The sequence below is a fragment of the Streptomyces sp. NPDC091416 genome, from assembly GCF_044756845.1.
Classification (GTDB): domain Bacteria; phylum Actinomycetota; class Actinomycetes; order Streptomycetales; family Streptomycetaceae; genus Streptomyces.
In genome coordinates, this window is sequence record NZ_JBIVTU010000017.1 from 63657 (window position 1) to 121327 (window position 57671).

Below are 57671 nucleotides of genomic sequence, written 5' to 3' on the forward strand. Positions count from 1 at the left end.
ACAGCAGGCCGAAGACCGCGATCAGCCCGAACGGAGCGAACGGCTCCACCGTGCGCCGGAGCGAGTGCGAGAGCCACGGCTCGATCACCCCGTAACCGTCCAGCCCCGGCACCGGCAGGGAGTTCAGGACCGCGGCCGTCACCTGGAGCAGCGCCAGAAAACCCAGGGCGTACCGGAAGGCGACCGGGACGCCGTCCAGCGCGTCCAGCCAGAACGGCGCGGTGCACACGAGCGCGAACAGGACGTTCGTCAGCGGGCCCGCCGCCGAGATCAGGCTGTGCCGCCAGCGGCCCCGGATCCGGCCCCGCTCGATGAAGACCGCGCCGCCGGGCAGCCCGATCCCACCCATGATCACGAACAGCACGGGCAGCACGATGCTCAGCAGGGCATGCGTGTACTTCAAGGGGTTCAGGGTCAGATAGCCCTTCTCCCCGATGGAGATGTCACCGCTGTGCAGGGCCGTCCGGGCGTGCGCGTACTCGTGGAGACAGAGGGAGACGACCCAGGCCGCCGTGACGAACAGGAACGTGGCGAAGCCCGGCTGTTCGGCGAAATCCGTCCACACCGCCCAGCCGGACACCGCTGTCACGGCGGCGATACCGAGGAAGACCGGGCTGATCCGCCGGTCGCTGCGGGCTGTTGCGGAGGTCATCGGCGGCTCCTGGTGACTGCGGGGACCGGGCGGGCGGCGAGCCCCGACCGTACAGGCGACACGCGGAAAACGTCTCGCATCGGATGGGTGGTTCCGTGAAGGGTGGAGGCATGACGGTGGGGAATGCGGGCGGAGCGAGCGGGTACGGCCGGGCGGCTGTGGATGGCCCGGCCCACGTCACGGACAATGGGCGCGTGCGCTACGGCATCCTCGGTACCACCCAGGCACTCCGCGACGACGGCACGGCCGTCGCCGTCGGCGGGGCGCGGCTGCGCGCCCTGCTCGCGGTACTCGCACTGCGCGCCGGCCGTACGGTGCCGTTCGCGGCGCTCGTCGACGAGGTCTGGGACGGCGACCCGCCCGCCGACGCGTCCGGTGCGCTGCAGGCTCTGGTGGGCCGGCTCAGACGGGCGCTCGGCCATGCGGAGGTCGTGTCCGCGGACAACGGCTACCGGCTGGCCGCCGAACCGGACAGCGTCGACCTCCACCGCTTCGAGCGCCTCGCGGGGGAGGGGGCGCGGGCCCTGGAGGCCGGCGATCCGGCGAAGGCCCTGAACGTCCTCGACGACGCCCTCGGACTCTGGCGGGGGCCGGTGCTCGCCGACCTTCCCGACCGGCACGCCGTCGCGGCCCGCTGGACCGCCCGCCGCCTCGACGCCCGCCGGACCCGGCTCACCGCGGCGCTCGCGCTCGGCCGGGCCGACGAGGTGCTGCCGGAGCTGGCCGCGCTCTGCGAGGAGCATCCGCTCGACGAACCGCTCCAGGCGCTGCGGCTGCGGGCCCTGCGCGACGCCGGGCGCACGGCCCAGGCGCTGGCCGCGTACGACGAGGTGCGCACCGTGCTCGCCGACCGGCTCGGCACGGACCCGGGCCCCGGGCTGAGCGCGCTGCACGCCGAACTGCTCCGTCAGCAACCGCCCCGCCCCTCCCCGCGGACCGTTGCCCGGCCCGCCGCCCCGGCCGTGCGCCGGGGCAACCTCCGGGCCCGGCTCACCAGCTTCGTCGGACGCGAGCGCGATATCGACGCCCTGCGCGAGGACCTCTCCCGGGCCCGGCTGGTCACCCTCCTCGGACCCGGCGGGGCGGGCAAGACCCGGCTCTCCCAGGAGACCGCGGAATCCTTCGACCCCGCGTCCTGGCCGGACGGCGTCTGGCTGGCCGAACTCGCGCCCGTCGACGACCCCGAAGCGGTACCGGAAGCGGTCCTCGGCGCGCTCGGCGCCCGCGAGACCGTGCTGCGCGGCGCGGGCGCCGAGGAGCTCAGGGCCGCCGAACGGGGCGCGGGCGAGCCGCTGTCCCGGCTCACCGAGTACTGCTCCCGGCGCCGCATGCTGCTGCTCCTGGACAACTGCGAGCACGTGATCGAGGCGGCCGCGGCCCTCGCCGACCATCTGCTGGCCCGCTGCCCGCAGCTCACCGTCCTCGCCACCAGCCGCGAACCCCTCGGCGTACCCGGCGAGTTCGTCCGGTCCGTGGAGCCGCTGCCCGAGCCGACGGCCCTGCGCCTGCTGGCCGAGCGCGGCGCCGCGGCACTTCCCGGCTTCCGGGTCGACGCCGACGGGGCGACGGCGGCGGCCACCGCCGAGATCTGCCGCCGCCTGGACGGACTGCCGCTCGCCATCGAACTCGCCGCCGCCCGGCTGCGGATGCTCACCCCACAGCAGATCGCCGACCGGCTCGACGACCGGTTCCGGCTGCTGACGAGCGGCAGTCGCACCGTGCTCCCGCGCCAGCAGACCCTGCGGGCCGTAGTCGACTGGTCCTGGGACCTCCTCGCCGAGGACGAACGCACCACCCTGCGCCGGCTGTCCGTGTTCGCCGGCGGCTGCACGCTCGAAGCGGCCGAGGCGGTCTGCGCGGACGGACCGTGGCAGGCACGCGAGGTGGCCGGGCTGCTCGGCTCCCTCGTCGACAAGTCCCTGGTCGTCGCCGCACCCACGGCGGACGGTGCGATGCGCTACCGCCTCCTGGAGACCGTCGGCGAGTACGCGGCGCAGCGGCTGGACGAGACGGGGGAGCGGGAAGCCGCCGAACGTCAGCACCTCGTGTACTACCGCGAGCTGGCCCGCACCACCGACCCCCTGCTCCGCGGCGCCGGACAGCGCGCCGCGATCGAGCTCTTCCAGCGCGAGTACGAGAACCTGCGCACCGCGCTGCGGCACGCCGTCGCCGCACACGACGAGCAGGAGTCCCTGTGCCTGGTGATCTCGCTCTCCTGGTACTGGCAGATCCGCAATCTGCGCAGCGACGCCCTGCACTGGGCCGACGCCGCCGCGGCCCTCGGCCCCGACCCGTTCGCCCCGCCGGTGGAGCCCGCGCCCTCGATCCACGAACGCTGCATCGACGCGCCCCCGCCCATGGGACCCGAACTGCTCCAGGAGGCGCGGCGCCAGGTGGGGCTGATCCAGCTGGTCAGCATGGACCACGCGATGGACGAGTGGACGAACGAGGCCAGCATGGTGCGGCTGCGGGGGATCGCCTCCGTCTACCGGGTCGGCCAGCCGCAGACCTGCCGGAGCCCCGCATCGCTCTGGTTCTTCGCCGTCATGCTGACCGGCGGCGTCGCGGATCTGCGGCATCTGCTGGACGAAACGGTCCGCGCCGCACGGGAGTTCGCCTTCGAGTGGGAGCTCGCCGCAGCGCTCCAGATGCGCGCCAACGTGCTGGCCAACCGCCCCGACTGGGCGGGCGCCGCCCATGTGGACGCCGCCGAGAGCCTGGAGATCTTCAGCCGTCTCGGTGACGACTGGGGCATGGCCGAGGCACTGTCCTCACGCGGTGAGGCGAACGAGAAGACGGGCGACTACCGCCAGGCGGCCGAGGACTACCAGGCCGCGATCGGATACGCGGAGAAGCTCGGCGCCCTGGCCCAGGTATCGGTGCTCCGTACCCGGTACGCCTCCGTTCTCACCGAACTCGGCCGCGGAGCGGAGGGCGAGGCGATCCTGCGCCAGGTCATCGCGGACGAGCGGCGCGCGGGGCACGAGGCGCGGCCGGCGGCCCGGCTCTACCTGGCCCTGTGGCTGGGCCGCTGCGGCCGGACCGGGGAGGCGCGCGAGCAGTACTTCGAACTGCTCGAAGAGTTCAGGTCGCAGACCATGGCGATCTTCGAGGGCTTCGTCCTGGGCGGTCTGGCCGGGCTGGACAACCAGGACGGGAAGTACGCGGAGGCCCTGGACCGCGGCCGGCGGGCCCTGCTGCGCCTGGACGATCCCCTGACGCAGATGGTGGCGCCCCAGATGGCCGTGATCCATCTGGTCACGCTGGCCTGCGCGCTGGGCGGCCTCGGCACGGAGCGCGGCGCGCAGCTCGGTGCCCGGCTGCTGGCCGCCGGCCGGGCCCTGCTGCCGGAGGGGCATTTCCTGACGTCGGCGGAGCGGGAGACCTTCGCCCGCGCCGAGGTGGTGGTGCGTGCGGTGCTCGGGGACACCGCCTACGAGGCCGCGTACGCCGAGGGCGGCGGCCTCTCCCTGGAGGAGGCCGCCGCCCTCGTGGACGCGTACCGGGACTGAGAGGTCCGGACCCCTGCCGTCAGGAGGTCAGGCCTTCTTGCGGAACTTGGACACCGCGAGCGGTGCCATGGCCGCGGTGATGACCACGGTCCAGCCGAGCGTCAGCCAGACCGAGTTGCCGACCGGAGTGCCCATCATCAGGGCGCGTGCGGCGTCGGCCAGGTTGGACAGCGGGTTGTAGTCGGTGAACGTCTGGAGCCAGCCGGGCATCGTCGTGGGCGGGGCGAAGATGGACGAGCCGAACTGGAGCGGCATCATCACGATCATCCCCATTCCCTGGACGGCCTGGGCCGTCTTCATGCTCAGTCCGAGCAGGATGAAGATCCACATGATGGCGGCGCCGAACGCGGCCGCCAGCCCGATCGCTCCGATCAGTCCGAGCACCGACCCGTGGAGCTCCATACCGAGCGCGAAGCCCATGCCCAGCAGGATGAGCGTGGCGACCATCATCCGGGCGAGCTCGACCACGATCTTGGCGATGAGCACCGAGGAGCGGGCGATCGGCATCGTACGGAACCGGTCCATGACCCCCTTGCGGAAGTCGTCGTTGACGCCGGAGCCGACGGCCATGGCGATGTTCATGCCCATCATCGCCATCAGGCCGGGGATCAGGTAGTTCAGGTACTCCTGCCGGCCGCCGCCCATGCTGCCGCCGACGGAACCGCCGAAGACGTACACGAACAGCAGGACGAAGATCACCGGCATCAGGAGCGCGTCGAACATCGACTCCGGATCCTTCTTGATCTGGAGGAGATTGCGCCGCACCAGCGCACCGATGTGGCGCAGGTTGTTCCGGAGCCCGATCCGGCCCTCGTCATGGAGCTTCACGGCCGGGGCGGCCGGGGCCGCGTCGGTGGGGGTGGGCGTCAGAGTCGTCGTGCTCATGCCGCGACCTCCTGGGGAGTCGTGTCGGTGACGGTGGCCTTGTCGCCGGTGATGGCGAGGAACACCTCGTCCAGGCTGGGCAGCGCGGTGGCGACGTGCGCCAGCGAGAAGCCCCGGGTGCCGAGCAGGCCGATGACGGCGGTGAGCTGCTCGTCGCTGAGGATCGGTACGTACAGCAGTCCCTCGTCCGGGACCGCCTGGGCGCCCGCCACACCGTCGAGGCCGGCCTCCCTGATGGCCTGCGCCATCGCGGCGAGCTGGGCGGGGTCCGAGGGCCGGATCTGCAGGGTGCGGCCGCCGACCTTCGCCTTCAGTTCGTCGACGCCGCCGCGGGCGATGATCCTGCCCTTGTCGATGACGGTGAGCTCGTTGGCGAGCTGTTCGGCCTCTTCCATGTACTGGGTGGTGAGCAGCACGGTCGCCCCCTCCGCGACCATCCGCTGCACCTCGTCCCAGACCTCGTTACGGGTGCGGGGGTCGAGCCCCGTCGTCGGCTCGTCCAGATACAGGACGGCCGGACTGCCGATCATGGAGGCGGCGAGGTCCAGCCTCCGGCGCATACCGCCGGAGTACTCCATCGCGGCCTTCTTCGCCGCGTCCGTGAGCGAGAAGCGCTCCAGCAGTTCGTCGGCGCGCGAGCGGGCCTTCTTGCGCGGCAGGTCGAGCAGCCGGCCGATCATGTAGAGGTTCTCCCAGCCGGAGAGCTTCTCGTCGACCGAGGCGTACTGCCCGGTCAGGCCGATGGTGCGGCGCAGCGCGCGGGGCTGCTTCACCACGTCGTAGCCGGCCACGACCGCGTGTCCGGCGTCGGGCTGGATCAGGGTGGACAGGACCCGTACGAGGGTCGTCTTGCCGGCGCCGTTGGGGCCGAGCACGCCGAGGACGGTGCCCTCGCGCACATCGAGGTCCACGCCGTCCAGAGCCTTGGTCGAGCCGTAGTGCTTGACCAGCCCCCGTACCTCGACGGCGTTCTTGCCGTTCCTGGGGTTCTTGTCGATTCGCGTCATGCCGACTATCAGACCAGCCGCCACCGACAGCGCACCGACAGTCCGCCGACAGCAGGGCGACAGCCCGCCGATGGGGGAAGTCGGCGGGCTGTCGGTGGTGCGGCAGTGGTCGGTCGGGCAACGGGGCCGTGGCGGCGTACCGCCTAGTGGAAGGTGTGCTCCGGCGCAGGGAAGGTGCCGCCGACGACCTCGTCCGCGTACGCCTTCGCGGCGTCGCCGAGGATCTGGCGCAGGTCGGCGTACTGCTTGGTGAAGCGCGGCACCTTGCCGCCGGTCAGGCCGACCATGTCGGTGTAGACCAGCACCTGCGCGTCGGTGTCGGGACCGGCACCGATGCCCACGGTCGGGATGTGCAGGGTGCGGGTGACCTCGGCGGCCAGTTCGGCCGGGACGAGTTCCAGGACGACGGCGAACGCGCCCGCGTCCTGCACGGCCTTCGCGTCGCGCAGCATCTGCTGGGCGGCCTCCTCGCCGCGGCCCTGCACCCGGTAGCCCATCGCGTTGACGGACTGCGGGGTCAGGCCGATGTGGGCCATGACCGGGATGCCTGCGTCGACCAGCAGCCTGATCTGCTCGTGGCTGCGCTCGCCGCCCTCCAGCTTCACCGCGCCGACCCCGGACTCCTTGATCAGCCGGGTGGCGTTGCGCAGGGCCTGGACCGGGCTCTCCTGGTAGGACCCGAAGGGGAGGTCGGCGACGATCAGGGCACGCTTGGTGCCCCGGACGACGGCGGCGGACAGCATGGCGATCTCGTCCATCGTGACGGGCACGGTGGTCTCGTAGCCGAGGTGACAGTTGCCCATGGAGTCGCCGACGAGCATGACCGGGATGCCGGCCTCGTCGAAGACGGACGCGGTCATCGCGTCGTAGGCGGTGAGCATGGGCCACTTCTCGCCGCGCGCGGTGGCGGCGGCGATGTCGTGGACGGTGACGCGGCGGTTGCTCTTGCCTCCGTACAGCGCCTTGCTGCTGTCGGAGGGAGCTCCCGCGGGGGAAGTGGGGGACTGGTTGTGCGCAGCCTGAAGCGACATTGCCAACGGCTCCTTCGTCATCTCGAGGCGCCCTGACGGCGTCCCCGGACCGCTTCCATGGTGGCATCCCGGAGCCGCTCACGGGAAGTGGGCCCGCCGGACGGGATGGCACCCGGTGTCACGGCGCCCGGTAAAGACTTTCCAATACGAGACGGTCTCGTATCGAAATAGAGGTACGTTCTGTTCATGTCCATACCGTCCGGCGCTCCCGTCGCCGTGCCCCAGGTCCCCGAGGCGGTCCACCGCCGCCGCTGGGCGATCCTCGCCGTCCTGATGTTCAGCCTGCTCATCGTGGTGCTCGACAACTCGATCCTCAACGTCGCCGTCAAGACGATCGCCTCGCCCTCGCCCACCGGTCTGGGAGCCACCCAGAGCGAGCTGGAGTGGGCCATCAACTCCTACACGCTCGTCTTCGCCGGACTGCTCTTCACCGCGGGCCTGCTCGGCGACCGCATCGGGCGCAAGAAGATCCTGCTCTTCGGCATCGTCCTCTTCGGCCTGGGTTCGGCCTTCGCCGCCATGTCGGGATCGCCCGGCGAGCTCATCACCTGGCGCGCCGTGATGGGCTTCGGTGCCGCCTTCGTCATGCCGGCCACGCTCGCCGTCCTGATGAACGTCTTCGAGCGCGACGAGCAGCCCAAGGCCATCGGCATCTGGGCCGGCAGCGTCGGCCTCGGCATCGCGATCGGCCCGATCACCGGCGGCCTGCTCCTCGAACACTTCTGGTGGGGTTCGATCTTCCTCGTCAACGTGCCCGTCGTGGTCGTCGCGCTGATCGCCATGGCCGTGCTCGTGCCGGACTCGAAGGACCCGAAGCCGGGCCGCCTCGACCCCGTCGGCGTGGTGCTCTCCATCGTCGGCCTGGTGCTCCTGGTGTACGGGATCATCCGCGGCGGCGAGCTCGCCGACTTCACCGACGCCTCGGTGCTCCTGCCGGTCGCCGGGGGACTGGCCGTACTGGTCGTGTTCGTCCTCCACGAGAAGCGCAGCAGCAGTCCGGCCATCGACATCTCGTACTTCAGGAAGCCGGCGTTCTCCGCCGCCGTGGCCGCCATCGCGCTGGTCTTCTTCGCGCTGATGGGCGTGACGTTCTTCTCCGCCTTCTACATGCAGAGCGTGCGCGGCTGGAGCGCCCTGCAGTCCGGGCTGCTGATCCTGCCGCTGGCCGTCGCGCAGATGGTCTTCGCCCCGCGGGCCCGGTTCGTGGTCGACCGGTTCGGCGCCCGTGCCGTGTGCACGGCCGGCATGCTGCTGGTCGCCGCAGGACTCGCGGCGTTCGCCCTGTTCGACGCCACGACCCCGGTCTGGGTGATGTGCGTGGTCTTCTTCGTCCAGGGCACGGGCATGGCGCACGTGATGCCGCCGGTCACCGTCGCCGTCATGCAGGCGCTGCCGCGCGAGAAGGCGGGATCGGGCTCGGCCGTCAACAACACGTTCCGCCAGGTCGGCGGCGCCCTCGGGATCGCCGTCCTCGGATCGGTGCTCTCCGCCGTCTACCGCGGCGACATCGAGGGACACCTCGACGCGGTCCCGGCCGCGGCCAGGGACGTGGCCGGGGAGTCCATCGAGGCGACACTCGGTGTCGCCGAGAAGATGGGGCCGGCGGGCACCCCGCTGGTGGCCGCCGCCCAGGACGCGTTCATGGGCGCGATGCACGTGACGGCCGCCTGCTCGGCGTGCGTCGCCCTGATCGGCGCGATCGTGGTCGCCCTGTTCCTGCCGGGCCGGCCGCCCGCCGGGAAGCCGGCCGCGCAGGCCGAGCGGACGGCCCCCGTGGACGTGGAGGCCTGACGGCGGGGCCCGGGCGCCCGGCCGGTCCCAAGGGTGAGACCCGGGGCGCCCGGCCGGGCGCGACGGTGGGACCCGCCGGTCCCGGCCGGGCGTCGAGGTGCCCGGCCGCCTCCCGCGTCGGCGAGAATCGGCGGTGGTGAAAGGTGGTTCCACGTGCAGGCGCAAGCATCGGACCGGGACGGCCGGGTCCCCGGGGACCAGGGCCGGCCGGCCCACGACGGCGGCCGGGACCCGGAGGCGCGGACCCATGACGGCGGCCGGGACCAGGACGCGCGGACCCATGACGGCGGCCAGGACCCGGAGGCGCGGACCCATCACGGCCCGGACCACAAGCCCCGCCCCGCCGACGAACAGGAACCCCGCCGCGGCCGCCCGCGCAGCGCCGCCGCCGAGCGGGCCATCCTGGACGCCGTCGTCGGGCTCCTGGAGGCCGGTGAGCCCCTGGCCGGCCTGTCCATCGAGCGCATCGCCCGCACCGCCGGGGTCGGCAAGGCCACCATCTACCGGCGCTGGACCGGCAAGGAGGAGCTGTTCGTCGACGTCCTGCGCGAGATCGAACCGCCGGATCCCGATGTCTCCGGCACCGGGGGCCTCGGTGACCTGCGCGTCCTGCTGGAGTCCATGCGCACCCGCGGACTCGCCCAGCGCTCCTCGGTGCTGCTGCACAACGTCTTCGCGCAGATGAAGAGCCACCCCTTGCTCTGGTCGGAGTACCACCGCACGGTGATCGTGCCCCGCCGGGCCGCGATGCTCGCCGCCGTCGGCAGGGCCGTCGAGGCGGGTGAGCTGCGGGGCGACACGGACGTGGAGCTGATGGACGACCTGTTCCTCGGCCCCATGCTCGTACGCACCATCCACCGGCCCGACGCGCCGCTGCCCGATGACCTCGCCGACCGCATCATCCGCCTGCTGATCGAGGGCCTCGGACCTCGGCCGACGGCCTCCGGCCGAGGTGAAGGCGCAGGTCACCGCCGAGACCGGCCGGCTGACTCGCCCGGGCCGGGGCGAGTGTGAGCGTTCTGTCACAAGCCACCACATGCCCGCTGTGGCCGGAACCCTTCGCACCGCTCGGATCGTCCTCGTGGCAGTACGGCCGTCGCCGACGGCCGGAAAGGCATCGCGCATCCCCTAGGGTCGTGGGCGCGGCGATGTGTACGGCAAGGCAGTGAGGACAGCGCAATGGTGCAGGCGTACAGGGCGGACACCGGGAACGGCGGCGCGGGACCGCAGCGCACCGCATCCCGCTTCCGGGACCTGCGCGACAGACTGACCCGGGACCCCGGCATCTGGCGGCGCGGGATCGTCCTGGCCGGCTGCTCGGTCCTGCTGGCCCTCGTGATGCTCCTCCACGCCCAGATCCCGAACACGATCGGCAACCTGGGCAGCCTCACCGAGACGTTCCTGCCGTGGTGCGCCGTCTTCGTCCCGCTGCTGCTGATCCTGGGCCTGGTGCGCCGCTCGGCGACCGCGCTGATCGCCCTGCTGCTGCCGGTCCTGGTCTGGTTCAACCTCTTCGGCGGGCTGCTCACCGACAAGTCCGGCACCGGCGGCGACCTCACCGTCGCCACCCACAACGTCAACGCGGACAACCCCGACCCCGCCGGCACCGCCCAGCAGGTCGCCGGCTCGGGCGCCGACGTCGTCGCCCTCCAGGAACTCCCCAGCGGCAAGGTCGCGGCCTACGAGACGGCGCTCGCCGACCGCTTCCCGTACCACTCGGTGCAGGGGACCGTCGGCCTGTGGAGCAAGTACCCGCTGAGCGACACCCGCCCGGTGGACATCAAGATGGGGTGGGTCCGCGCCATGCGCACCACCGTCACCACGTCCGAGGGCCCGATCGCCGTCTACGTCGCGCACCTGCCCTCGGTGCGGGTCAAGCTGCACGCCGGGTTCACCGCCAGTCAGCGGGACCAGAGCGCGGACGCCCTGGGCAAGGCCATCTCCCACGAACCGCTGGAACGGGTCGCGCTGCTCGGCGACCTCAACGGGACCATGAACGACCGCTCGCTCAACGCGGTCACCTCGCAGATGCGCTCCACCCAGGGCGCGGCCGGTGACGGGTTCGGGTTCAGCTGGCCCGCTTCCTTCCCGATGGCCCGGATCGACCAGATCATGGTGAAGGGCGTCGAGCCGATGTCGTCGTGGACGCTGCCTGCCACGGACAGCGACCATCTCCCGATCGCCGCCCGCGTCAAACTGTGACGCAACGGTCCGTTTACCTCCGCGCACCAAACGTCTGAGAGACTTTGTTCCGAACGGGAACAAGGCCGCCGGCGAGGAAGCCGGTCCGGCACCGTGCGATCCGGCCCCACAGGCCCTCGCCGGCGCACGTACGGCCGCGTTCCCTCCTGCCCCCTTCCGCTCCCGCAGGCCCACCGGGCCCGGCCGGACCGCACGGGGCCCACTTCGGAAAGGTCTCTCTTCATGCCTCTGGCTCTGCTCGCACTCGCGGTGAGCGCCTTCGGCATCGGTACGACGGAGTTCGTGATGATGGGCCTGCTGCCCAATGTCGCGGACGATCTGGGCACCTCCGTCCCCACCGCGGGCTACCTCGTGTCGGCGTACGCGATCGGCGTGGTGCTCGGCGCCCCGCTGCTCACCGCCTTCGGCTCGCGCGTCCCGCGCAAACGGATGCTCCTGCTGCTGATGGCGCTGTTCACCGTCGGCAACCTCGCCTCCGCGCTGGCCCCGGACTTCGGGTGGCTGATCGCCGGGCGCGTGCTGGCGGGGCTGCCGCACGGAGCGTTCTTCGGCGTCGGGGCGGTCGTCGCCGCCCGGCTGGTCTCCGAGGGGCGCCAGGCCCGGGCCGTGGCGACCATGTTCCTCGGCCTGACCGTCGCCAACATCGTCGGAGTCCCGGCGGCCACCCTGCTCGGCCAGCATCTCGGCTGGCGGGCCACGTTCCTGGTGGTCGCGGTGATCGGGCTCGGCGCGATGGCCGCACTCGCCCGCCTCGTCCCGCAGATCCCGGTCGAGGCCCACCAAGGCGTCCGCCACGAGCTGCGCGCCCTGGGCAACCGCCAGGTCCTGCTCGGACTGCTGACCGCCGTCCTCGGCTTCGCCGGCGTCTTCGCCGTGTATTCCTACCTCTCGGCGATGACGACCGAGGCGATGGGCTTCGGCGAGTCCTCCGTGACCCTGGTGCTGGCACTCTTCGGCATCGGCATGACCCTGGGCGCACTCGCCGCCGGCCCGCTCACGGACCGGGCGCTGCGCCCGACGCTGTACGGCTCGCTGAGCGCGCTCGCCGTCGTCCTGGTCGTCTTCCCGTTCGCCGCCCACGTGCGGTGGGCCGCGCTGGTGATGGTGGTGCTGCTGGGCGGGGTCGGCTTCATGACGACCACGCCGTTGCAGATGCTCGTCATGAACAAGGCCAAGGACGCCCCGACCCTGGCCTCCGCCTCCAACCACTCCGCCTTCAACCTGGCCAACGCGGGCGGCGCGTGGCTGGGCGGCGTGGCCATCGCGGCGGGCTGGGGCTGGACCTCCCCGGCCCTGGTCGGCGCGGTGCTGGCCGTGGCGGGCCTCGCGGTGGCGGTCACGGCGGGCGTACTGGACCGGGACCGGACCCCGTCGAAGGTGGTGGCACGGGCGGCGGCATCCACCCCGAGCAGGTCCGAGGCGGACGTTCACTGAGCCTCCCGTCCTCAAGCCGGTCCGGCGCTTGAGGACGAGACCTCGCCCGGGGGCCGGCGCGTGAAGTCCGAGCCGGGCAAATCAGGCATGCCCGGCGCTTGAGGACGAGGCTTCGGCCGGGGGCCCGCACATCAAGCCCGAGCGCGGCAGACAAGCCCGTCCGGCGATCGAGGACAGAGCCCCCGGCCGGACGGGCCCGCAGTCACCACGCCACCCCCGGCGTCAGACGGACTCGCGCCACCGGTTCGTGATCGGCAGCCGCCGGTCCTTGCCGAACCCCTTGGGCGAGATCTTCGTGCCCGGCGGATACTGCCGCCGCTTGTACTCCGCCGTGTCCACCATCCGCAGCGTCTTCGCCACCAGCGCCGCGTCGAACCCGGCCGCGACGATCGCGTCGCGTCCCTGGTCCCGGTCGACGTACATCTCCAGGATCCGGTCCAGCACGTCGTAGTCGGGCAGCGAGTCCGTGTCGACCTGACCCGGCCGCAGCTCCGCGCTCGGCGGCTTCGTGATGGAGGCCTCCGGGATCGGCGGCGTCTGCCCGCGCTCCTCGGCGGCCCGGTTGCGCCACTTCGCCAGCCGGAAGACCGACGTCTTGTAGACGTCCTTGATCGGCCCGTACGCGCCGACGGAGTCCCCGTACAGCGTCGAGTAACCGACCGCCAGCTCCGACTTGTTGCCCGGGGCCAGGACGATCTGGCCCTCCTGGTTGGACACGGCCATCAGCATCGTGCCGCGCAGCCGCGACTGCAGGTTCTCCTCGGCGAGCCCGGTGAGCCCCAGCGACCCCATGTACGCGTCGAACATCGGCTCGATCGGTACGGTCCGGAAGTTCAGCCCGGTACGCCGCGCCAGTTCGGCCGCGTCGCCCTTGGAGTGGTCCGAGGAGTACTTCGACGGCATCGAGATGCCGTACACGTGCTGCGCGCCCAGCGCGTCGCAGGCGATCGCGGCGACCAGCGCCGAGTCGATCCCGCCGGAGAGCCCGACCAGCACACTGCTGAAGCCGTTCTTCGCCGCGTACGCGCGCAGGCCCACGACGAGCGCCGAGTACAGCTCCTCGTCGTCGTCGAGCCGCTCCGCGTAGCCTCCGGCCAGCTCCGCCTCGTACGCCGGCAGCGGCTCCTCGGAGAGGACCACGTGGTCGATCCGCAGCCCGTCGTTCACCACGCCGGACGGCGCCTCGGGCGAGGCGGCCGGCAGGTCGAGGTCCAGGATCACGCTGCCCTCGGCGAACTGCGGCGCACGGGCGATGACCTCGCCCTGCCTGTCGACGACGATCGAGTCCCCGTCGAAGACCAGCTCGTCCTGGCCGCCGATCATCGCCAGGTACGCGGTCGTGCAGCCGGCCTCCTGGGCCCGCTTGCGGACCAGTTCCAGCCGGGTGTCGTCCTTGTCCCGCTCGTACGGCGAGGCGTTGATCGACAGCAGCAGCCCGGCCCCGGCGGCACGCGCGGCCGGTACCCGGCCGCCGTCCTGCCAGAGGTCCTCGCAGATCGCCAGCGCCACGTCGACGCCGTGCACCCGTACGACAGGCATCGAGTCGCCCGGCACGAAGTACCGGAACTCGTCGAAGACGCCGTAGTTGGGCAGATGGTGCTTGGCGAAGTTCAGCGCGATCTGTCCGCGGTGCAGCACCGCGGCGGCGTTCCGCGGCGATCCGGCGGGCTGGCCGTAGCGCGGTGCGGCGGACTCGGAACGGTCGAGGTAGCCGACGACGACCGGGAGCTCCCCGAAGCCCTCCGCGTCCAGGCGCGCGGCGAGCGCACGCAGCGCCTCCCGCGACGCCTCGACGAAGGACGACCGCAGGGCCAGGTCCTCGACGGGGTATCCGGTCAGCGCCATCTCGGGGAACGCCACCAGGTGGGCGCCCTGTTCGGCGGAGTGCCGGGTCCAGTGGACGATCGACTCGGTGTTGCCGGCGAGGTCGCCGACGGTCGAGTCGATCTGATTCAGTGCGAGGCGTAGTTGAGGCACGCCGCCCAGTGTAATCGTCTGACTGACGCAATGTCCTGGCGGGCCCGGCGGAGGCGGCCGGGACGGGGCCGGGCCCGCCGCCGCGATCCCGGCCAGGACCACCCGGCACCCTCCCGGGCCCGCCGGGAGTCCGGTCAGCTGCGGTAGCCGAGGACCGTCATCATGCCCGCCTCCGCGTGGTACAGGTTGTGGCAGTGGAGCATCCACAGACCCGGGTTGTCCGCGTCGAAGTCGACGGTCAGCGTCTGCCGGGGCAGCACGATCGCGGTGTCCTTGCGGGCCCCGGCCGTGTCCCCGCCCAGCGCGAAGGTGTGCCCGTGCAGATGGATCGGGTGCCACATCGCGGTCGGGTTGTGGAACTCCATCCGGACCCGCTCCCCGGCCTTCACCGGATGGCGCTGGTCGGCGGTGTACGGCTTCCTGTCGAAGGCCCAGTCGTACGCCGCCATGGAACCCGTCAGCCGCAGCCGCACCGTCCGGTCGGGTTCGCGCGCGGGCAGGGCCACGGAGGCGTCCGGTGACAGCCGGCCGGCCGTCACCAGTTCGCCGTCCAGCTCCTTCGGCCGCACGGACGCGCCGGGCGCCGCGCCGCTCCCGGTCCGCAGCAGGGCCATCGCCGAGGCGTCCTTGCCCTCGGCCAGCGCGGTCAGCGGGAACACCCCGTCCCCGGCGGTGACCAGCACGTCGTACCGCTCACCCATCCCGATCAGCAGCGCATCGGTCGCGGTGTGCCGGACCGGGAAGCCGTCGGTGTGCGTCACCGTCATCCGGTGGCCGCCGAGCGCGACGCGGAAGGCGGTGTCGCCGCCCGCGTTGATGATCCGCAGCCGGATCCGGTCGCCCGGCCGTGCGGTGAAGGCGGAAGGGTCCTCGGGGACGCGGCCGTTGACCAGGTAGTACGGATAGGCCACATCGCCCGCGTCACCGCCCAGCAGTTCGCTCGTGGCGCCCGTCAGCATCCGCGAGGGCCCGCCGCTCGCGGGCGGGACCGTCGACTGCATGGCGTGCCCGCTGTGGGTGTTGCCCCCGGTGAGTTCCTGGAGCACGGCGTCGGGGGTGGAGCCGTCCACGCCGTCGACCCAGTCGTCCAGGACGACGATCCACTCCTGGTCGTAGCCGAGGGGCTCCTTCGGGTCGTCCACGATCAGCGGAGCGTAGAGCCCGCGATCCAGCTGGACGCCCGAGTGCGGGTGGAACCAGTACGTGCCGGGGTCCGGTACCGCGAACCGGTAGGCGAACTCCGCCCCCGCCTCGACGGCCCGCTGGGTCAGCCCGGGCACCCCGTCCATGTCGTTGCGCAGGGCGAGTCCGTGCCAGTGCATCGAGGTGGGCTGCGGCAGGTGGTTGGCGAGGGTGAGGGCGAGCGTGTCGCCCGCGGTGACCCGGACCTCCTTCCCGGGCAGCCGGTCCCCGTACGCCCACGAGCTGACGGTGTGTCCGCCGCCCAGGTCGAGCCGGGACGGGGTCGCGGTCAGGGTGACCCGGCGCTCGGGTCCGGAGGCGCCGCGCCGCTGTTCGGCCGCGGCGACCTCGGGGCCGTCGGGGGAGACGTAGCCCTCCGGGACGGTGGTGCCGGAGGGGGCGGGGTGGTTCATGGCGGAGTGGTCCGCGGTGGCGTCGCGGCCGGCGCAGGCGGTGAGAACTCCCGTACCGGCAAGGGCGATCGAAGCGCCGAGCAGGGCGCGTCGGGTGTGCTGAGCGGGCATGACTGGGTGCACCTCAAGGATGTGGTCGGTGTGCTGGAGGACGGACGGGCGCGGGGCGCCTATATCCGAAGCACCGACAGTCCGGTGAGGACGGCCATGCGGGGCCGGGGCGGGGGAGGAGGGGGCCGGGGCGTCCTCGGCGAACGTCCGCGGCACGGGACCGGCCGCAGACCGGCGTACCGCCGTGCCACCCGCCACAGGGTGAGCGCGAGCAGGGCGAGGCCCCAGGTGCCCAGCACCGCGACGCAGACCGACATCGGGTCCATGCCGGGCATCGGCGTCGGGGGTTCGTGCCGCACGGCCACCGCGGGTCCGGGCGCCATGACGGGTCCGGTCATCAGGTGCGGGGCGGCCGGCATCGCGAGCCCCGGCCCGCTGTGCTCCGCCGGGTGCCCGACCGTGTGCATGGTGAAGATCCCGAAGAGCAGCGCGGCGAACAGCAGCAGCCGCCCGCACGTCGCACTCCTCGTTCCGGACATGCGGGGCACCTTACCCCCGCCGGGTATGCGGGACGTGGACGGCCCGCCGTCCCGCGCGGCGTCCGGCGGGCCGGCGGGCGGGACGGCGGGCGGGACGAAGGACCGTCCGGCCGGTCGCGCGGCGTACCCGTCAGCTGCGGGAGTAGACCTGCTCCGCCCAGCCGGCGATCTGGTCGTCGGAGAGGTGCTGGGCCAGATCGGCCTCACTGATCATGCCGACCAGCATCTTGTTCTCGACGACCGGCAGCCGGCGGATCCGGTGGGTCTGCATCTCCTCCAGCACCGCCTCCACCCCGGCCTCCGCGTCGATCCAGCGCGGCGTGCCCCGGGCGAGGTCGCCGGCCGTCACCTTCGACGGATCCCGGCCCGCCGCCACACAGGCGACCACGATGTCGCGGTCCGTCAGGATGCCGACCATCCGGTCCTGCTCGCCGTTCTCCGAGATGGGCAGCGCGCCGACGTTGTGGTCGCGCATCAGCTGGGCGGCGCGGTCGAGGGTCTCGTGCGCCGGGATCCAGGTGGCGCCGGTGTGCATGATGTCCTTGGCGGTGGTCATGGCGTTTCCTCCTGCGTGCCGATGGCACTCGCGTACGACCCCGAGCGAACCCAGCGTGAGGGGTTCGCCCGGGGCACGCGACCGCTGTCACCCGTTCGGGTGCATACCGTGGAGGGTGGCCTCAGCGCACCGTGTCCGGCCGCGGCGCGGCGCCGCGTTCCTTCAGCATCCCGGCCATGGCCACCAGCTCGGACCGCTGGCCCTCGACCATGCCCCGGGCCAGCCGCTTCTCGGCCTTCACGGTGCACAGGTCCGCACAGCCGCGGGCCATGTCGACACCGCCCCTGTGGTGGTCGGTCATCAGCTGGAGGTACAGGACCTCGGCCTGCCGGCCACTGGCCCTGCGGAGCCGGTCGAGCTCGGTACGGGTCGCCATGCCGGGCATGAGGGATCCGTCATGGGCCTCGTAACCGCTGTCCATGCCCGGCATCCCGGCCATGTCGTGGTCCGCGTGCTGCCCGGCGGTCATCCAGGCCATCGGCTCCTGCCCGGCGGCCGCCTTCGGCAGCTCCCACAGGTCCAGCCAGCCGAGCAGCATGCCCCGCTGGTTGGCCTGCGTGTTGGCGATGTCGTACGCGAAACGGCGCACGTCCTCGTCGTCGGTGCGGTCGCGCACGATGAAGGACATCTCCACGGCCTGCTGATGGTGGACGGCCATGTCGCGCGCGAACCCGGCGTCCGCGGAACCGGACGCCGGGACCTGCGCGGCGGGGGCGGGCGCGTGCTGCCCGTCCCCGCCGTCCCGCGCGGAGGCGACGGTCGCCGCCCCCGCGAACAGGAGCGCGAGCACGACGGCGGAACCCGCGGCCCACCGGACGCGCCGGGTACCGCTCGTGGCCCTCTCCGCCTCCGTCGCCTCCGTCGTCTCCGTCGGCTCTGTCACGGAGCCGCCCGTCCGCCGGTGCACGCCGCGCCCGGCTCGGGCGTCTGCGGACCCTGCACGTACTTGGCGAAGAACTGCGCCACCCGGCGGTCATCGGCACTGTCCACCGTGACCTGCTTGCCCCAGGCGCTCAGCATGATGCTTCCGGCCTGGTCCTTGTACGGGCTCATCAGCGAGTACGGGGTCTTCGCGACCCGTTCGGCGAGCTTGTCCACGTCCGCGGCCGAGGCCTTGTCCGTGTACGTCACCCAGACCGAACCGTGCTCCAGCGCGTGCACGGCGTTCATGTCGGGGACCGGCTCTTTGTATACGTCGCCGTCGCAGTTCATCCAGACGGGGCTGTGGTCACCGCCGACCGGCGGCTTCATTGGGTACGAGACGGTCTCGGTGACGTGGTTGCGGGTCAGCTTCTTCGCGTCCCACGTCTTCTCGCCCTGGATCGGCCCGTCGGCCAGTTCCTGCTTCTCGGCCTCGGACTGCTCGGCGTTCTTGGAGTCGGCGGCCCGCTGGTCGGCCGAGGCCTCGGACCGGTCGATGAGTGTGTAGGCGCCGAAGCCGACGAGACCTGCGACGACGACGGCGCTGACGCTTATGACCAGCACACGGGTACGGCGGTCACGCGCGCGGTCGGCCTTGCGCATCTGCTCTATGCGGGTCCTGCGGTCGAAGCTCATGTCGTGGGTCCTTCTGCGAAGGGGCGATGAGATGACGGAACGGGTCGGAGAACCGGTGCGCGCGGGGCAGTCGCGAAGCCGCCGCAGCCCGTACGCACCACGGCCGACGATCGTAGTGGGTGGCCGAGTGCTCCATCTCACGTCGGGTGCGTAATCTGGGTGAAATCCGGGGTCGTGATACTGGACTCTCCCCCTTACCCCGGGCGGTGGTGCACGGACCGTCTGAACTGCAAGGATGTGGCTATGGACAAGCAGCAGGAATTCGTCCTCAGGACGCTTGAGGAGCGCGACATCCGGTTCGTACGGCTGTGGTTCACCGACGTGCTCGGTTACCTCAAGTCCGTGGCCGTGGCCCCCGCCGAGCTGGAACAGGCGTTTGACGAGGGAATCGGCTTCGACGGCTCCGCCATCGAGGGCTTCGCCCGGGTGTACGAGTCGGACATGATCGCCAAGCCGGACCCGGGCACGTTCCAGATCCTGCCCTGGCGCGCGGAGGCGCCCGGCACGGCCCGGATGTTCTGCGACATCCTCATGCCGGACGGCTCGCCCTCCTTCGCCGACCCGCGCTACGTGCTCAAGCGCATCCTGGCCAAGACCTCCGACCTGGGCTTCACCTTCTACACCCACCCGGAGATCGAGTTCTTCCTGCTGAAGAACAAGCCGGTCGACGGCACCCGCCCCACGCCCGCCGACAGCTCCGGCTACTTCGACCACACCCCGCAGAACGTCGGCATGGACTTCCGCCGCCAGGCGATCACCATGCTCGAATCCATGGGCATCTCGGTCGAGTTCAGCCACCACGAGGGCGCCCCGGGCCAGCAGGAGATCGACCTGCGGTACGCGGACGCGCTCTCCACGGCCGACAACATCATGACCTTCCGCCTGGTCATGAAGCAGGTCGCGCTGGAGCAGGGCGTGCAGGCGACCTTCATGCCGAAGCCGTTCTCGGAGTACCCCGGCTCGGGCATGCACACCCACCTCTCCCTCTTCGAGGGCGACCGCAACGCGTTCTACGAGTCCGGCGCCGAGTACCAGCTCTCCAAGGTCGGCCGTTCCTTCATCGCGGGTCTGCTCAAGCACGCCGCGGAGATCTCCGCCGTCACCAACCAGTGGGTCAACTCCTACAAGCGCATCTGGGGCGGCTCCTCCCGCGCCGCGGGCGCCGGCGGCGAGGCCCCCTCGTACATCTGCTGGGGCCACAACAACCGCTCCGCGCTGATCCGCGTCCCGATGTACAAGCCCGGCAAGACCGGCTCGGCCCGCGTCGAGGTCCGCTCCATCGACTCCGGCGCCAACCCCTACCTGACCTACGCGGTGCTCCTGGCCGCGGGCCTCAAGGGCATCGAGGAGGGCTACGAACTCCCGGCCGGCGCCGACGACGACGTCTGGGCGCTGTCCGACGCCGAGCGCCGCGCGATGGGCATCGAGCCGCTGCCGCAGAACCTGGGCGAGGCGATCGCGCTGATGGAGAAGAGCGAACTGGTCGCCGAGACGCTCGGCGAGCACGTCTTCGACTTCTTCCTGCGCAACAAGAAGCAGGAGTGGGAGGAGTACCGCAGCGAGGTCACCGCCTTCGAGCTGAAGGCGCTCCTGCCGGTGCTGTAGGCGCAGGTCAGCGCCGTTGAGGCGCTTGTACGTTGCTGCGGGCCGACGGTTTCGAACCTTCGGCCCGCAGCTGTTCTATCCGTCCTGGGCCGTCTGTGGGCCGTCCGGTGCTGCATCGACGGCTTCGTACGTGCCATCCATCGCCTTCCGGGCGCGTCCTGCCTCATCATCCACCGCCACCTCGGAGTTCTGCGCTCACCCGAACAGTGAGATTGTTGGTCAACCGTGTATGCCTGCGGCGCATGTCATGCTCCGCTGGCGACGCCAGCAGGTCTGCTCCGAACCGAACCCCAGCCCTACGGGGCGGAGTTGCCACGCCATGTCGTTGTAGAGGACACACAGGATCCCTTGCAGGCAAAGCCGGTCCGACACCGGCCGAGGCCCTGACGACCGCTCGAGCCACGGAGGCAGCAGCGGCTCGATCAGCGCCCACGAGCCATCGTCCACGATCCACGGTCGGGTACCCACACCCTCACGAGTGGCCGAATCACCCCACCGGCCACGGCCAACCAGCACCACTCGGCAAGATCGTGTTGCGAGCTCTCAGGCGGGCTTTGTCTCGGAGTGCCAGCGCGCGATCGTGCGGAGGCTCGCCCGCGCCAGCTCAAGGTACTGCCCCGGACATTCCCACAGCTCGCGCCCCGACAGCTCGGGGGGCACCGGCGATTCGGGATGGTCTGCTGGCGCGCAGAGGTGCAGGACCGCGGCACGCCGGTCGGCGACCGCGGACCACGGGTGGATCCGGTGGCTGCATACGGCGTTGAGATCCACGGTCTTCAGGGCGGCACTCATGTCGCGTGAGTAGGAGGGCGGTAGCCCCTCGTAAGAGTTCTGGACGACCATGCGCAGGCTCAGGATCACGCCGATCCGTTCCTCCTCTCCGACTTGTCCGGCCAGCCACCGCCGGGCGCACCACAGACCGACCGGCCCGGCGTTGTCCTCCCAGGTACGGGCGAGGGCGTCCTGGACGGCGGCAAAGTGGATACGGCCACCGGCGAGGGTGAATTCGGCGTCGAGGTGCGAGACGTCGATCTCGCCGAAGAGCTTCTCGATACCTCCGTGGACGGTCTCCGCAGCTGTGTTGGCAAGGCCGGTCAGGAAAATCGGGCAGTCCAGGACAGCCATCTCTGCGCTACCGAGCCCGTAGTCCTCGGCGATGACCTTCCGTCCGACTGGGGTCAGCAGGCTCACCCCATACTCGACCATGTGCTCGGGGTCGTCGCTGAGGATGTCATCCGGATGTTCGTCCGGGCAATGGCACACGGCCGGGTCGAGGGCCGCCCGGATGCGGTCGAGGATGTCGACGTAGGTGTCGAGGAGGCGCCGGTCGAGGATGCGGCCGGACGCGGCGTACCAGGACGTGGCAAGAAGAAGCACGGTGTATCCGGACAGCTCCCGACGCCCCTCGGGCGTGCCGCGGCGGTCGAGGGCGTCGGCGGCGTCCGCAGCGAGGCCCGTCAGTGCCTCCGCGGGGTCTGCGGAGGGATAGTCACAAACGATTCCACTCAGATCGGACGCGAGTTCTGCATGGCTCTCGGAGAGCGCAGGCATTTGATCATTCATACTCTGGACCGACGAGTGCGGACCCGGCGCAGTTCCCGGCCCAGCACCTGAAAGTCGTTGGTCGGTGGCGCATCATGCGCCAGCGGTACTGACTATTCGTCAGTTCTCTGCGATGCTCCGCGCCATGGCCGACGGACCCGTAACGAGCGAGCCGACAGGACGAGCGCCCCGCGGCGCCCCGGATGTGCTGGCGCCCGCCCGGCTCGGGCCGCTCCGGTTGCGTAACCGGGTCATCAAGGCCGCGACCTTCGAGGGCGCCACGCCCGACGCGCTGGTCACGCAGGAGCTCATCGATTGCCACCTGCGCCCTGCCGGGGGCGGGGTCGCCATGACCACCGTCGCCTACTGTGCCGTGGCCCCGGAAGGACGTACCGAGCGGCGGCAGCTGTGGATGAGACCCGAGGCGCTGCCCGGGCTGCGCCGGCTGACCGAGGCGGTGCACGGCACCGGTGCCGCGGTCAGTGCCCAGCTGGGCCACGCCGGGCCGGTGGCCGACGGGCGGTCCAACGGCCTGGCCTCCCTCGCCCCGATGGCGGGGTTCAACGCGCTGAGCATGCGCCGCAACAGGGCGGCCACCGCCGAGGACATCGACCGGGTCATCAGGGCGCACGCCGAGGCGGCCCTCCTCGCGGCCGAGGCCGGGTTCGACGCCGTGGAGATCCATCTCGGCCACAACTACCTGGCCAGCGCCTTCCTCAGCCCCCGGCTGAACCGCCGTACCGATGCCTTCGGCGGCTCCCTGCGCGCCCGCGCCGCCGTCGCGCTGGGCGTCACCCGTGCGGTGCGTGACGCACTCGGCGACCGGCTGGCCATCACGGCCAAGCTGAACATGAAGGACGGGGCGCCCGGCGGGCTCACCGTCGACGACAGCCTCCAGGTCGCCCGCTGGCTGGAGGAGGACGGCAGTGTCGACGCCCTCGAACTGACGGCGGGCAGCTCCCTGCTGAACCCGATGTACCTGTTCCGCGGCGGCGCCCCCGTCGCCGAGTTCGCGGCCAACTTCCCGCTGCCGCAGCGCCTCGCGATCCGGGCGGTGGGGCGCGGGGTGTTCCGTACGTATCCCTACCAGCCCCTGTACCTGCTCGAATCCGCGCAGCAGTTCCGCGCCGCGCTCGGGCTGCCGCTCATCCTGCTCGGCGGGGTCACCGACCGGCAGGGCATGGACCGCGCCATGGCGGAGGGCTTCGAGTTCGTCGCGATGGCCCGCGCCCTGCTGCGCGAGCCCGACCTGCTCCAGCGCATCGGGCGCGACGCCGCGACCCGTTCGCAGTGCATCCACTGCAACCGCTGCATGCCCACCATCTACACGCGCACCCACTGCCCGCTGATCGAGGAACGGCCGCGCTGAGCGACTCCAGCGGTGCGGTGTTCCGGACACCTCCCGGCCGGTCGCACGCCCCGGGGTCCTTCGGCTGTTAGCGTCCGCCCTCCACCGGATCGGAAGGCCGGGCGCCGGTGGTGTCCCGGCGTCACGGAGAAGGAGTGGTGTCCCCATGCGTGTCCTCCTGGTCGGAGCGGGAGGTGTGGGCACGGCGATCACGAGGATCGCGGCCCGCCGGCCGTTCTTCGAGCACATGACGGTCGCCGACTACGACCTCGGACGGGCCGAGGGCGCCGTCGCGGCCCTGGGGGAGCGGCGGGACCGGTTCGACGCGGTGCGGCTGGACGCCTCGGACCGTTCGGCGGTGGCGGCGGCTCTGGCCGGGCACCGTTGCGACGTCCTGCTCAACGCCACCGATCCCCGCTTCGTGCTGCCGCTGTTCGAGGCGGCGCTCGCCCACGGCGCCCACTACCTCGACATGGCCATGTCCCTGTCCCGGCCGCATCCGGAGCGTCCGTACGAGGAGTGCGGGGTCAAGCTCGGGGACGAGCAGTTCGAACGGGCCGCGGAGTGGGAGGCCGCAGGGCGTCTCGCGCTCGTGGGCATGGGCGTGGAACCCGGCATGTCCGATGTGTTCGCCCGGTACGCCTCCGACGAGCTCTTCGACGAGATCGAGGAGATCGGGATCCGGGACGGGGCGAACCTGACCGTGGACGGCTACGACTTCGCCCCGTCGTTCAGCATCTGGACGACCATCGAGGAGTGCCTGAACCCGCCGGTCGTGTTCGAGCGGGAACGGGGCTGGTACACCACGGCCCCCTTCAGCGAACCGGAGGTCTTCGACTTCCCCGACGGCATCGGACCCGTGGAGTGCGTCAACGTGGAGCACGAAGAGGTGCTGCTCGTCCCGCGGTGGCTGAAGGCCCGGAAGGTCACGTTCAAGTACGGGCTCGGCGACGAGTTCATCGGGGTGCTCCGGACCCTCCACATGCTCGGACTCGACCGGACCGATCCCGTGTCCGTGAAGAGCGACCTGGGGCGGGCCGCGGTCTCGCCCCGTGACGTGGTCGCCGCCTGCCTGCCCGACCCCGCCGGACTCGGCGAGCGGATGCACGGCAAGACGTGCGCGGGAACCTGGGTGAAGGGCGTCAAGGACGGGCGGCCCCGCGAGGTGTACCTCTACCACGTCGTCGACAACCAGTGGTCGATGCGGGAGTACGGCTCCCAGGCCGTCGTCTGGCAGACCGCGATCAACCCCGTGGCCGCCCTCGAACTCCTCGCGAGCGGCGCATGGGGCGGCAGCGGGGTGCTGGGACCCGAGGCCCTGCCCCCGCGGCCGTTTCTCGATCTGCTGACCGAGTACGGCGCTCCGTGGGGCATGCGCGAGCAGTGATCCGTGGTGGGTACATCGCTGGACCGTGTGCGCGCGGCGGATGTGCGCAACCAAAACCGCCTCAATAGCATGAAAATGGCCCGTCCCACCTTCTCCCCGGGCCCGTGACGTAGCGAGGGCACATGGCAGAGGACCTTGCAGAACCGGAGCGGCAGGCGACACTGAAGCCCGACGCGATCGGCTTCGTCGACGCGCTCGTCATCGGGCTGAACGCCACCTCCCCGGCCTACTCGGTGGCGGCTGTCATCGGGCCGATCGTCGCGCTCGTCGGCATCTACGCACCCGGAGTGCTCTTCGCCTCCTTCGTGCCGATGCTCTTCATCGCCTCGGCCTTCTACTACCTGAACAAGGTCGATCAGGACTGCGGAACCACGTTCTCCTGGGTGACCCGTGCCATGGGGCCGTGGACCGGATGGCTGGGTGGATGGGCCATCACGATGACCGGAGTGCTCGTCGTGGGCTCCCTCGCGGACGTCGCCGTCAGTTTCGGCCTGATGGCCGTCGGACTCGACAGCTGGGCCGACAACACCTTCGTACGCCAACTGCTCACCGTGATCCTGATCCTGGTGATGACGGGGCTGTGCGTCATCGGTACCGAGCTGTCGGCCAAGGTGCAGAACGTGCTGATCCTGGCGCAGGTGGCCTTCCTCCTGGTCTTCGTGATCGTCGCGCTGTACCGCGTCTACGCGGGCACGACCTCCTTCGAATCCATCCGTCCCTCGGCCGAGTGGCTCAACCCCTTCGGAGCGGGCGGCGCGGCCCTGACCAGCGGCCTGCTGCTGGGCGTGTTCATCTACTGGGGCTGGGAATCCGCCGTCAACCTCACCGAGGAGGTCGAGAACTCCGCGACGGCCCCGGGGAAGGCGGGCGTGTGGTCGACCGTCATCCTGCTGGTGACCTATCTGTCCGTCGGCTTCGCGGTCGTCGCGTTCGCCGGTACGGCGTACCTGGCAGAGAACGCCGACGAGGAGGAGTTCATCTTCGCCCTGCTCGCCCGCGAGGTCATGGGCGGCTGGGACTGGATCGTGCTCCTCGCGGTCGCGACGTCCGCTCTCGCCTCGACCCAGACCACCATCATCCCCGCCTCCCGCACCGCACTGTCGATGGCCCGCCGGCATGCGCTGCCGGCGCACTTCGCCCGTATCAACCCGCGGTTCCGGACGCCTGACGTGAGCACCTGGTGGGTGGCCGCCATCGCCATCGCCTGGTACCTCGTCGTCAACCAGATCAGCGAGAACGCCCTGTTCGACTCGCTGACGGCGCTGTCCCTGCTGATCGCCTTCTACTACGCGCTGACCGGTGTCGCCTGCGCGGTGTACTACCGCCGCCACCTCACCGAGAGCGTACGGAGCTTCCTGCTCATCGGCCTCGGACCGCTGGTCGGGGCCGGCCTGCTGACCTGGCTGCTCGTGCGGTCCGTCATCGACATGTCGGACCCCGCGAACTCCTACAGCGGCACCTCGTGGTTCGGCCTCGGCCCGCCCCTCGTCATCGGCATCTGCATCAGCCTGATCGGTGTGGTGCTCATGGTGGTGTGGCGCCTGCGGTCCTCTCTCTTCTGGGCCGAGCGCCGCGGCGTGGTCGACCCCGACCTCGTGCACGGCAAGGAGTCCTGACATGTCCGTGGTCCTCGGCTACGACGAGTCACCCGGTGCCGCACGCGCCCTGGACATCGCGATCGAGGTGGCCGACGCCTACGGTGAACCGCTGGTCCTGGTCTACGGGGCAGCGCCGCCGGGCCCCGTCGGCGAGGAGTACCGGGCCCACTACGAGGCGGTCCGCCAAGCCGGCCGTTCCGGCCTCGAACGTGCGGTCGCGGCGGCCGGGCGAGCGGGCGTGCCGACCACCGTCGAGGTGATCGACCGGAGTCCGGCGCAGGCCCTGATCGAGGCCGCCGCACGTCACGGGGCCCGGGTCATCGTGGTCGGCAGCTGGGGCGAGAGCCCGATCCGCGGGGCACTGCTCGGCTCCACCCCGCACAAGCTCCTCCACCTGTCGACCGTGCCGGTGCTCTGCGTGCCGACCGATGCGTGAGCCGGCAGGACGGCACCGCAGCGGCCGCCCTGCCGCACCGCTCAGCCGAAGTCGCGCCCCATCTCGTCCAGGATCTCGTCGATCACGTCGATGGGCTCCCGGGCCAGGTCCTCCTCGATCCACATGCGCATCGCGATCCGCAGCGCGGCGAGGAAGGCCGTGGCGAGGACCAGGGGGCGGACCGGACGGGCCGAAGGAGCCGGGCGGGCGGCCACCGCATCGGCCAAGTCGCGTTCCATCGCCGCGTGGTTGGCCAGCTGGCGGGCCAGGAGAGAGGGGTGGCTCATGGCCAGCCGGGTGCGGACGGCCCATTCGCGCTCCGGAGGTGCGACGCGCTCGGCGAACTGCTTCACGGCCGCCCGCAGCGCCGGCCAGGCACCCTCGTCGGCGGGTCGCTCGCGTACGGCCCTGACGAGCTCTCCGATCTGCTGCTCGTCGCCGTGGAGCAGGGCGTCCTCCTTGCCGGCGAAGTAGTTGGAGAACGTTCTGCGGGAGATCCCGGCCGCATCCGCCACGGCCTCCACCGTGAGCTGGTCGAAGCCGTGCTCGACGGTCAGCCGCAACGCCGCTTCGTGCACGGCCTGCCGGGTGGCTTCCTTCTTGCGTTCCCGAAGTCCCACAGAGCGCTCCATGGCTGCCATTATCCGTGGCCGGACCGGGCGGGCGGGACCGGACCGGGGCCGGGCTGAGGTAGTGTTTCGCATCCCCGCACGGGGACGTACCGAAGGAGGTGGGACCCATTACCGCTGTATCAGGCTGGGTGCTCGCCTCACATGATCGCGTGGCCGACCGGACGTAACCGGTCGCGGAGCACCCATCGGCGTTTTCCCGAAAGGCTCTCCGCTCCATGCCGGTCCCGCTGTCACCGCTCGACCTCTCCTCCCTCGTCACCACCCTCCGCTCCGCCGGCTGCGTCTTCGCCGAGGACGAGGCCGGCCTGATCGCCGCCACGGCTGCCGGTCCCGCCGAGCTCACCGCCATGGTGGAACGGCGCGTCGCCGGACACCCCCTGGAACACGTCCTCGGCTGGGCCGAGTTCAGCGGTCTGCGCATCGCCGTGGACCCCGGCGTCTTCGTCCCCCGCCGCCGTACCGAGTTCCTGATCGGCCGGGCCGCGGAACTGGCCCCGAACCCGGCCGTCGTGGTCGACCTCTGCTGCGGTTCGGGCGCACTCGGCGCGGCCCTCGCCGCCGCGCTGCACGAGGTCGAGCTGCACGCCGCCGACGTCGAACCCGCCGCCGTCCGCTGCGCCCGGCGCAACATCGGCGAGCGGGGCCGGGTCTACGAGGGCGACCTCTTCGACCCGCTGCCCGGCTCCCTGCGCGGGCGCGTCGACGTGCTCCTCGCCAACGTGCCGTACGTACCGACCGGCGATGTCGCCCTGCTGCCCGCCGAGGCGCGCGTCCATGAACCCCTCGTCGCCCTCGACGGAGGCGGCGACGGCCTCGACGTGATGCGCCGGGTGGCCGCCGAGGCGCCGCAGTGGCTCGCCCCCGGCGGCAGCCTGCTCGTCGAGACCAGCGAACGCCAGGCGGCACGGGCCGAGGAGGCCATGGCCGGCAGCGGGCTCGTCCCGCGCGTGGTCACCTCAGACGAGTGGTACGCCACCGTCGTCATCGGCACCCGGCCGGCCGGCTGATCCCGAACCCCGAACGGGCCCGCGCACCGGGCCCGTTCGGAACGCCTTCCTCAGCCGAAGCTCCACCGGGTCTGCGTGAACGGGTCACCCTTGCCGAAGCCGAACACCGTCCGCGGGGACACCGCGAAGACCTCGGCCCGGTTGCCCTGCGCGCCGACGAACGCGCCGTCCGCCACGTCGAAGCGCCAGTCCGTGCCGTACTTCTCCTCCCACACCTGTGCCAGCCGGGCCAGCGTGCCGTCGTCGCCCACCCGCTCCGCGCGGCCCTCGACCACCACGTCGAACCCTTCCGACCAGGAATTGCTCCCGGTCGTGAGGACCACCTCGTCATTGCCCGCCAGATTGCGGGCCTTGCGTTCCTCGGCGCCCGTACAGAAGTACAGCGCGCCCTCCCACCAGACCCCGATCAGCGGAGTGACGTGCGGGCGGCCGTCCGGACGGACCGTGGTCAGCCAGTACAGCTCGGCCTCGGTCAGCAGCCGCCGGGCCCCGGCCCAGGGACCGGCCGCCGCCCCAGGGCTGCTGTAACGGGGGTCCAGCCGGGCGACTGGTTCGGATGCGGACATGGCGAATCCTCCTGGTCGGGTCCTGCACGTGATCCTGCCTACCGAGTACGGACTGCGCATCCGCTCCGTATTCATCGGTTTCATCGGTGCGGAACCCGGACCGATGAAACCGATGAGGCGCGGCGTCGCGGGGCCGCCCGCCCGTCTGCGGCGTCGTCGTCCATCGCCGGGGCTCCGCCGCTGCTCGTTCCTCCGCCTCGCAGCCGCACGCACCCGGCCCCGCTCCTTCACCCACCCCCCATGTGCCGACCGGTCTAAGCTCGTAGAACGTGGGTGGTGATCGGGCGGCGAGCAGGAGAGCGCGGAATGACGACGTTGCCGGGGCGCAGGAGCAGTACGTTCACCCGACTGCTGCGGCACGGTTTCACCGATCCGTCCGCCGCCGAGCGGCTGCTGGACCTGCCGGAACTCTCCTCCGTACGCTCCGACCCGGTTCTTCTCGAGGCCCTCGGGGCCACCGCCGACCCCGATCTGGCGCTGCGCGGAGTCGTCCGGCTCGTCGAGGCGGAGGAGGCCGACGAGCGGCAGATCCTGCTGGACACCCTCGTCACCGCCAAGCCGCTGCGGGACCGGCTCCTGGGGGTGCTCGGGGCGTCCGAGGCGCTCGGTGACCACCTGGCCCGGCACCCGCGCGACTGGCAGGCCCTCGTCACGTACGAGGCGGCCGATCTGCACCCCGGCGTCCCCGAGTTCGAACGCGAGCTGGCCGGGGCCGTCGATCCGGACTCGCTGCGCGTCGCGTACCGCAGGTGCCTGCTGTCGATAGCGGCACGCGACGTGTGCGGTACGACGGATGTCGCCGAGGCCGCCGCCGAGCTGGCCGACCTGGCCACCGCGACGCTCCGGGCCGCGCTCGCCATCGCGCGTACGGCCACGCCCGCCGACGCCGCGCAGTGCAGGATCGCCGTCATCGCGATGGGCAAGTGCGGCGGCCACGAGCTGAACTACGTCTCCGACGTCGACGTCATCTTCGTCGCGGAACCCGTCGACGGCGCCGAGGAGAGCGCGGCGATGCAGGCCGCCACCCGGCTGGCCGCGCACATGATGCGGATCTGCTCCGACCAGACCGTCGAAGGCACCATCTGGCCCGTCGACGCCAACCTCCGGCCCGAGGGCCGCAACGGCCCCCTGGTGCGTACGCTCAGCTCGCACCTCGCCTACTACCAGCGCTGGGCCAAGACCTGGGAGTTCCAGGCGCTCCTCAAGGCCCGACCGGTGGCCGGGGACCCCGAGCTGGGCGCCGAGTACGTCGAGGCCGTCTCGCCGCTCGTCTGGCAGGCCGCCGACCGCGAGAACTTCGTCACCGACGTACAGAAGATGCGCCGCCGGGTCATCGACACCATCCCCGCCGACCGGGTCGACCGCGAGATCAAGCTCGGTCCCGGCGGACTGCGCGACGTCGAGTTCGCCGTCCAGCTGCTCCAGCTCGTCCACGGCCGCAACGACCCCGCCCTGCGCAGCGGATCCACCCTGGAGGCCCTGGGCGCACTCGCCCGGGGCGGATACGTGGGGCGGGTGGACGCCGCCCAGCTGGACGACGCCTACCGGTTCCTGCGCACCATGGAGCACCGCATCCAGCTCTACCGGCTGCGACGCACCCATCTCGTCCCGGTCGACGAGCCGGACCTGCGACGGCTCGGGCGTTCCCTCGGCATGCGCACCGACCCCATCGCCGAGCTGAACCAGGCCTGGAGGCGGCACGCCTCCGTGGTGCGGCGGCTGCACGAGAAGCTGTTCTACCGGCCGCTGCTCGACGCCGTCGCCCAGCTCGCCCCCGGCGAGTCCCGGCTCAGCGCGAAGGCCGCCGCCCACCGTCTCGTCGCACTCGGCTACGAGGACCCCGCGGCCGCCCTGCGGCACCTGGAGGCGCTGTCCTCCGGGGTGTCGCGCAAGGCCGCCATCCAGCGCACGCTGCTGCCCGTGCTGCTCGGCTGGTTCGCCGATTCCGCCGACCCGGACGCCGGGCTCCTCGGCTTCCGCAAGGTGTCCGACGCGCTCGGCAAGACCCCGTGGTACCTGCGCCTCCTGCGGGACGAGGGCGCGGCAGCCGAGAACCTCGCCCGGGTCCTGTCCGCCGGCCGCCTCGCCCCCGACCTGCTGCTGCGCGCCCCCGAGGCCGTCGCGCTCCTCGGCGACCCGCAGGGGCTGAAGCCGCGCAGCCGGGAGCACCTGGAGCAGGAGGTGCTGGCCGCGGTGGGGCGCGCGGAGGACGCGGAGTCGGCGGTGGCGGTCGTGCGCGGGGTGCGGCGGCGTGAGCTGTTCCGCACGACGGCCGCGGACCTCATCGGCTCCTACGGCACCGAGGACAGCCCGGCCGAGCCCGACCCCGGGGCGCTCGTCGACCGGGTCGGCAGCGCCGTCACGGACCTGAACGCGGTCACGATCGCCGGCGCGCTGCGCGCCGCCGTCCGCGCGGAGTGGGGCGACACCCTGCCCACCCGGTTCGCGGTGATCGGCATGGGCCGCTTCGGCGGCCACGAGCTCTCGTACGGCTCCGACGCGGACGTCCTGTTCGTCCACGCGCCGCGCGAGGGCGTCGACGAGCAGGAGGCGAGCCGGGCCGCGAACCGGGTGGTCTCCGAGATGCGCCGGCTGCTCCAGCTGCCCACCGCCGACCCGCCGCTGCTCATCGACGCGGATCTGCGCCCCGAGGGCAAGAGTGGGCCGCTGGTGCGCACCCTGAAGTCGTACGGGGCGTACTACCGGCGCTGGTCGCTGGTCTGGGAGAGCCAGGCGCTGCTGCGTGCCGAGCCGATGGCGGGCGACGCGGACCTGGGCCGTGACTTCATCGAGCTCATCGACCCGCTGCGGTACCCGGCGGAAGGCCTCGGGGAGGACGCCGTGAGGGAGATCCGGCGGCTGAAGGCCCGGATGGAGTCCGAGCGGATGCCGCGCGGCGCGGACGCGACCCTCCACACGAAGCTGGGCCGGGGCGGGCTGAGCGACGTGGAGTGGACGGTCCAGCTGATGCAGATGCAGCACGGCTGGGCGGAGCCGGGGCTGCGGACCACCCGGACGAGGGAGGCGCTGGCCGCGGCGTGCGCGGCGGGGCTGATCCCCGGGGAGGACGCGCAGACGCTGGACGAGGCGTGGGTCCTGGCGACGCGGGTCCGCAACGCGGTGATGCTGGTGCGGGGGAGGCCCGCGGACACCTTCCCGTCCGGGCCGCGGGAGCTGACCGCGGTGGGGCGGTACCTGGGGTACGAGCCGGGACATGTCGGGGACATGCTGGACGACTACCGGCGCATTACGCGCAGGGCCCGGGCGGTGGTGGACGAGCGGTTCTACGGGGCGGCGTGAGGGGGCCCCTTCGGGGCCGGTTCACGGGGGCGCGGGTGGGCGTGCGCATGGGCGTGGGTGCGGGTGCGTACGGGCGTGGTGCGGGTGCGGGTGCGTCGAGGTTTCGGGGCTCTGCCCCGGGCCCCGCTCCTCAGTCGCCGGAGGGGCTTGGATGGTCCTCGGCCCTCAGTCGCCGGAGGGGCTTGGATGGTCCTCAGTCGGTGGAGGGGCTCGAGGTGGCCGGGTGCCTCTTGATGGGGCCCGTGCGGCGTCTCGTCACCGCGGCCAGGCGAGGCCGGCGCGTCGGCTTCGGGGGGATCAGCTTCGGCAGGTGGTGCGGCAGCGCCCCGTACCAGGCGTACGACACCGCGTAGCCGAAGGCCAGGCATGCCATGCCGCCCACCGCGTCCAGCCAGAAGTGGTTCGCGGTCGACACGATGACGATCAGGGTGACCGTCGGGTAGACCAGGCCCAGGATGCGCGCCCACGGGGCGGAGGCCAGGGCGAAGACGGTCAGGCCGCACCACAGCGACCAGCCGATGTGCATCGACGGCATCGCCGCGTACTGGTTCGACATCTGTTTGAAGTTGCCCGAAGCCATCGAACCCCAGGTCTGGTGGACCATGACCGTGTCGATGAAGTGGCCGCCGTTCATCAGCCGGGGCGGGGCCAACGGATACAGGTAGTAGCCGAGCAGCGCCACGGCCGTGGTGGCGAACAGCGCCAGGCGGGCCGGTGCGTAGCGGCCCGGGTGGCGGCGGAACAGCCAGACGAGCACACCGATGGTGACGACGAAGTGCAGGGTCGCGTAGTAGTAGTTCATCGACACGATCAGCCATGTCACCGAGTTGACCGCGTGGTTGACGGACTGCTCCACGGCGATGCCCAGGAACCGTTCGACCGACCAGAGCCAGTCGGCGTTGGCCAGGGCCGCAGCCTTCTGCTCCGGGACCGCGTTGCGCACCAGCGAGTACAGCCAGTAACTGACCGCGATCAGCAGGATTTCGAACCAGAGGCGTGGCCGCCGGGGCGACCGTGGTGAGCGGAGAGCTGCCAGGCCGTGACCGAGCAGTCTGCCGATCCGGCTTCCGTCGCGGTTCTGCTTCGTATTCGCCTCGGGGGCCGCCTCGTTCACGATGGGTGACGGGGTGGCCTCCGTGCGGCCTTCCTGTGGTTTCACGCTCAATTCACCCATAGGCACAGAGTCTGCCAGATTTGCCCCCTCACACCGATGATCCTCCGGCGGGGAGCGGGTTGCACGTCCTGCGGGTTACGAACGTACGTGGGACTCTGGAACAGCCGGGGCGTCCGAGGACGCGTCCGGGCCGGGGCCCGCGGCTGTCGAGCCGCGCACGACCAGTTCCGGCATGAAGACGAACTCGCTGTGCGGGGCGGGTGTGCCGCCGATCTCCTCCAGGAGCGTGCGGACCGCGGCCTGGCCCATCGCCGTCACCGGCTGCCGGATCGTGGTCAGCGGCGGATCGGTGAACGCTATGAGCGGGGAGTCGTCGTAGCCGACCACCGAGAGGTCGCGCGGGACCTCCCGGGAGAGCCGGCGGGCGGCGCGGATCGCGCCGAGCGCCATCATGTCGCTCGCGCACACGACCGCCGTGCAGCCGCGCTCCATCAGCGCTGAGGCGGCGGCCTGACCGCCCTCCAGCGTGTACAGGGAGTGCTGGATCAGCTCCTCGACCTGGTCCGCCGTCAGGTTCAACTGCTCCTGCATCGTGGCGTGGAAGCCCTCGATCTTGCGGAGCACGGGAACGAAGCGCTTCGGGCCGACGGCCAGGCCGATCCGGGTGTGGCCGAGTGACACCAGGTGCGTCACCGCGAGCCGCATCGCGGCCCGGTCGTCCGGCGAGATGAACGGCGCCTGCACCTTGGGGGAGAAGCCGTTGACCAGGACGAAGGGGACGCCCTGGGCGCGCAGTTGTTCGTAGCGCTGCATATCGGCCGAGGTGTCGGCGTGCAGCCCTGAGACGAAGATGATGCCGGAGACGCCCCGGTCGACCAGCATCTCCGTGAGCTCGTCCTCGGTGGAGCCGCCGGGCGTCTGGGTCGCCAGCACCGGGGTGTAGCCCTGACGCGTCAGCGCCTGGCCGATGACCTGCGCGAGCGCCGGGAAGATGGGGTTCTCCAGCTCCGGCGTGATCAGGCCGACCAGGCCCGCGCTGCGCCGGCGCAGCCGTACGGGGCGTTCGTAGCCGAGGACGTCGAGCGCCGCGAGGACGGATTCACGGGTGGTCGCGGCAACACCGGGCTTGCCGTTCAGTACGCGGCTGACCGTCGCTTCGCTGACCCCCGCCTGAGTTGCGATATCGGCAAGCCGTGCGGTCATGTGACTGGACTGTACCGGGCGTGGGTCGGATTGCCCACCATGCACAGGAATCGGACGCCGACGCCCCTGCGCGCTCTCGCGTACCGGTCCCGGAGGGCATGACCCTCCACGGCGGCAGCAACGTCTTGCAAGGTCTTGCGGGGTCGGTTTGCCTGCTGCGATCAGATCGTCGCACTGAGGAATCGTGCGCGGTCGCCCGCTACTGCCAGGGGCCGGGCACTTCCGTCAAGAGGCTTGACGGCAACCGTGAGGACACGCGAATGTAACGATCGCCGGAGCTTGCAGAAATCTTCCGCAAACTCTTTCGGCCGTCTTTCATCCTTGTTACGTTCACGTCGACCCGGCGCCGCGACGGAGCGGTACGGCAGTTGAAGGAGTTCAGATGCGACGTGGCATAACGGCCACCGCCCTGGTCGCGGCCCTGGCGCTCGCGGCGACCGCCTGCGGCAGCGATGACGACAGTTCCAACGGCACCTCCAAGAGCTCGGGCGAGCTCTCCGGCACCGTGACGTGGTGGGACACCTCCACCGCGGGCAGCGAGGACAAGGTCTTCAAGAAGATCGCCGAGGGCTTCGAGAAGGAGCACCCAAAGGTCGACGTCAAGTACGTCAACGTCCCCTTCGGCGATGCGCAGAACAAGTTCAAGAACGCGGCCCAGTCCGGCTCCGGCGCCCCCGACGTGATCCGCTCCGAGGTCGCCTGGACGCCCGAGTTCGCCGACCTCGGCTACCTCGCCCCGCTGGACGACACCGCCGCCCTGGTCAAGCAGGACGACTTCCTGAAGCAGGCCGCCGCGTCCACCAAGTACAACGGCAAGACGTACGCGGTGCCGCAGGTCATCGACTCCATGGGCATCTTCTACAACAAGAAGATCTTCAAGGAGGCCGGCGTCGAGGTCCCGAAGTCGATCGACGAGCTGAAGACCGTCTCGAAGAAGATCAAGGACAAGACCGGCAAGACCGGCCTCTACCTGCGTGGCGACGACGCGTACTGGTTCCTCTCCTTCCTGTACGGCGAGGGCGGCGACATGGTCAACGCCTCCGACAAGACCGTCACCATCGACGACGAGGCCGGCGTCAAGGCCATGAAGGTCGTCAAGGACCTCGTCGAGTCCGGCACCGCCAAGACGGACGCGACGGACGGCTGGGAGAACATGCAGGCGTCCTTCAAGGACGGTGATGTCGCCATGATGATCAACGGTCCGTGGGCCGTCGCCGACACCTACGCAGGTAAGGAGTTCAAGGACAAGGCCAACCTGGGTGTCGCCCCGGTCCCGGCCGGCTCCGCCGCCCAGGGCGCCCCGCAGGGCGGTCACAACCTGGCCGTCTACGCCGGTTCCAAGAACCTCGACGCCTCCTACGCCTTCGTCGACTACATGACCTCCGTCAAGACGCAGGCCCAGGTCACCAAGGAGCTCAACCTCCTGCCGACCCGCACCTCGGCCTACGCCGAGGAGTCCGTCGTCGACAACGAGATCGTCGGCTTCTTCAAGCCGGTCGTCGAGAGCGCCGTCGAGCGTCCCTGGATCCCCGAGACGGGCAGCCTCTTCGCCCCGCTCGTCACCGAGTACACCAAGGTCCTCACCGGCCAGACCTCCCCGGAGAAGGCCGTCAAGACGACCGGCGACTCCTACCGCAAGCTCCTCAAGGGCTGGAAGTAACCCAGGAAGGCAGGCCGGCTGATGGCTGTCCACACCAGCCAGTCGGTGGCGAAGGCCGCGGGCGACGACGTCGCCCGCGGCCGGAGCCGCGGTACTGGTAACCCCCCGCCGCCGAGCAGGCTCCGGCGGGCTCTGTCGACGCACTGGTACGCCTGGACGATGGTGGCCCCGGTCGTCGTCGTGATCGGCGTGATCATCGGGTACCCACTGGTCCGCGGCATCTACCTGTCGCTGACCGATGCCAACGAGCGCAACGTCGCGCGGTCCATCGGTGTCAACCACATGCCCGCCACGTACGAGTTCGTGGGCGCGGACAACTACACCGACGCGCTCACCGGCGAACAGTTCCTCGGCACGCTCGGGTGGACCCTGGTGTGGACGGTCTCCTGTGTGGCCATCACCTTCGCCCTTGGCCTGATGTTCGCCAACATCCTCAACCGCAGGATCGCCGGACGCTCGGTCTACCGGATGGCGCTCATCCTGCCCTGGGCCATCCCCGGCTTCGTCTCCGTCTTCGCCTGGCGCTTCCTCTACAACGAGGACCGCGGGCTGCTCAACAAGTTCCTCTCCGGTGGCGGCTTCGGTGGCATCGACTGGCTGGGCGATCCCACCTGGGCGAAGATCTCCGTCATCGTCGTCAACGTGTGGCTCGGGGTGCCGTTCATGATGGTCGCCCTCCTCGGCGGGCTCCAGTCCATCCCCAGTGAGCACTACGAGGCGGCGGAGATGGACGGCGCCACGGCCTGGCAGCGCTTCTGCCACATCACGCTGCCCGGACTGCGCCCCGTTTCCACGACGGTGATCCTGCTCTCCACCATCTGGACGTTCAACATGTTCCCGGTGATCTTCCTGCTGACCGGCGGCGGACCCGGTGACGCCACCCAGATCCTGGTGACCCAGGCGTACAAGTTCTCCTTCGAGATCAGCCCGCGCGACTTCGCGCAGTCCTCCACCTGGGGCGTGCTGATCCTCGTACTCCTGATGCTCTTCGCCGCCGTGTACCGGCGAGTCCTCCGCACCCAGGGAGACGACTGGTGACCACCACCGCACCCAACCCCGCCGCGCGGCACTCCGCGCCCAAGATCCGGCTGCGCGGCGAGCGTTCACCGCTGGCCTCCACCGCGCTGCACCTGACGCTGATCGTCGCGTCCGTGATCGCCGTCTTCCCGGTGCTCTGGGTCCTGCTCACCTCGCTGAAGCCCGCCGAGCTCGCCACCACGACGGACTTCTTCAGAGAGACGACGTTCGAGAACTACACGAACCTGCTCCAGAACACGAAGTTCCTGACCTGGTTCGGCAACTCGGTGGTCGTCGCGGGGCTCACCACGCTCATCGGCGTGTTCGTGTCCGCCTCCACCGGCTACGCCGTCAGCCGCTTCCGCTTTCCCGGCAAGCGCGGGCTGATGTGGACGCTGCTGGTGACCCAGATGTTCCCGGTCGCCGTCCTCATCGTGCCGATCTACAACATCATGGCGGGCATGGGGCTCCTCAATAAGCCCGCCGGTCTGGTCATCACCTACCTCACCATCTCGGTTCCGTTCTGCGCCTGGATGATGAAGGGCTTCTTCGACACCATCCCGCGCGAGATCGACGAGTCGGGGCAGGTCGACGGGCTCACCCCGTTCGGCACGTTCTGGCGGCTCATCCTGCCGCTGGCCAAGCCGGGCCTCGCCGTCACCGCGTTCTACTCCTTCATCACCGCATGGGGCGAGGTGGCGTACGCCTCCGCGTTCATGGTCGGCGAGGACAACCTCACGCTCGCGGGCGGACTCCAGCTGTTTGTCAACCGGTACGGGGCCCAGTGGGGTCCGATGACCGCCGCGTCCGTGCTCATCGCGATACCCGCGGCCCTGGTCTTCCTGTTCGCGCAGAAGCACCTCGTCACCGGCATGTCCGCCGGAGCCGTCAAGGGCTGAGGGCCACGGCAGCAGCACGACCCGCACGCACCAAGTCACGGTGGCGCCGGCATCCCGACCCGGTTCCGGCGCCACCCCCCACCCAGACACCCCAGGGACGACATGACCCAGCACCTCGCTGCCCCCTCCACCGGCACGTCCGACGACGCCCCGGTCCACCGCACCGGCTGGTGGCAGGACGCGGTGATCTACCAGGTCTATCCGCGCAGCTTCGCCGACGGCAACGGTGACGGCATGGGCGACCTCGCAGGCGTCACCGCCCGGCTCCCGTACCTCAAGGACCTCGGCGTCGACGCGGTGTGGCTCAGCCCCTTCTACGCCTCCCCGCAGGCCGACGCGGGCTACGACGTCGCCGACTACCGGGCCATCGACCCCATGTTCGGCACCCTGCTGGACGCCGACGCCCTGATCCGGGGCGCCCATGACCTGGGTCTGCGGATCATCGTCGACCTGGTGCCCAACCACTCCTCCGACCAGCACGAGTGGTTCAAGCGCGCGCTCGCCGAGGGCCCCGGCTCCGCGCTGCGCGAGCGCTACCACTTCCGCCCCGGAAAGGGCGCGGACGGCGAACTCCCGCCCAACGACTGGGAGTCCATCTTCGGCGGCCCGGCCTGGACCCGGACCACCGACGCGGACGGCACGCCCGGCGAGTGGTACCTCCACCTCTTCGCGCCCGAGCAGCCCGACTTCAACTGGGAACACCCCGCCGTCGCCGACGAGTTCCGCTCGATCCTGCGCTTCTGGCTCGACATGGGCGTCGACGGCTTCCGGGTCGACGTCGCGCACGGTCTCGTCAAGGCCGAGGGCCTGCCCGACCTGGGCGCGCACGACCAGCTGAAGCTGCTCGGAAACGATGTCATGCCGTTCTTCGACCAGGACGGTGTGCACGAGATCTACCGCAGCTGGCGCACCATCCTCGACGAGTACCCCGATGCAATGGGGCCCGAAGGGCCTTCGTCGGAGGGGCGGCGGCAGGCGACGGGCGGGCGGATCGCGGTGGCCGAAGCCTGGACCCCCACCGTCGAGCGCACCGCCAACTACGTGCGCCCCGACGAGATGCACCAGGCCTTCAACTTCCAGTACCTGTCGACCGCCTGGGACGCCGCCGAACTGCGCGCCGTCATCGACACCTCGCTGGACGCCATGCGTCCGGTCGGCGCCCCCACCACCTGGGTGCTCTCCAACCACGACGTCACCCGGCACGCCACCCGGTTCGCCAACCCGGCCGGCCTCGGCACCCAGATCCGCACCGCCGGCGACCGCGAGCTCGGCCTGCGCCGGGCCCGTGCGGCCAGCCTGCTGATGCTGGCGCTGCCCGGCTCCGCGTACGTCTACCAGGGCGAGGAGCTCGGCCTGCCCGACGTCACCGACCTGCCCGACGAGGCGCGCCAGGACCCGTCGTTCTTCCGGGCCGAGGGCCAGGACGGCTTCCGCGACGGCTGCCGCGTGCCGATCCCGTGGACCCGCGAGGGCAGCAGTTACGGCTTCGGCGACGGTGGCAGCTGGCTGCCGCAGCCCGCCGGCTGGGGCGAGCTGAGCATCGAGGCCCAGACCGGCGTGGCCGGCTCCACCCTGGAGCTGTACCGGGCCGCGATCGCCGCCCGCCGGGTGCACCCCGGGCTCGGTGCCGGTTCCGCGGTGGAGTGGCTGGACGGCCCCGAGGGCGTGCTGGTCCTCGCCCGCCCCGGCTTCGTCTGCACCGTCAACACCACGGGCGCCCCGGTCCGCATCCCCGTACGCGGCACCGTCCTGCTGTCGAGCAGCCCGGTCCAGGCCGACGGCGCCGAGATCGAGCTGCCCGCGGACACCACGGTGTGGTGGACGGTGTGACCGTCCCCCCGCCCAGGGCAGGCAGCGCGCTGAGGCTCTCGGACATCGCCGGCCAGGCATCCGTCAGCGAGGCGACGGTCAGCCGGGTGCTCAACGGCAAGCCGGGCGTCGCGGACACCACGCGTCAGCGGGTGCTCGCGGCGCTCGACATCCTGGGCTACGAGCGCCCCGTAAGGCTGCGGCAGCGCAGCGCCGGGCTGATCGGACTGGTGACGCCCGAGCTCACCAACCCGATCTTCCCGGCGTTCGCGCAGTCCGTGGAACAGGTCCTGGCGGGCCACGGCTACACCCCGGTGCTCTGCACCCAGCTGCCCGGCGGCGCCACCGAGGACGAGCTCGTCGAGCAGCTCGTCGAACGCGGCGTCGGCGGCATCGTGTTCCTCTCCGGACTGCACGCCGACACCTCGGCCGACCCGGCGCGCTATGCCGCGCTGACCGACCGTGGCGTGCCGTTCGTGCTGATCAACGGCTACAACGAGCGGATCAGCGCCCCGTTCGTCTCGCCCGATGACAACGCTGCCGTGCGGATGGCCGTGGGGCACCTCGCCGAACTCGGCCACCGCCGGGTCGGTCTGGCGATCGGACCGCAGCGCTACGTGCCCTCCCGCCGCAAGCGGGACGGCTTCGTGGACGCCGCGGTCTCGTTGCTGGGCCTGGACCGCGAGGACGCCGAAAACCTGGTCTGCTCGACGCTGTTCAGCGTCGAGGGCGGACAGGTGGCGGCCGGTGCGCTGCTGGACCAGGGATGTACGGGCATCGTCTGCGGCAGCGACCTGATGGCGCTGGGCGTGGTGCGCGCCGCCCGGGACCGCGGGCTCGACGTGCCGCGGGACGTGTCGGTGGTCGGCTTCGACGACTCGCAGCTCATCGCGTTCACCGACCCGCCGCTGACCACGGTGCGCCAGCCCGTGCAGGCGATGGCGGCGGCGGCGGTGGGCGCGCTGCTGGAGGAGATCGGCGGAAGTCCCGTACAGCGCACGGAGTACGTCTTCCAGCCGGAGCTGGTGGTACGGGGTTCGACGGCGGCGCTGCGCAGCGCCTGAGGGTGTGCGTGAACGGGGCCGGGTCCGGAGGGGGGACCCGGCCCCGTCGCGCGTCGGGGGAGTGGGCGACGGCGGCACTGCCACCGGCATCCGTATACCGGCGCCGACCGGTCTGCGCGCATGGGAATTGCGGGAAGAGGTGATCCGGCCGGACTCCAGAAGCTAGGGTCGAAGCTACCTTTCGGTGGGGGGTAACGATGTCCGAGGTGTCAGCCGAAGCGGATGCAGCCGAGCCGGTGGGTGAACTGCCCGCTCTGGCAGCGGAGTTCGTGGCCGCGCTCACGCGTGAGCAGGAGCTGGCAGAACTGCGTGAGGGCGTTATCGAGCGCCTGCACACCGAGCTGGAGCAGCTGCGTCGCGGGGAGGTCGAGCACGCCCTCGACGTCGTACGCCGCCCGCTGATCCGCCTGCACGACCAGATCCAGCGGCAGGCGGAACTGGTCGACGGCCCCCTGAGCGTCGAGGACTTGCGCACCCTGCTGCGCGCGCTCGCGGACGAGACCGCGGACGCTCTGGCGGCCACCGGCGTCGACCGGTACACGGCCCAGGTGGGCGAGGCCTACGACGCGGGGCGGCACCGCCCGGTCGGACGGATCCCCGCCGCGTCGCCGGAACAGGACCGCACGGTGGGCCGGGCCGTCTCGGCGGGCTTCGAGCAGGGCGACCGTGTGGTGCGCAAGTCCGAGGTGCTCGTGACTCATTGGGGGCCCTGACGGGCCGGCCTCCGACCGTTCCAGCCGTCCGCTCCAGGTGAGGATCCGCATATGGCCGTCTACGGAATCGATCTCGGCACGACCTACTCCTGCGTCGCCGGCGTCGACGATGTCGGCCGGCCCACGGTGCTGCGAAATCTGGAGGGTTCGGACACCACTCCCTCCGTGGTGTTCTTCGAGAACGAGGACCAGACCGTCGTCGGCCAGAGCGCCAAGGACGCCGCAGTACTCGACCCGGAGCACGTCGTCCGGCTGATCAAGCGGGACATGGGCGAGTCCGTGGTCCGCACCTTCCACGGCCGGCCCTTCACGCCCGAGGAGATCTCCGCGCGTATCGTGCGCAAACTCGCCGACGACGCCCGGGTCAGCGGAGGCGCCGAGGTCCGGGACGTGGTCATCACCGTGCCGGCCTATTTCGGGCTCGCGGAGCGGGATGCCACGCGCAAGGCGGGGGAGATCGCCGGCCTGCGGGTGCTGGACATCGTCGCCGAGCCCATCGCCGCCGCGCTCGACTACGGGGCGCTCGACGTCGCCGCGGGGGGCGACCGGACCGTCCTCGTCTACGACCTGGGCGGCGGCACCTTCGACACCACCGTGCTGACCCTGCGCGGCACGGACCTGAAGGTCCTGTGCACCGACGGCGCCAAGGAACTCGGCGGATCCGACTTCGACGACCGCGTCGTGCTGCACCTGGTGGAATCCTTCCGGGCCAAGTTCCCCGATGCCGATGACCCGTTGACGGACCAGTATTCCGAGACCCAGTTGCGCCGGGACGCCGAGGAGGCGAAGAAGGCCCTCTCCTTCCGCTCGCACTACACCGTCCGCGTCATGCACCAGGGCCTGGTGGCCGAGGTCGAGCTGACCCGCGAGCTGCTGGAGGAGCTCACCTCCGACCTGCTCGACCGGACGGTCGAGATCACCCGGCGCACGCTCGCCGTCGCCCGCGACCGCGGGGTCGCGCACTTCGACGAGGTGCTGCTGGTCGGCGGAGCGTCCAAGATGCCCGCCGTGACGAAGCGGCTGCACGATGCGTTCGGCTTTGATCCCCAGCTGCACAACCCTGATCTGACGGTGGCCCGGGGCGCCGCCCTGTACGCCCTCGACCGTGCCCTGTACGCCATCAGCTCCGGCGAGCTGCGTGCCGACGATGCCCCTGACGTTCCCGACACCGGCCGGATCACGCGACAGCCGTACCAGGTCTCGACCGTGGCCTCGCGTGGTTACGGCATCCGCGTGCTCGACGTCGAGACCGACCGCGCCTACGTCACCCACCTCGTCCACGCGAACGACAGCCTGCCGGCCGCGGTGAACGAGGACTTCTACACCGTCTCGGACAACCAGCGCCGGGTGCACATCCAGGTGATGGAACAGGCGGGCGCCGTCGAGTCCGAGCAGCTCGACCACAACACCGTGGTCGCCGAGGGAGATCTGGACATCCCGCCGGGCAAACCCGCCCGGTGGCCGTTCGCCTGCGAGTTCTCACTCAACAGCTCAGGTCTGCTCGAAGTGGTGGCCACGGAACGCGAGACGGGCAAACGCCTCCATCTGTCCGTACAGATCGGCGGCATGACCCAGAACGACGTGGACGAGGCCCGTACCGCTCTGGCCCAGGAACGGATCGCCTGACGGCTGTCGGGCGCGGCCGGATCATGGCATTCGACGAAACGAGCTATCGGCGCGAGGTACTCGACGCGGGCCTGCCGGTCCAGGATGACCTGCGACACCGCTACCAGCTCCCTAAGGACCTGTCCGCCCCGGCAGTCGTCGAGACGGTGCAGGCGGTACGGGCGTGCTGGCGGCGCCAGCGCACCCGGCTGACCTACCGGCCGGTGATCGAGGAGCTGGAGGCGGCCCATCTCGTCCACCAGGCACTGTTCGAAGCGGCACAGGCGGGTGATCTGGCTCCCCTGCACGCCGCCCTCGCCGAGCAGGGCGTGCGTGCGGCCGCCGCGAAGGGGCAGCTGGTCGCGACCCTCACCGAGGCCGCGGAGGGACTCGGGCTGATCACCGACGAGACACGGCGGCAGGCCGGCGCCGTCCACGGGGCGGACGCCTCACGGGTGGACGCCGCTCTCGCCACCCTGTCCATCGTCGTGGCCGCCCCCGACCCGCTGCCCCGCGATCTGCCGCATCCCGTCTACATCCGCTGCGCACGACACCTTGCCGTGCTGCGCCTGCGCCATCTCGCCGACTTCCTCGCCGCGAAGGGACCCGGTGCGCGCCTGACCGAACCGTTACGGCCCTTCACCGGGCCCGGGCCCAGGGAGGACGAGCTGCAGACAGCCGCCCTGAGCTGGGGGCGCCTGCCGCACGGAGCCGCCCACACGGCGGCTCAGTCCGTCGTCGCCGCCGCGCGCAAGGTTCTCGGCGACTCGGGTCCCGAGGGCCTGCGAGCAGTCCTGCTTCACGAGCTGGCCGAGCCGCTGCGGGCGCGGAGGGCCGCCCGTGCGGGGGCGCGCAGCCTGCTCGCGTACGCCACCGGCGAGCTCTCGGTGGCGCCGCAGGACGCCCGCAGGCTGGTCTTCGCCGTCCTGCACGAGCAAGCCGCCGATCCGGTCACCACCCGGCTGCGCTCACTCGTCGCCGACGGGCTGCTCTCCGAGGCCGCGGCGGTTCTCGACCGGATCCCACCGGAGGCTCTTCCGCAGGAGGCGGCGGCGCTGGCCGCGCAGGTGCGCGACACACTGGCCGAGGCGTGGCAGCTGAGCACCCATGCCTCCATTCGCTCGGTCGACGCGCCCGACCTCGCCTGGACGCTGCTGGACCAGGCGGAGTCCTTGGTCAGGGACCTGCACCGGATCGACGAGGTGCGGCGCTCGCTCACCGTGCGGCCGGTCCCGCGGGTGACGGCGACAGCGGACCCCGAGGGCGTGCTGGTCGCCTGGGAACCCACCCCGTCGACCGCCGGCCAGCCGCAGTACGTGGTGGTGCGCAAGGTGGGAGGCGCACCACGATCCGCGAGGGACGGGGTGCCGCTGGCGTCCCCCACCGACGGCGGGTGCCGCCTGGTGGACACCGACGCCCCGGCCAACGTGCCTGTCCACTACGGTGTCGCGGTCCGGCGCGCGGTCGAACCGGACGGTCCGCTGTCGGACCTCGCCGTCTGCGGCCCGCTGCGGTACCGGCCGGAGGTCCGGGCGGCCGTCGTGGAGGCGGAGGACGGTGTGGTGACGGCCCGATGGCAGCTGCCGGCCGAGGCCCGGTCCGTGCGTGTCGTCGACCGGTCCGGTCCCGGGCGGAACCGGACCGTGACCGCCCACCGGGGCGGCTTCACCGACCGGGAGCTGCCCAACGGCCTCGCCCACCGCTACCTGGTCCAGGTGCTCTACCTCGAGAACGACGGCACGGTGTCGGCGTCCGAGGGCATCTGGCTGACCGCAACTCCGCTCGGCCCGCCCGAGCCGGTCACCGACCTCGCAGTCGTCGCCGTGCCCGCGGAGCGGTCGCTGTTCGAGGCCCGCTTCGAGCCACCTCAGGGCGAGGTCCTGCTCTACGCCTTCGACGGCCCGCCACCATGGGCCGTGGGGCAGCGCCTGCGGCCCTCGGAGCTCGATGCCCAGGGCGTCAGGCTCAGGACCCGTCCATTCAGCGGCGGCCTGCGCTTCCGGGCCCTGGGGAACAGCAGCGTCGTCCTGGCGGCCACTGTCGCCGGCGACCGGGCCGTGGCCGGTGCGCGCGAGTTGGTGGTCGCGATCCCGGAACTGAGCGATATGACGGCGGCCCGGGGCCCGGGCGAGGCCGTGGTCCACTTCGGCTGGCCGCCGGACGGGCCGAGCGAGGTGGAGTTCGCCTGGACCGCCGACGACGGTGCCGCGCGTCGGCAGGTGGTCACCCGTCTCGGCTACCTGCACCGGGGCGGGGCACGGCTCCCGGTCCCCGACGGCGCGGCCGTCGAGATCGAAGTGCGCCCGGTCGGCAGGGTGCGAGGCCAGCGCGCGGTGGGCGCACCGTTGCGGCTCCACCTGCCCGCGCGCGTCGAGATCGCCTACACGCTCGCCCTACGAGGGCTGCCGGGACGGTCGTCGGTGCGGGCGGTCTTCACCTCGACCGCCCCGGTGGCGGTGCCAGGACTGCTGCTGGTCGGCTCGCAGGGCCCTTCCTGGCCGCTCGCCGCCGGCGACGGCGAGACGCTCGCCGAACTCGGTGCCGTGGAGCTGGGTCCGGGCAGGGCGGTCGTCCTCACGGCGAGGCTGCCGCGGGGGCACATTCCCTGGCTGCGCTGCTTCGCCGTCGTCGAGGAGTCCGGCGAGGAGGCGGTCCTCCTCGATCCGCCCACGAGTCGGCTACGGATCGCTGCCGGACGGGCGGAGCGCAATCGATGGCATTCCTGAACCGTGGCCCGGGCACCTGGGTGTGCCCGTCGTGCCTGAGGCGGATCACTCGCGCCGACATCGGTTTCCGATGCGTCCGCGGGCGCTGCGGTGGCGCAGTCAGCCCGTCCGCTGCCGGTCCACTCCTGTCGGCCGGGCTCTGCGGTACCTGTGGCCGGACGACCTCACGGCCTCACTGCGGGCGGTGCGACGAGCGGCTGCCCGAGGGCTGTCTTCGGGACCGCGGTCGCGTGGTGGTCCTCGCCGGCCCGGCGGGAAGCGGACGCAGTACCTTCACCGCCGTCGCGCTCCACGAGCTGCGGCACGGCCTCGGTGAGGACCTGGGCACGGCGCTGCTGCCCTGCGACGACCGTACGGTCACCGATGTACGCCGGTACGAGCAGCCGCTCTACGGGGACGCGCACCTGCTTCCCGCAGCCCTTGCCTCCGGGAGCCCGCGCCCGCTCGTCCACCGCCTGAGCCGTCGCACGGGCCGGCGCGAGCGGGCTCTGACGTTCCTGCTGCTGGACACGCCCGAAAGCTGGTTCGCGGGCGGAGAGCCGGCCGAGGGCGAGTTGCGGAGCCTGGCCGGGGCGGACGCGATCGTGCTGCTGCTCGACCCGCGGGATCTGACCGGCGCCGTGCCCCGGCCGGCCGGGAGGCCGGGGGCAGCGGGCTCCGCACTGGTGGTGGACCGGGTGCTCGACCGGTTGCGGACGGCGGGAGCCGGGTCCCCGGACCGTGGCCGGATCGGCATTCCGGTCGCCGTCGCGCTGGCGAAGCTCGACCTGGTGGCCCCGCAACTGCCGCCCAACTCACCGCTGCACCGGCGGCGTTCCCCCGGTCCGGGGTTCGATGCCGCCGACCGGTCGGCGGTGGACACGGAGCTGCGGGCGCTGCTGGCGCTGTGGCGGAGCGACGGCATCGACCAGCGGCTGCGTGAGGCCTGCGCGGACTACCAGCTCTTCGCCTTCTCGGCGTTGGGCCGCGCACCCCGCGGCGATGCGGCACCGCCCGGCGGACCGAGGCCGCACCGGGTCGAGGACCCGCTGATGTGGCTGCTGTACCGGTTCGGCCTGCTCGATCGGGCGGGAAGCGAACGGTGAGGAGACCCGAGCTGCCCGAGCGCGTGCGCGGGACGGCAGCGAGGCTGCGTGCCAAGGCCCGGACGGTGAATGGGTGGATCGAGACCGCTCTCGGGGTCCTGGTCATGCCTCTCGCCCTCTTCGCGGTCGGCATCATGCTGCTCCTGTTCCCAGCCCTGGGTTTCGCCTTCTACTACGTCTGCAGAGTGCTGCCGCGGCTGATCTGGCGTCATTTCCGCTCCGTGTGGAGGCTGTCCGAGGGTGGCTCGCCCGGAACGGCGGTCATGGACGGCGAGCCGGCCGGGGTCCCGTACCTGCACCGGGCCGGCCCGCGGGTGTTCCGGGCCCTGTGGCAGGACGCACGGGCGGAGTACGCCAGGGAAGCGGCGAGCGCGCTCAAGCGCGACTACCAGCTGTTCACCGCGAACGGCCGCCCTCGCAGACGCATCGAGGTCTTCGGAGACCAGTGCTTCGGCCTCCTCGGATGCGTTTATCGCGGTTTCTGGACCCTGGTGGTCGTCCTGGTGACGGCCGTTCTCTTCCTGTCGGCGCTGCTGCTCCACCTCCTGGTCTGGGCCGTGCTGACGGCCGGCTTCCGGGCCTTCTGCGCACTCTGTCTGGCGGCCGACCGGGCCGGCCGACGGCTGACCGGCACCGCCACCGTGTGCCCGCACCCCGAGTGCGGGCGGTTCGTGGCCCTGCCCGTGAGGCTCTGCCCCGGCTGCGGCGCGCGGCACCGGCGGCTCGGGCCCGACCGGAACGGCGCCCTGTACCGCACCTGCCGCTGCGGCATCCGCCTGCCCACGGCCATCGCGTCCGGCGTCAGGCGGCTGGAAGCCCGGTGCCCGCACTGCTCCCGTCCGATGCTGCGGGGCGACTGCCGAACCCATCTGGTCCTGATCGCGGGGGCCCCCGGTTCCGGGCGAAGCGTCCTGGTCCGCAGCGGTCTGGTGCAACTGGCCCGGCGGGTGAGGTCGCTGCGCGGAAGCGTCGGCGGCGGGGTGCAGGGTGCCGCAGCGACCGGCCTGTTCGGGCTGCGCGGCGGACGCCGTTCCCTCGTCCTGCTCGATCCGCCGGGGTCCGCCTTCGCCAAGCAGTCGCAGGTGGATGCCGTGGACGGCCTGCGTCACGCCCATGGCCTGGTACTGGTGATCGACGGACCGGCGCTCACCGCCGTGCGGCGTGCCTCGACCGGCGAGGACCGGGAGCGGATCTCCTCGGTGCCGAGGGCCGCCCAGGAACCGGGCGAAACCGCCGAACGCGTGCTGCGCAACGTCGCGTCCCTTCCCGCGGACCGCCGCCCGCGGCGCATCGCCGTCGTCCTGACGAAGACGGCCGCGCTCCGCCGTACCTCGGCAGGTGCCGGGCTCGCGGAGGGCGACGACGCCGTCCGCCAGTGGCTGGTGAACGCGGGGGCCGGGAACCTGGTCCGTCTGGTGGAGGAGCCCGCAGTCCCCGTACGGTTTCTGGCCGACGAGGCGGGAGCGGACGGGGAGGCGGATCTCGGCGGACTGCTGCTGTGGACGGCCGGTGTCCCGGCGGCTCCCCGGCGGCGCCGGGTCGTGCCACCGCTGCGCCTGCCGCGGCCGGTTCGCGGGCGCCGCCCCGCCGCGGCCCGGACCGGGCGCGCACGCTACACGCTGCTGCTCTCCCACTTCGCCGGCTTCGTGGCTCTCCCGTTGACGCTTGTCCTGCTGCAGGCCGCGGTTCTTCCGGCCACCTCGCTCTTCGGTCTGCCCGCGGCCTACGACCGGTGGGCCGAACCCTTGCCAGGATTCACTCGCGACCATGACCTGACGGAACTTCACCAAGGTGTCGCATGGCCCACGTTCACGTCCAGCTATGCGGCCGAGGGCACCTCGCCGGCCGGACCGCGGACGGGGGTCATCGGACTCTGGTCGACGGTCGGCAGCCTCCGGGCCTCGGACTGGCTGCAGGTCGACTTCGGCGTCCCGGTCCCGGTCTCGCGCGTCGAGCTGGTGCTCGGCGGGGTGGACCCCGGCCGAGTGGAGATCCAAACGCCGGACGCCGCCGGCAAGTGGGCGGCGCGGACCGTCGAGCACCATGTCACCGAACTCGTCCCGAGTCTGGCCCAGGACGAGATCACGGTCGGGCTGACCGCGTCGGCGATCAGGATCGTCGTTCCAGGGAGCGACGAGCCCATGGGGGTGAGCATCTCCACGCTGCGCGTCTGGTCGCCCTCCAGCCGGCTGCTCCGGCTGCGGCCCAGCGGGTCGGGCCTGCTGCTCACCAGCACGGTGAACCGGGCGGTGGCCGTCGATGTCCGCCCGCCGGTGCTGCCACCCGGCTGGCGGGCCGCGTCCGCCGGTGCTCCGCCGCGCCGGGTCCCCGCGCACGCCACCGTCTCCGCCGGCCTGCGCCTGAGCGCCGAAGCCGACGCGCGCCCCGGTCCGGTGCGGTACGCGGTGCGCATCACCGAGGACGGGCACACGGCCACGGCCGTCTGCGTGGCGTGGCTGACGCCGACGGCCTCGGGGCCACGGGCGGAGCCGATCGTCTGCGACGGCGGCTGACGGCCCGCGGCAGAGGCCGAATCGGCCAGGTCACCGGTCGGGACCGCCCGAGCGGCCGGTGACCGGGCCGCCACGGCGCACCGGCCCGCTCAGGCATCATGCGCGCGCACGACGGCCTCTGTGGTGTTCCCGAGTACGTCACCCGCGCGCCGCAGCCACCGCCAGGAGGCCAGCCAGGCCAGGGCGCCCACGACCGCGGCGGGCCACCAGTACACACCCAGAGCCAGGTAGGCAAGGCTCCAGACCATCGCCTCGCACGCGCCGTCGTAACCGTCGCGCGCTTCGACGAGGGCGGCGCGGGACGACTCCGACAGGTCCAGCAACAGGTCGACCCACGATGTCTCGACATCCAGACCGCGCAGCTCGCGCACCCGGTCCGCGGTGGACCGAAGCCGGTCGCCCGTCCACGTGGGGGTCTTCGGGGCGATCCGTGCGGTCGCCGCCGCGCGCGCCTCCAGCCTGGCGGCCCGCAGGACCTCCCCGCGGCCCCGGCTGCGCAGGGCGTCGTCGCGCAGTTCGTCCGGCGACCGCCAGCGCCGCACGCGCAGTGCCCGGACGCGCTCGCTCAGGGGCGCGAGCCACCACGGCCACGCGCCCGCGGCCAGGACGCTCACGACCTGCGCCGCCATGGGGACGGTGAACGCGCCCGCGGCCACCGTGATCGCGTAGAGCAGCAGGGCCGTCGTGGGATGCGCCTCGGCGCCGCTCTCCGCGCCGAGGTACCGCTCCAGCCTGTGGGCGACGAGCCCGGCGTCGTACCAACGGGACTGGCCGAGTCCGCTGACGAGATACGCGACCGCGACGAAGAGGGCGGACGGCAGCAGCCGTCTGATGAACCAGCGGTCCGGGATACGGCTCTGGAGTGCGAGCAGCAGGCCCATGCCGCTCAGTCCGTCACGAAGCGCATCGCCCGTCCCAGCAGAGCGCACTCCGGGGCGGGCGGCTGTTCGCCGCCTCCCTCGAAGCGCTGCACGCGTGAGCAGGAGTGGTCGGGGCACACCCAGCCGGTGACGCGGCGCGCGGTGACCGGCCACTCCTGGGCGCCCATGGGCGTGGTCAGGCCGAGACCACCGGGGATGCCCGCTTCCTCGACGGCCTCGTGCAGGAGCCGGACGGCGGCGTACCAGCTCTCCGTGTGCGGTTCACCGGAGGTGACCGACTCGACCGTCCGTGCCCAGTCCGGGCCGCCGAGGTGCTCGGTCAAGGAGGCGAACTCGGTGCACAGGTACTCGACCGCGTCCTCGTAGGCCTGACGCCGTTGGCGCTCCCGTCTGCTCATCTGCCACGTCCCGCCGCGAGCACACCGCACTCCCTGATCCCGAACTCCACTGAAAGATCACTCCTCTGAGGATTCGTCAGAATATGATACGTGCCATGTCCGACGACGAGCTGGCCGAGTTGGCAGGTCGGGTGGGCTCCCGGCTCAACGAGGCCGGGCAGACACAGGACCTCGGAGTACTGCTGGGTGAGGACGCCGAAACCGACGCGCTGAGACTGCTCGCCGGGGCGGCACCCGCACCTGACGTGGAGGTCCCCTTCGGCCCCCTCCTGCTCGTCTGCTGGACCTACTGGTACCGAGCGAGCGCTGGTGACCGGAATCCTGCGGCGGACGAGGAAGCGGCGTTCGCCCTCGCTCTGCGCAACCTCCTGCGTCCGCTGCTGCCCGATCCGAGTGTGCTGCCGGAGCTGCCCCCGGAGATCGCGGAGCCGGAGGCCGACAGGTTCGTGCGCCTGTCAGGTTTCGCCTGCATCGTGGGCTCCGTCTGCGTCGGGCTGGCCCTGCGGGCGATGGAGGACGGCGGCGCAGCCGCGGCCACTCCGCTGTTCGACCAGGCGCTTGCCTGGCTGTTTGACGCGCTCGTCGTCATGCCCCCTGACCACGAGGGCTTCGGTGACGTCTCCGTCGCACTCGTCGTCGTACGCATGCAGCGCTTCGAGGCGCTGGCCGAGCCCGATTCGCTCACGGCCGCTGCACGGACCGCTGCCAAGGCATGCGTCCTGGTGCCGCCCGGTCATCCCCGCCAGGGCGGCCTGCTGCCGCTCATGCTCGATGTGGTCGTCCGGGCCGCGGTACTGCTCGGCGAGCCGTCCCCGGACCGGGTCGAGGAGCTGCTGAGAACGTGCGCCATCACGCCGACGCCCGAAACAACCGAAAGAGTCGCGCAGTTGAGGGAACTGTGGCGCACCGTCCAGCATGACCCCGCCGAGCTGCACGCCGTGACCGGACTGCTGCTCAGCGTCGAGGCCACCCAGAACGGCGAACTGCCCGCCCTGGCCTGCGCGGCCGTCCGTGTCCGGGCCGCGCTCACCACGCTGCCGCCGGACCACCCGTCGCGCGGTGCGTTGGCCGCGACGCTGCACACAGTCCTCGGCCGTCTCGGGCAGGACGCCGAGGGGACTCCTGGGCCCGCCGCGCAGGTACTGGAGCGGATCGAGCCGGCGATCCTGCGGTACTTCGGCCTGCAGGGAAGGGAGGAAGGTCACCGGGCCGGTGAGATGAACGCGCTGCTCAACCGGATCCTTCCGCTGGCGGAGGAGTTGGCCCTCGACCACGGCCTGCCCGGCCTGCCGGCCGACCTGCACGCTGCCATCGCCTTCGCGGACTGCCTCGGCGGCCCGGCCGCCGACGACCCCACGGACCAGCCGCTGGAACGCATCGGCCGTTACCGCCGCGCATTCGACGCGCTCGCACCGGACGATGCGGCACGCCCCGTGTACGGGGTCGTCCTGGCGGCCGCGGCCCGGCGCTGCGCCGAGACCATGGGGGAGAACTCGGCGCAGGAGGCGGCACAGCTGGGCGCGCTGGCCACCGCGGTCACCGCGGAGACGGCGGCCTGCGCACCGGTCGGCTTCGAACCCCTCTCCTGGCTCCGGGCCGGGCAGGTGACCGAGGCGGCGGTGGGCGCGCTGTGCACGCTGACGGAGCCGGTGTGGTCAGCGGAGGCGGAGCACGCGCTGGACCTCATGGGCTGCGAGGCGCTGCGGGGACTGGCCGAGTTGCTCACGGCGGCAGCGGCATGGATGAGGAAGGAGATGGGGGGCGACCTCGCGGGACTCAGAGCGATGGCCAACCTCGTGGGACCGGAGGGCGGCGAGCAGCCCGGCCTGGACTCGATGGTCCAGGACCTCCGGACCGCGTTCGACCGGCTGGGCGGGGACAAGGGCCTGCGCGAGGCGGGGGGCGACCTGCTGAGCGCGACCCTGGGCACGATCAGGCCGGACGACGTGGACGTGCGGACCCTCACGGAAGCGGTCGGACTGCTGCGGCAGGTGTACGAGCAGTCGGACCGGCCCTCAGCGGCCGTGGCCGCCCGGCTGCGCGAACTGCTCACGCTGCTGGGTCTGGTGACCAGCGATCCGGACCTCGTCATGGAAGCGGCGGCCATCGAGGAGGACATGGCGGAGTCCGGACGGGACAGTGAGCCGGAGAGTGCCGAGGAGACCTTCAGAGCCGGGTATTTCACGGCGCTGAACGGACTCGTCGGTTATGTCCTCAACCATGATCAGGATCAGCTGGAACGTGTCCGGGAGCTGCTTCCGGACCTCATCGAGCTGGGCGAACGGGCGGACGCCCGCCAGGAACCCGGCGTGGGCGAGCAGCGCATCCACGCCGAGAGCCTGAGGGACCTGATCGCACTGGTCGGCCCGGGCGGCGGCCCCGCGACCGGCACCACGGACGAGGAGGTCGAGCAGTGTCGCAGGAGCTTCTCCGCGGCTCCTGCGGGGCAGCGCAGGGGGTTCGCGGGAATGACGCTGGTCAGAGCGCTGATCCAGCGGTCCATGGCCGTGCGTGCCGACGACCCGGACCGTGGCACCCGGCTCGTCGACGAAGCCGACACCGTCATCGGGATGATCACGGGCGAAGTGGAGGCGCAGATGATCGCGGTGATGCGCGTGATGAGCGCCCTGCAGCGCATCCGACCCGGCGACCCGATCGACCTCGGTGATCTTCCGCCGGTACCCGATACCGGCCGAGAACGCTCCGGGACGATGTCCGATCTGATGGAGGACGTCGTGTCTCCCCTGCTGGGCTCCTTCCGTACCGAGGACCGGCTGGAACGGAACATCGACACGCTGCGCAGTCCGCTCCACTCGGTCTGGATGCGTGCCCACGCCGGCATCGCCGCCGCGGTGAGGTGCGCCGACACCGTCACGTCGGACGTCGATCTCGCTCTGTCACTGGGGGCGGAGACCGTGGGTCTGCTGGAACGGGTGACCGACCGGGGCGGTCCGCGGCCGGCGGCCGAGCACGCCCTCCTCGGTTTCGACGGCGATGTACGCGGACTCACCGCGATGATCGCGGCCAATCTCCTGCACCGCCGCGGCACGGCCCAGCTGGAAGTGCTGCGAAGGCGACTGCGAGAGGCGGAGGAGCGCGCCGGTCGCGGCGGCGCGGGCGAAGGCGGGAGCAGGCATGGCGGCGAGACCGTGGATGACGGCGGGAGCAGGTATGGCGGCGAGACCGTGGATGACGGCGGGAGTGGGGACGACGACGACGCCCTCCTGGCGGGGTTGGCCGGGGGACTCATCCGTACCGTCCGCGGCCCCCGGATCGACGCGGCCGTAGCGCTGCACGAACGCGGCCGCGGCCTCCTGCTTGCCCGCCGGCTCGAATCCCGTACGGACCTCGGCGCACTCGCCGAGGCGCATCCCGCTCTCGCCTCCCGGTTCACCCAGCTGACCGCGCAGTTGGAGGAGGGTGCCGGCAGCGGGGTCGGCCGGGCCCGTCTGGCGGGCCGGCGGGCCTCGGCGGAACTGGACCGGCTCATCGAGCGGGTCCGGACGGAACCGGGGTTCGAGGACTTCCTGGGACCGTTCCCGCCGGACCGCCTGCGCGAGCTCACGGCCGAGGGGCCGGTCGTCGTCCTCAACCACGCGCGCGGCCTGTCGTGCATCGCGTTCGTCGTCACCCCCCAAGGGGCGACCGCCCTTCGTCTCGATGCCACGGCGCAGGAGGTCACCGACGCGGCAGAGCAGTTCCGCGCGGCGATCGAGTCGGTCTACGCACGCGGCAGCCGGAGGCTGCCGCCGTCCCGGTTGATCGCGGCCCGGGACACGATCCACCGCCTCCTCGGATGGACCTGGCACTCCGTGGTGGAACCCGTACTCGACGTCCTGCGCCGCGACGGGGCCGCGGGGCCCGACGACGCAGGGCCGCCGCGCATCTGGTGGGTGCCGACCGGGCCGTTCACGGCGCTCCCGTTGCATGCGGCACAGTGCCTTTCCGGGGACTGCGAGAACGGCCGCTGCGGCAGCGCGCTCGACACGGTGGTGTCCTCCTACATCCCGGGATTCCAGACGCTGGCCCACGCCCGTTCCCGGGCCGCCCGGCGCCAGGGCTCCGGGGCGGAGCATGCGCTGATCGTCGCGGAATCGGATGAGGTGCTGCCGGGCTCCGTGGCCGCCGCACGCCTCACGGCGGATGCGCTCGACCGTCCGAACCTGCTCATCGGAGAGGCCGCCACCCGCACGGACGTCCTGGCCGCCCTGGAGAGTGCGCAGTGGGTGCAGTTCGGCTGTCACGCCCACAGCCCGCCCGAGGAACCGACGGGCAGCTGGATCCAGTTGCCGTCGGGGGAGGCATTGTCGGTGGTGGACATCTGCCGTATCCGGCCCGCGTCCACCCGGCTCGCCGTGCTCACCGCCTGCGGCACGGCACGTAGTTCGACCCGGCTCACCGATGAGGCCGTGCAGGTCTCCAGTGCGTTTCTGCTGGCCGGATATCCCGAGGCCGTCGGCACCCTGTGGGAGGTGGAGAGCACGCGGATCGGCGCGTTCCTGAGCGCCTTCTACGGCCGGGCGCCGGCCGGAGGGCCGACGGCCGCCCACGCGGTGCACCATGCGGTCAGGGAACTGCGGGACCTTGCGCCGGACCGGCCGTACGAGTGGGCCGCATACATTCACGCGGGAGCCTGAGCTCTGAAGCCGCCGGCTGCCCTGTGGGCGGAGAGGCTTTCGCCCCCTGCGGTGCCATCGGCGCATGCCGTCGCCCCGGTGTCCGACGGGTGCTCCAGGAGAGGCACCGGGGGTCGGCCCGGACGGGCCGGCGGGGAGTGTGACTCCCGGTGTCTCTCCTGAGGGTGACCGGCCCGGCCGGCCGGGCGCGTGGGGCCCGTGGGTGACGGGACCCCCGGCCGACCGGACCGGAGTCGGGAGAAAGGTAACAGCGCTGCAATGTCTTGCGTAAGTCCTTGCAGGAAGAAATCTCCAGTATTTCGCGGATGTGAGCAGCTCGTGTCCAAAGGGTTGACCGGGCTCTGGCGGACTCGTACCGTCTCCCCGCGGCAAGGTTTGCATTCTTGCAGCAAGAAGATTCAGGAGCCTTGAGGGCAGGGCGCGTTGCCGTATGAGGCTGCACCTCACCCGCATTTCCCCCACCGCAGGAGGAAACAATGGCCAGCAGACCTCTGTCTGCCGCGCTCGCACTGATAGCCGGCGCAGCCGCCCTCGTGGTCCCCGCCACGGACGCGCAGGCATCGGCCCCGGGCACCAAGGACGTCACCGCCGTCCTCTTCGAGTGGAAGTTCGACTCCGTCGCCAAGGCGTGTACGGACTCCCTCGGCCCGGCCGGCTACGGCTTCGTACAGGTCTCGCCGCCCCAGGAGCACATCCAGGGCGGGCAGTGGTGGACCTCGTACCAGCCGGTGAGCTACCGGATCGCCGGACGGCTCGGCGACCGCACCTCGTTCGCGAACATGGTCAGCACCTGCCACAGCGCGGGCGTCAAGGTCGTCGCCGACTCGGTCATCAACCACATGTCGGCCGGTTCCGGCACGGGTACGGGCGGGTCCTCGTACAGCAAGTACGACTACCCCGGCCTGTACTCGGTCAACGACATGAACGACTGCCAGTCGCAGATCAGCAACTACGGCGACCGCGCCAACGTCCAGAACTGCGAACTCGTGGGCCTCGCCGACCTGGACACCGGCGAGGACTACGTCCGCGGCAAGATCGCCGGATACCTCAACGACCTGCTCTCGCTGGGCGTCGACGGGTTCCGCATCGACGCGGCCAAGCACATGCCCGCCGCCGACCTCGCCAACATCAAGTCCCGGCTGAGCAACTCCGGCGTCTACTGGAAGCAGGAGGCGATCTACGGCGCCGGCGAGGCCGTCTCGCCCGACGAGTACGCCGGCACCGGCGACGTCCAGGAGTTCCGCTACGCCCGCAGCCTCAAGCAGGTCTTCAACAACGAGAACCTCGCCAACCTGAAGAACTTCGGCGAGGGCTGGGGATTCATGTCCTCCTCGAAGGCCGCGGTCTTCGTCGACAACCACGACACCGAGCGCAACGGCGAGACGCTGAACTACAAGAGCGGTGCCAACTACACGCTCGCCAACGTGTTCATGCTGGCCTGGCCCTACGGCTCGCCCGACGTCCACTCCGGCTACGAGTGGTCCGACAAGGACGCCGGCCCGCCGAGCGGCGGCACCGTGAACGCCTGCTTCAGCGACGGCTGGAAGTGCCAGCACGCCTGGCGCGAGATCTCCTCCATGGTCGGCTTCCGCAACACCGCCCGCGGTGAGGCCGTCACCAACTGGTGGGACAACGGCGGCGACCAGATCGCCTTCGGCCGCGGATCCAAGGCGTATGTGGCGATCAACCACGAGGGCTCCTCGCTGACCCGTACGTTCCAGACCTCGCTGCCCGCCGGCGACTACTGCGACATCCAGTCCGGCAACGGCGTCACGGTCAACGGCTCCGGCCAGTTCACCGCCACGCTCGCCGCCAACACCGCCCTCGCCCTCCAGACCGGCGCCCGCACCTGCTCCGGCGGCGGCTCCGGCCCGACGGACCCGACCGACCCCGGCACGGGCACGTCCGGCGCCTCCTTCGGCGTCAACGCCACCACCCAGCTCGGCCAGAACATCTACGTCACCGGCAACCAGGCCGCCCTCGGCAACTGGAACCCGGCGTCCGCGCCGAAGCTCGACCCGGCCACGTACCCCGTCTGGAAGCTCGACGTGAGCCTGCCGGCCGGTACGACGTTCGAGTACAAGTACGTCCGCAAGGACGGATCCGGCAACGTGACCTGGGAGAGCGGCGCCAACCG

The 57671-nt window shown here is 71.5% G+C and carries 42 protein-coding genes (2 of these 42 cut by a window edge); 24 read left to right on the forward strand and 18 right to left on the reverse strand.

Annotated features, from left to right (window positions below):
- A protein-coding gene (locus tag ACIQMX_RS36065; RefSeq protein WP_402484435.1) for a site-2 protease family protein crosses the window boundary here: on the reverse strand, nucleotides 1-652 show its 5' portion. 146 nt of this gene lie to the left of the window's left edge; the window shows 652 of its 798 coding nt (coding positions 1-652); its start codon is at nucleotides 650-652; the stop codon falls past the left edge of the window.
- A 194-nt stretch (nucleotides 653-846) separates the two neighbouring features.
- On the opposite strand from ACIQMX_RS36065, the gene ACIQMX_RS36070 reads away from it, so the two are divergent.
- Nucleotides 847-4164: an ATP-binding protein gene (locus ACIQMX_RS36070; protein WP_402484437.1), complete on the forward strand. Its 3318-nt coding sequence runs from the start codon at nucleotides 847-849 to the stop codon at nucleotides 4162-4164.
- A gap of 27 nt (nucleotides 4165-4191) precedes the next feature.
- On the opposite strand, the gene ACIQMX_RS36075 is transcribed toward ACIQMX_RS36070, so the two are convergent.
- From ACIQMX_RS36075 to panB, 3 genes are all read right to left on the reverse strand, one after another.
- Entirely contained in the window at nucleotides 4192-5049 is an 858-nt protein-coding gene (locus ACIQMX_RS36075; RefSeq protein ID WP_363073001.1) for an ABC transporter permease, read from the reverse strand.
- The gene (locus tag ACIQMX_RS36080) at nucleotides 5046-6056 is read right to left on the reverse strand and encodes an ATP-binding cassette domain-containing protein (RefSeq protein WP_306069883.1); all 1011 of its coding nucleotides are present in this window, start codon (nucleotides 6054-6056) and stop codon (nucleotides 5046-5048) included. Before ACIQMX_RS36080 ends, ACIQMX_RS36075 begins: the two co-directional genes overlap by 4 nt.
- A gap of 143 nt (nucleotides 6057-6199) precedes the next feature.
- Entirely contained in the window at nucleotides 6200-7087 is an 888-nt protein-coding gene (panB, locus tag ACIQMX_RS36085) for a 3-methyl-2-oxobutanoate hydroxymethyltransferase (protein WP_363072999.1), read from the reverse strand.
- A 186-nt stretch (nucleotides 7088-7273) separates the two neighbouring features.
- Between panB and ACIQMX_RS36090 the strand changes: the two genes are divergently transcribed.
- From ACIQMX_RS36090 to ACIQMX_RS36105, 4 genes are all read left to right on the forward strand, one after another.
- Nucleotides 7274-8878 carry an MFS transporter gene (locus tag ACIQMX_RS36090; RefSeq protein ID WP_363072997.1) on the forward strand — a complete coding sequence of 535 codons (1605 nt, stop codon included), beginning with the start codon at nucleotides 7274-7276 and terminating at the stop codon, nucleotides 8876-8878.
- Between the two features lie 153 nt (nucleotides 8879-9031).
- Nucleotides 9032-9892: a TetR/AcrR family transcriptional regulator gene (locus ACIQMX_RS36095; RefSeq protein WP_402484440.1), complete on the forward strand. Its 861-nt coding sequence runs from the start codon at nucleotides 9032-9034 to the stop codon at nucleotides 9890-9892.
- Nucleotides 9893-10057: 165 nt separating this feature from the next.
- Nucleotides 10058-11080, forward strand: a complete 1023-nt coding sequence (locus ACIQMX_RS36100) for an endonuclease/exonuclease/phosphatase family protein (RefSeq protein WP_363072993.1) — start codon at nucleotides 10058-10060, stop codon at nucleotides 11078-11080.
- A gap of 222 nt (nucleotides 11081-11302) precedes the next feature.
- On the forward strand, nucleotides 11303-12514 hold the full coding sequence (locus ACIQMX_RS36105) for an MFS transporter (RefSeq protein WP_363072991.1): 1212 nt from the start codon (nucleotides 11303-11305) through the stop codon (nucleotides 12512-12514).
- Between the two features lie 222 nt (nucleotides 12515-12736).
- Here ACIQMX_RS36105 and ACIQMX_RS36110 read toward each other — a convergent pair whose 3' ends face one another.
- The 6 genes from ACIQMX_RS36110 to ACIQMX_RS36135 form a co-directional block, all read right to left on the reverse strand.
- Nucleotides 12737-14491 (reverse strand): NAD+ synthase, encoded by a 1755-nt coding sequence (locus tag ACIQMX_RS36110; RefSeq protein ID WP_402484443.1) that lies wholly within the window; start codon nucleotides 14489-14491, stop codon nucleotides 12737-12739.
- 134 nt (nucleotides 14492-14625) lie between these two features.
- Nucleotides 14626-16197, reverse strand: a complete 1572-nt coding sequence (locus ACIQMX_RS36115) for a multicopper oxidase family protein (RefSeq protein ID WP_363072987.1) — start codon at nucleotides 16195-16197, stop codon at nucleotides 14626-14628.
- Nucleotides 16198-16256: 59 nt separating this feature from the next.
- On the reverse strand, nucleotides 16257-16676 hold the full coding sequence (locus tag ACIQMX_RS36120; protein WP_402484445.1) for a hypothetical protein: 420 nt from the start codon (nucleotides 16674-16676) through the stop codon (nucleotides 16257-16259).
- 130 nt (nucleotides 16677-16806) lie between these two features.
- On the reverse strand, nucleotides 16807-17232 hold the full coding sequence (locus tag ACIQMX_RS36125; protein WP_363072984.1) for a CBS domain-containing protein: 426 nt from the start codon (nucleotides 17230-17232) through the stop codon (nucleotides 16807-16809).
- Between the two features lie 121 nt (nucleotides 17233-17353).
- Nucleotides 17354-18115, reverse strand: coding sequence for a DUF305 domain-containing protein (locus ACIQMX_RS36130; protein WP_402484447.1), 762 nt, complete (start codon nucleotides 18113-18115; stop codon nucleotides 17354-17356).
- The gene (locus ACIQMX_RS36135) at nucleotides 18112-18789 is read right to left on the reverse strand and encodes a DUF3105 domain-containing protein (protein ID WP_363072980.1); all 678 of its coding nucleotides are present in this window, start codon (nucleotides 18787-18789) and stop codon (nucleotides 18112-18114) included. Before ACIQMX_RS36135 ends, ACIQMX_RS36130 begins: the two co-directional genes overlap by 4 nt.
- 243 nt (nucleotides 18790-19032) lie before the next feature.
- Here ACIQMX_RS36135 and glnA point away from each other — a divergent pair, with 243 nt between their 5' ends.
- Nucleotides 19033-20394: a type I glutamate--ammonia ligase gene (gene glnA, locus ACIQMX_RS36140; protein WP_136324925.1), complete on the forward strand. Its 1362-nt coding sequence runs from the start codon at nucleotides 19033-19035 to the stop codon at nucleotides 20392-20394.
- 219 nt (nucleotides 20395-20613) lie between these two features.
- Here glnA and ACIQMX_RS36145 read toward each other — a convergent pair whose 3' ends face one another.
- Together ACIQMX_RS36145 and ACIQMX_RS36150 are read right to left on the reverse strand one after the other, a co-directional pair.
- On the reverse strand, nucleotides 20614-20913 hold the full coding sequence (locus ACIQMX_RS36145; protein ID WP_402484450.1) for a transposase: 300 nt from the start codon (nucleotides 20911-20913) through the stop codon (nucleotides 20614-20616).
- Nucleotides 20914-20937: 24 nt separating this feature from the next.
- Entirely contained in the window at nucleotides 20938-21945 is a 1008-nt protein-coding gene (locus ACIQMX_RS36150; protein WP_363072978.1) for a hypothetical protein, read from the reverse strand.
- A 136-nt stretch (nucleotides 21946-22081) separates the two neighbouring features.
- Between ACIQMX_RS36150 and ACIQMX_RS36155 the strand changes: the two genes are divergently transcribed.
- The 4 genes from ACIQMX_RS36155 (at nucleotide 22082) to ACIQMX_RS36170 (ending at nucleotide 26705) form a co-directional block, all read left to right on the forward strand.
- Nucleotides 22082-23305, forward strand: coding sequence for an NADH:flavin oxidoreductase (locus ACIQMX_RS36155; RefSeq protein ID WP_402484453.1), 1224 nt, complete (start codon nucleotides 22082-22084; stop codon nucleotides 23303-23305).
- Between the two features lie 145 nt (nucleotides 23306-23450).
- Nucleotides 23451-24671, forward strand: coding sequence for a saccharopine dehydrogenase C-terminal domain-containing protein (locus ACIQMX_RS36160; RefSeq protein ID WP_363072974.1), 1221 nt, complete (start codon nucleotides 23451-23453; stop codon nucleotides 24669-24671).
- Nucleotides 24672-24793: 122 nt separating this feature from the next.
- Entirely contained in the window at nucleotides 24794-26287 is a 1494-nt protein-coding gene (locus tag ACIQMX_RS36165; RefSeq protein ID WP_363072972.1) for an APC family permease, read from the forward strand.
- Nucleotide 26288: 1 nt separating this feature from the next.
- A complete protein-coding gene (locus ACIQMX_RS36170; protein ID WP_363072970.1) occupies nucleotides 26289-26705 on the forward strand; it encodes a universal stress protein in 417 nt (138 codons plus the stop codon).
- A gap of 41 nt (nucleotides 26706-26746) precedes the next feature.
- Here ACIQMX_RS36170 and ACIQMX_RS36175 read toward each other — a convergent pair whose 3' ends face one another.
- A complete protein-coding gene (locus tag ACIQMX_RS36175; RefSeq protein ID WP_363072968.1) occupies nucleotides 26747-27337 on the reverse strand; it encodes a TetR family transcriptional regulator in 591 nt (196 codons plus the stop codon).
- 215 nt (nucleotides 27338-27552) lie between these two features.
- On the opposite strand from ACIQMX_RS36175, the gene ACIQMX_RS36180 reads away from it, so the two are divergent.
- On the forward strand, nucleotides 27553-28344 hold the full coding sequence (locus ACIQMX_RS36180) for a putative protein N(5)-glutamine methyltransferase (RefSeq protein WP_363072966.1): 792 nt from the start codon (nucleotides 27553-27555) through the stop codon (nucleotides 28342-28344).
- Nucleotides 28345-28394: 50 nt separating this feature from the next.
- Here ACIQMX_RS36180 and ACIQMX_RS36185 read toward each other — a convergent pair whose 3' ends face one another.
- Nucleotides 28395-28910, reverse strand: coding sequence for a pyridoxamine 5'-phosphate oxidase family protein (locus ACIQMX_RS36185; RefSeq protein ID WP_363072964.1), 516 nt, complete (start codon nucleotides 28908-28910; stop codon nucleotides 28395-28397).
- Between the two features lie 306 nt (nucleotides 28911-29216).
- Here ACIQMX_RS36185 and ACIQMX_RS36190 point away from each other — a divergent pair, with 306 nt between their 5' ends.
- Nucleotides 29217-32210, forward strand: coding sequence for a bifunctional [glutamine synthetase] adenylyltransferase/[glutamine synthetase]-adenylyl-L-tyrosine phosphorylase (locus tag ACIQMX_RS36190; protein ID WP_402484457.1), 2994 nt, complete (start codon nucleotides 29217-29219; stop codon nucleotides 32208-32210).
- A 193-nt stretch (nucleotides 32211-32403) separates the two neighbouring features.
- Here the strand turns inward: ACIQMX_RS36190 and ACIQMX_RS36195 are convergent, their stop codons facing one another.
- Complete coding sequence (locus tag ACIQMX_RS36195; RefSeq protein WP_402484517.1) at nucleotides 32404-33324, reverse strand: phosphatase PAP2 family protein; 921 nt, start codon at nucleotides 33322-33324, stop codon at nucleotides 32404-32406.
- A gap of 135 nt (nucleotides 33325-33459) precedes the next feature.
- On the reverse strand, nucleotides 33460-34527 hold the full coding sequence (locus ACIQMX_RS36200) for a LacI family DNA-binding transcriptional regulator (protein WP_402484459.1): 1068 nt from the start codon (nucleotides 34525-34527) through the stop codon (nucleotides 33460-33462).
- Between the two features lie 382 nt (nucleotides 34528-34909).
- Here ACIQMX_RS36200 and ACIQMX_RS36205 point away from each other — a divergent pair, with 382 nt between their 5' ends.
- The 10 genes from ACIQMX_RS36205 (at nucleotide 34910) to ACIQMX_RS36250 (ending at nucleotide 49618) form a co-directional block, all read left to right on the forward strand.
- The gene (locus ACIQMX_RS36205; RefSeq protein WP_363072958.1) at nucleotides 34910-36187 is read left to right on the forward strand and encodes an extracellular solute-binding protein; all 1278 of its coding nucleotides are present in this window, start codon (nucleotides 34910-34912) and stop codon (nucleotides 36185-36187) included.
- Between the two features lie 21 nt (nucleotides 36188-36208).
- Nucleotides 36209-37225 carry a sugar ABC transporter permease gene (locus ACIQMX_RS36210; RefSeq protein WP_363072956.1) on the forward strand — a complete coding sequence of 339 codons (1017 nt, stop codon included), beginning with the start codon at nucleotides 36209-36211 and terminating at the stop codon, nucleotides 37223-37225.
- On the forward strand, nucleotides 37222-38103 hold the full coding sequence (locus tag ACIQMX_RS36215) for a carbohydrate ABC transporter permease (RefSeq protein WP_363072954.1): 882 nt from the start codon (nucleotides 37222-37224) through the stop codon (nucleotides 38101-38103). The genes ACIQMX_RS36210 and ACIQMX_RS36215 overlap by 4 nt, the downstream gene beginning before the upstream one ends.
- A 102-nt stretch (nucleotides 38104-38205) precedes the next feature.
- Nucleotides 38206-39933, forward strand: coding sequence for a glycoside hydrolase family 13 protein (locus ACIQMX_RS36220; protein WP_363072952.1), 1728 nt, complete (start codon nucleotides 38206-38208; stop codon nucleotides 39931-39933).
- Nucleotides 39918-40976 (forward strand): LacI family DNA-binding transcriptional regulator, encoded by a 1059-nt coding sequence (locus tag ACIQMX_RS36225; RefSeq protein WP_326663026.1) that lies wholly within the window; start codon nucleotides 39918-39920, stop codon nucleotides 40974-40976. Before ACIQMX_RS36220 ends, ACIQMX_RS36225 begins: the two co-directional genes overlap by 16 nt.
- A 206-nt stretch (nucleotides 40977-41182) precedes the next feature.
- Nucleotides 41183-41689: a nucleotide exchange factor GrpE gene (gene grpE, locus ACIQMX_RS36230; protein ID WP_402484463.1), complete on the forward strand. Its 507-nt coding sequence runs from the start codon at nucleotides 41183-41185 to the stop codon at nucleotides 41687-41689.
- 51 nt (nucleotides 41690-41740) lie between these two features.
- Complete coding sequence (locus ACIQMX_RS36235) at nucleotides 41741-43315, forward strand: Hsp70 family protein (protein WP_363072946.1); 1575 nt, start codon at nucleotides 41741-41743, stop codon at nucleotides 43313-43315.
- Between the two features lie 23 nt (nucleotides 43316-43338).
- On the forward strand, nucleotides 43339-46020 hold the full coding sequence (locus ACIQMX_RS36240; RefSeq protein ID WP_402484466.1) for a hypothetical protein: 2682 nt from the start codon (nucleotides 43339-43341) through the stop codon (nucleotides 46018-46020).
- Nucleotides 46021-46250: 230 nt separating this feature from the next.
- The gene (locus ACIQMX_RS36245) at nucleotides 46251-47105 is read left to right on the forward strand and encodes a hypothetical protein (RefSeq protein WP_402484468.1); all 855 of its coding nucleotides are present in this window, start codon (nucleotides 46251-46253) and stop codon (nucleotides 47103-47105) included.
- The gene (locus ACIQMX_RS36250) at nucleotides 47102-49618 is read left to right on the forward strand and encodes a hypothetical protein (protein ID WP_402484470.1); all 2517 of its coding nucleotides are present in this window, start codon (nucleotides 47102-47104) and stop codon (nucleotides 49616-49618) included. The genes ACIQMX_RS36245 and ACIQMX_RS36250 overlap by 4 nt, the downstream gene beginning before the upstream one ends.
- 89 nt (nucleotides 49619-49707) lie before the next feature.
- Here the strand turns inward: ACIQMX_RS36250 and ACIQMX_RS36255 are convergent, their stop codons facing one another.
- Nucleotides 49708-50499 carry a hypothetical protein gene (locus tag ACIQMX_RS36255; protein ID WP_402484472.1) on the reverse strand — a complete coding sequence of 264 codons (792 nt, stop codon included), beginning with the start codon at nucleotides 50497-50499 and terminating at the stop codon, nucleotides 49708-49710.
- A gap of 5 nt (nucleotides 50500-50504) precedes the next feature.
- Complete coding sequence (locus ACIQMX_RS36260) at nucleotides 50505-50897, reverse strand: hypothetical protein (protein WP_363072937.1); 393 nt, start codon at nucleotides 50895-50897, stop codon at nucleotides 50505-50507.
- Between the two features lie 95 nt (nucleotides 50898-50992).
- Here ACIQMX_RS36260 and ACIQMX_RS36265 point away from each other — a divergent pair, with 95 nt between their 5' ends.
- Together ACIQMX_RS36265 and ACIQMX_RS36270 are read left to right on the forward strand one after the other, a co-directional pair.
- Nucleotides 50993-55534, forward strand: a complete 4542-nt coding sequence (locus tag ACIQMX_RS36265; RefSeq protein WP_402484474.1) for a CHAT domain-containing protein — start codon at nucleotides 50993-50995, stop codon at nucleotides 55532-55534.
- Between the two features lie 476 nt (nucleotides 55535-56010).
- On the forward strand, nucleotides 56011-57671 hold the 5' portion of the coding sequence (locus ACIQMX_RS36270) for a carbohydrate-binding module family 20 domain-containing protein (RefSeq protein ID WP_363072933.1). Its footprint extends 61 nt past the window's final position; 1661 of the gene's 1722 nt are visible here — the first part of the coding sequence; its start codon is at nucleotides 56011-56013; its stop codon lies off the right edge, out of view.

What these genes read in the sequence shown, in the direction of transcription:
- ACIQMX_RS36075 (WP_363073001.1), bottom strand. Translation starts at nt 5,049, where the DNA reads ATGAGCACGACGACTCTGACGCCCACCCCCACCGACGCGGCCCCGGCC.
- ACIQMX_RS36080 (WP_306069883.1), bottom strand. Translation starts at nt 6,056, where the DNA reads ATGACGCGAATCGACAAGAACCCCAGGAACGGCAAGAACGCCGTCGAG.
- panB (WP_363072999.1), bottom strand. Translation starts at nt 7,087, where the DNA reads ATGTCGCTTCAGGCTGCGCACAACCAGTCCCCCACTTCCCCCGCGGGA.
- ACIQMX_RS36090 (WP_363072997.1), top strand. Translation starts at nt 7,274, where the DNA reads ATGTCCATACCGTCCGGCGCTCCCGTCGCCGTGCCCCAGGTCCCCGAG.
- ACIQMX_RS36100 (WP_363072993.1), top strand. Translation starts at nt 10,058, where the DNA reads ATGGTGCAGGCGTACAGGGCGGACACCGGGAACGGCGGCGCGGGACCG.
- ACIQMX_RS36105 (WP_363072991.1), top strand. Translation starts at nt 11,303, where the DNA reads ATGCCTCTGGCTCTGCTCGCACTCGCGGTGAGCGCCTTCGGCATCGGT.
- ACIQMX_RS36115 (WP_363072987.1), bottom strand. Translation starts at nt 16,197, where the DNA reads ATGCCCGCTCAGCACACCCGACGCGCCCTGCTCGGCGCTTCGATCGCC.
- ACIQMX_RS36120 (WP_402484445.1), bottom strand. Translation starts at nt 16,676, where the DNA reads ATGTCCGGAACGAGGAGTGCGACGTGCGGGCGGCTGCTGCTGTTCGCC.
- ACIQMX_RS36125 (WP_363072984.1), bottom strand. Translation starts at nt 17,232, where the DNA reads ATGACCACCGCCAAGGACATCATGCACACCGGCGCCACCTGGATCCCG.
- ACIQMX_RS36135 (WP_363072980.1), bottom strand. Translation starts at nt 18,789, where the DNA reads ATGAGCTTCGACCGCAGGACCCGCATAGAGCAGATGCGCAAGGCCGAC.
- glnA (WP_136324925.1), top strand. Translation starts at nt 19,033, where the DNA reads ATGGACAAGCAGCAGGAATTCGTCCTCAGGACGCTTGAGGAGCGCGAC.
- ACIQMX_RS36150 (WP_363072978.1), bottom strand. Translation starts at nt 21,945, where the DNA reads ATGCCTGCGCTCTCCGAGAGCCATGCAGAACTCGCGTCCGATCTGAGT.
- ACIQMX_RS36155 (WP_402484453.1), top strand. Translation starts at nt 22,082, where the DNA reads ATGGCCGACGGACCCGTAACGAGCGAGCCGACAGGACGAGCGCCCCGC.
- ACIQMX_RS36160 (WP_363072974.1), top strand. Translation starts at nt 23,451, where the DNA reads ATGCGTGTCCTCCTGGTCGGAGCGGGAGGTGTGGGCACGGCGATCACG.
- ACIQMX_RS36165 (WP_363072972.1), top strand. Translation starts at nt 24,794, where the DNA reads ATGGCAGAGGACCTTGCAGAACCGGAGCGGCAGGCGACACTGAAGCCC.
- ACIQMX_RS36170 (WP_363072970.1), top strand. Translation starts at nt 26,289, where the DNA reads ATGTCCGTGGTCCTCGGCTACGACGAGTCACCCGGTGCCGCACGCGCC.
- ACIQMX_RS36175 (WP_363072968.1), bottom strand. Translation starts at nt 27,337, where the DNA reads ATGGAGCGCTCTGTGGGACTTCGGGAACGCAAGAAGGAAGCCACCCGG.
- ACIQMX_RS36180 (WP_363072966.1), top strand. Translation starts at nt 27,553, where the DNA reads ATGCCGGTCCCGCTGTCACCGCTCGACCTCTCCTCCCTCGTCACCACC.
- ACIQMX_RS36185 (WP_363072964.1), bottom strand. Translation starts at nt 28,910, where the DNA reads ATGTCCGCATCCGAACCAGTCGCCCGGCTGGACCCCCGTTACAGCAGC.
- ACIQMX_RS36190 (WP_402484457.1), top strand. Translation starts at nt 29,217, where the DNA reads ATGACGACGTTGCCGGGGCGCAGGAGCAGTACGTTCACCCGACTGCTG.
- ACIQMX_RS36200 (WP_402484459.1), bottom strand. Translation starts at nt 34,527, where the DNA reads ATGACCGCACGGCTTGCCGATATCGCAACTCAGGCGGGGGTCAGCGAA.
- ACIQMX_RS36205 (WP_363072958.1), top strand. Translation starts at nt 34,910, where the DNA reads ATGCGACGTGGCATAACGGCCACCGCCCTGGTCGCGGCCCTGGCGCTC.
- ACIQMX_RS36210 (WP_363072956.1), top strand. Translation starts at nt 36,209, where the DNA reads ATGGCTGTCCACACCAGCCAGTCGGTGGCGAAGGCCGCGGGCGACGAC.
- ACIQMX_RS36220 (WP_363072952.1), top strand. Translation starts at nt 38,206, where the DNA reads ATGACCCAGCACCTCGCTGCCCCCTCCACCGGCACGTCCGACGACGCC.
- ACIQMX_RS36235 (WP_363072946.1), top strand. Translation starts at nt 41,741, where the DNA reads ATGGCCGTCTACGGAATCGATCTCGGCACGACCTACTCCTGCGTCGCC.
- ACIQMX_RS36240 (WP_402484466.1), top strand. Translation starts at nt 43,339, where the DNA reads ATGGCATTCGACGAAACGAGCTATCGGCGCGAGGTACTCGACGCGGGC.
- ACIQMX_RS36255 (WP_402484472.1), bottom strand. Translation starts at nt 50,499, where the DNA reads ATGGGCCTGCTGCTCGCACTCCAGAGCCGTATCCCGGACCGCTGGTTC.
- ACIQMX_RS36260 (WP_363072937.1), bottom strand. Translation starts at nt 50,897, where the DNA reads ATGAGCAGACGGGAGCGCCAACGGCGTCAGGCCTACGAGGACGCGGTC.
- ACIQMX_RS36265 (WP_402484474.1), top strand. Translation starts at nt 50,993, where the DNA reads ATGTCCGACGACGAGCTGGCCGAGTTGGCAGGTCGGGTGGGCTCCCGG.